We start from the raw sequence: 55,499 nt of genomic DNA, 5'->3' as shown, positions 1-55,499 counted from the left end.
CGGTCGTGCGGTGTGACTGCCTTGGATCCGATTGCATCTACCATGTCTGCACCTTCGCGGTTCTCGCTGACATAGAGAGGAACGACCGATGCGCGCGGACCTTAAGAAAAGATTTCGCGCTTTTTTGGCAGTGCCGCTTATTCGGTCCAGCCCGGCAGCGTCGCGCGGCCGCTGTCGATCGCGACCGCCTGGATCGGTGCCTTGGCGGCGTCGATCTTGACGAGGAAGCGCCCGCCCGCGACGGCATCGCCGACCGCGATGCCATCGCGCGTGATCGAGAAGCCGCGCGACCCCGCACTGATCGTCACCGGATCGCCGCGCTTGATGACATAGACGGGGCGCGCCGCGCTGACTTCGCTTGGCGTCAGGACGAGCGGCGCGGCACCCTTGGGCGCCGCCACGGGCAGCTTCATCGGCACATACATCCGCCATTCGGGCCCGGTGCACGTCACGACCACGGCATCATGCACCTCGGAGCGCCACGCCAGCGACACCATCGGACAGGCGGCCAGCTTCAGTCGGCTGTCGATCGGCGTGCGCGCGCCCCCTTCGTCGCCAATGCCGTGCCCGGCAAAGGCGGTCACGGCGCGGTCGAGCGCGGTGGTATCCTGGAAGGCCCGCGGCGCTGTCGCGGCGAGCGGCGCGGCGACGGCGAGCAAGAGCAAGGGGAGACGACGAATCATCGCGGGGTCCTTTGAGGCGGCAAATTGGGGTTGCCGGGCGGCAAGCGCGTGCCGGCCCCGGCAAAGCCGGTGGAAACAGTCACCGATCGGCCCAGCGGTCGCGCGGTGGAGACGATCGTGAGGCGATCGGCGGGAACGGCATGCGCGACGAGCAGCAGCGTCGCCACCGCGCGCGCGCGATCGGCGGCGAGCATCGCGCCGCTCCCGGTGACGGGGTCGACATCGCCAGGCGAGCCATCGACCGCTCCGGCGATCCGCAAGGTCACCCGGCGGTCGCGCGTCGCCTCGCGCGCCCAGGCAATCAGCGCGGCGGGCGACTCCGTCGCCACTGCCGAGCCCGGCGCAAAGCCGCGCAACGCGCCGACCGACACCGCGATCGGATCGGCGGGCTCGGTCCGCGCGCTGTCGCGCACGCCGAAACCCTCGCGCAGGCCCTTGGCGAGCGCATGCCGGTCGAGCGTCTGGCTCGCCTGGAGAAACACGAAGAAGCCGATCAGCAGAAGCGCCAGATCGGCGAGCGTCATCAGCCACACCGGCCGGCTCGAACCGAGCTCGGGCAGCGCGTCCTCGAAGGCAGCGGCGGTCATGCGACTTCCATCAGCGCGGCACCGCGCGGCCGCTCGCGCGCGGCGAGCGCGATAAGCGGCGGATCGAGCCGCAACCGCTCGATCGCCTCGTCGCGGGCATGGCGGCGCAGCCGCGCGGCGATCGGCGCAAGCACGAGATTAGCGAGCACCGCACCATAGAGCGTGGCGAGCAAGGCGACCGCCATCGCCGCACCGATCGCGGCGGGATCCTGCATCTTCACGAACATGCCGACGAGGCCGATCAGCGTGCCGACCATCCCCATCGCCGGCGCGGTCTCGGCCGCGCCCGACCACAGTTCCGCAGACGCCACGGCGCGTTCGGTGCGCGCGCGGCGGCGCTGGCGGAGCAGTTCGGCGACATCCTCGGGCGTCGCGCCATCGACGATCGCGGCGACCGCGGCGGCGATGTCGGGGTCGGCGATGACGGAGCGGTCGAGCGCCATCACGCCGTGGCGCTTGGCGATGCGGCCGAAGGCAGCGATCTGGTCGAGCAAAGGGTCGGCATCGAACCGCGCCCCGGCAAGTGACCCGAGCGCGGCAAACCCGCCCGCCAGGTCGCGCGCCGGCGTGCGCAGCACCATCGCCGCGAGTGTCCCCCCACCGACGATGGCGAAGGCGAGCGGATCGAGAAAGGGGGCAAGGAGCGCTGTCATCACACCGTGCACTGCAAGGCGCGGGCCAGTTTCATCCCCGCGTCGCCCCGGCGCAGGCCGGGGCCGCCATGGGACCGCGCACGGCGTCACCCGCGCGCTACGCCAGCTCTCTCACGTCGCAGCGGCCCCGGCCTGCGCCGGGGCGACGACCGGCAATCGCATTGCCGCCCTCCGGCAAGCGTTTGCCGCCCGCTCCCGCCGAATGCCGCATTTCACCCCCATACTCCATTTGGCACGCCCCTTGCTGATACCCCTTCGCGCAATAAGGCGCTGGAGACGGGCGATGCCCAACGACAGTTTGTTCGGAGTACATGGGTCAGCCCTCGAAGTGCGTTCGCAGCGCATGGGCGTACTCGCGTCGAACATCGCCAACGCTTCGACCCCGGGCTTCAAGGCGCAGGACGTCGATTTCCACACCGCGCTCGCCGCGGTCGAAAATGCCGGCGGCGGCAATGCGAGCATCACCGGTGCGCTGCAATATCGCGTGCCCTCGCAGCCTTCGCTCGATGGCAACACCGTCGAGCTCGCGACCGAGCAGACCGCCTTTGCCGAGAACGCCGTCGCCTATCAGACGACGCTTTCCTTCCTCAACGGGCGGATCAGCCAGATCACCCGTGCACTGCGAGGCGAATAGAATGGCCGATCCTCTCACGATCTTCCAGGTCGCCGGGCGCGCAATGTCCGCGCAGCTCGTGCGGATGAACACGACCGCGTCGAACCTCGCCAATGCCGGTTCGGTCACGACCAGCGCCGAGACCGCCTACCGCACGATCAAGCCGATCTTCCGCACGCAGTACGACAAGGCCTCGGGCCTCGCGACGGTCAATGTCGAAAGCATCGTCACCGCGGGCGAGACGCCGTCGAAACATTACGATCCGTCGCATCCGCTCGCCGACAAGGACGGCAACGTCTGGGAATCGGCGGTCGATGAAACGCGCGAACTGGTCGACATGATGGAGACCTCGCGCACCTACCAGAACAATGTCGAGGTCATGCAGACGGCAAAATCGCTGATCCTCGATACCCTCAAGATGGGACGCTAACATGGCCAGCACCTTCGATTCCACGCTCTCCAGCCTCGGCATCAGCGCGACGAAGTCGACTTCGGCCGCAGCGGCCACCGCCAAGTCGACCTCGCTTGGCACGTCGGATTTCCTCAAGCTGCTCACCGCGCAGCTGCAGAACCAGGATCCCTTCTCGCCGACCGACAACAGCCAGATGGTCGCGCAGCTCGCGCAGATCACCAGCACCTCGGGCATCGCCGACATGGGCACGACCTTGAAGGCGATCCAGACCAAGCTCGGCGCCACCAGCACCGCCGACGCGCTGTCCTATGTCGGCAAGACGATCCTGACCGAAGGCAGCACCGCCTACGGCCGGACCAGCGGCGGCATCGCCGGCGCGGCCGAGATCGACGGTGATGCGAGCGCAGTCCGCGTCGCGATCAAGGATGCCAACGGCCAGTTGCTCAACACGCTCGACCTCGGCGCGCAGAAGGCCGGCACGATCAATTACGACTGGGACGGCAAGACCGCGAGCGGCACCGACGCCGGCGCCGGCCCCTTCACCGTCTCGGTCAGCGCGAGCAGCGCCAGCGGCAGCGTCGCCGGCCGCAATCTGGTGTGGGCGCCGGTCTCCACCGTTTCGGTTCCCGCCACTGGCAGCCCGACGCTCACCGTCCCCGGTGTCGGCCAGGTCGCGCTGAGTGCGATTCGCCAAGTCGGCTGACGCCCTTCCCCCGCTTTCTTCCCAGATTTTCAGGAGCCCGCCATGTCCTTCTACACCTCGCTCAGCGGCCTGCAGGCCGCGCAGACCGAACTCTCGACCGTCAGCCACAACCTCGCCAACGTCTCGACCGACGGCTTCAAGAAGAGCCGCACCAATTTCGCCGACGTGATCGCCTCGAGCATCGCGACCGATCCGACCAAGCTCGTCGGGTCGGGCGTGGTCGTCAAAGCGAACCAGCAGCAATTCACGGAGGGTAATCTCAAGACCACCGGCGGCGCGCTCGATCTCACGGTGACCGGCGACGGCTTCTTCACGGTCAAGACCGCCGGGCTCAATCCCACCACCGCCTATACCCGCAACGGCGGCTTCAAGGTCGATCCGGCGACGCACAACATCGTCGACGCGCAAGGGTCGGCGCTGCTCGGCTATCCAGTCGATGCCAAGGGCAACGCCACCGCAACGGGCGCGGCGGGGCTGAGCGCGCTCAACCTGGCCGAGACGAGCGGCACCCCGGTGGCGACCGGCAAGGTCGCGCTCGGCGTCAATCTCTACGCCGCCGCGAGCGTGCCGTCCGCGACCTTCAGCCCGACCAACGCCGCGAGCTACAACAGCACGACGACGTCGACGATCTACGATTCGTCGGGCAAGGCGAGCACGCTCACGAACTATTACGTCAAGACCGCGGACAATGCCTGGACGGTGCACAGCTTTGCCGGCGACAAGGAATTGACCGTCGGCGGATCGACCGCGGGAACGCCCGTGACGTTTGGCAGCGACGGCAAGCTCACCGCGCCGACCGCGGCGATCGCCTATGACGCCTTCATGCCCGGCACCGGCGGCGTCTCGCAGACGCTGACGGTCGATCTGGCGGGTTCGACGCAAGCCTCGACGGCGTTCGCGGTCAATACGCGCAGCGTCGACGGGTCTTCGGTCGGCATGCTCGCCGGCGTGGCGGTCGATACGCAGGGCATCGTCTCGGCCAATTATTCGAACGGCGACACCGTCGCGCTCGGCAAGGTCGCGCTCGCCAATTTCGCCGATCCAACGGGCCTTCGCCAGATGGGCAACAGCTATTGGTCGGCAAGCGGCGTTTCGGGCCAGGCGACGCTCGGCGCCGCCAACGAGAACGGCTTCGGCTCGATGCTGTCGGGCACGCTCGAGGGGTCGAACGTCGATATCACCGAGGAACTGGTCAATCTGATCGCGGCGCAGCGCAACTTCCAGGCCAACGCCAAGGCGCTCGATACCGCCAGCCAGATCTCGCAGACGATCATCCAGATTCAGGGCTGATCGGGAGGCGATTGGAGTAGCGCATGGACAAGCTGGTCTACACCGCGGCCTCGGGGCTCAAGGCGCATCTCGCGTCGCAGGCCGCGATCGCCAACAATATGGCGAACGCCTCGACGATCGGTTTTCGCGCCGATCGCGTCGTGTTCGACCGGCTGTCCTTGCAAGGCTCCGATTTCGACACGCGTACGCCCGCGTCGGCCGAAGTGGTCGATGCCGATCGCAAGGCCGGCACGATCCAGCAGACCGGGCGTCCGCTCGACGTCGCGGTGGCGAGCGACAGCTGGCTGACCGTCCAGGCGACCGACGGGACCGAAGCCTATACGCGCCGCGGGGATCTGGAAATCGCGCCTTCGGGCGTGCTCCAGACCGGCGACGGCTTCCCGGTGATCGGGTCGGGGGGCCCGATCACCATCCCGCCGGCACAAAGCGTCAGTATCTCGCAGAGCGGCGAGATCTCGATCATTCCGATCGGCGGCGACATCAAGAATCCGCAAGTGATCGACACGCTCAAGATCGCCAGCGCCAAGGGGTCGGACACCGTCAAGGGCACCGACAATCTGCTCTACGTGCGCGGCGGCGGCGTGCTCCCCGCCGATGTCGACGCGAAGATCGAGAGCGGCGCGCTCGAGGGATCGAACGTCAACATGACTCAGGCGCTGGTCGACATGATCGAGAACCAGCGCAGCTACGAGGTCCAGGCCAATCTGATGAAGTCGGCCAAGGACATGGATGAATCCAGCGCATCGCTGATGCGGCTGCCAAGCTGAAGAAGGAATAGACCATGGGTAGTGCAGCCATGCAGATCGCGCGGACTGGGATCGATGCCCAGGACATGCGCATGCGCGTCATCTCGAACAACCTCGCGAACGTGAACACCACGGCGTACAAGAAGGACCGGGCCGCGTTCGAGACGCTCGCCTACCAGACGGTCACCGCGCCCGGAGCGCCGAGCTCTTCGGAATCGAAATACGCGACGGGGCTCAACCTCGGCACCGGCGTCAAGATCCAGGGCACCGCGCGGATCGATACGCAAGGGTCGTTCCAGCAGACCAACAACAGCCTCGACATGGCGCTCGACGGCGATGGCTATTTTCAGGTCCAGCTGCCCGGCGGCACGCTCGGCTACACCCGCGCGGGCAATTTCTCGCGCAGCCCCGAAGGGCTGCTGGTGACGAGCGAGGGCTATCAAGTCCAGCCCGGCATCACGATCCCCGAAGGCGCGACCGCGATCACCGTCGGCACCGACGGCACCGTCTCGGCGACCGTCCCCGGCCAGTCGGCGTCGACCCAGCTCGGCCAGATCCAGGTCGCGAGCTTCCCCAATGCCGCGGGCCTGCTGTCGAAGGGCGACAATTACCTTGCCGAAACCTCGGCGTCGGGCGCGGCCAATCTCGGCATCGCGGGGCAAGAAGGCCGCGGCAACATCCGCCAGGGGCAGCTCGAAGGATCGAACGTCAACGTCGTCGAGGAGCTCGTCGACATGATCGAGACGCAGCGCGCCTATGAGGTGAATTCGAAAATGATCACCGCGACCGACGAGATGCTGAAATATGTTAACCAAAATCTGTGATGGTTAACACCATGACATCCCTCTCTCTCCGAATCGCCTGCGTCCTGACGCTCGCTTTGGTGCCGACGGTCGCGCAAGCGAACCTGTTCGGCGGCAAGAAGAAGCCCCCGGTCGATTTCTCGGCGGCACTCCCCGCAGCCGAGCCCGAGGCGCCGCTGGTGGCGAACGGGTCGATCTTCCAGGCGAGCACTGGCTATGCCGCGCTCTACGAAGGCACGCGCGCGCGCCGCGTCGGGGATCCGCTGACGATCGTGCTGGTCGAAGCGACCGCTGCCTCCAAATCGGCCAATTCAAAGCTCGGCTCGAGCGGCGGCCTCAGCCTGATCCCGCCGACAACCGGCCGGCTCGCGCTGTTCCAGGGCACCGACGTGTCGATGAGCGGATCGCGCAATTTCAACGGCAGCGGCGCCGCCGACCAGTCGAACAGCCTGTCTGGCGAGGTCAGCGTGACGGTGAGCAAGGTGCTCTCGAATGGCACGATGCTCGTTCAAGGGCAGAAGCGCGTCACGCTCAACCGCGGCGACGAGTTCGTCCAAATCAAGGGGCTGGTCCGCTCGGCCGATATCGACGCCAACAACCGCATCCCCTCGACGCGCGTCGCCGACGCGCAGATCGCCTATACCGGCAAGGGCGACGTGGCGCGCGCGAGCCGCCAAGGCTGGCTGAGCCGCTTCTTCTCGGTGGTGAGCCCCTTCTGATGACCCTTTTGCGCGCCCTCCCCCCCGTCACCCCCGCAAAAGCGGGGGTCCCGCTTCTCCTTCGGACCGCGGGCAAGAAGCGGGACTCCCGCTTTCGCGGGGGTGACGGCTGGAAGCTGGTGCTCGCTTTCCTTTTCGCCGTGCTGTTTGCCACTCCCGCCTCGGCCGACCGGATCAAGGATCTCGGCGGCTTCCAGGGTATCCGCACCAACCAGCTGACCGGCTACGGCATCGTCGTCGGCCTTCCCGGCACGGGCGACGACAATCTCGAATACACCATCCAGTCGATGAAGGCGGTCGCCTCGCGCTTCGGGCTGCAATTGCCCGCAAACGTCAACCCCGGCCTCAAGAACGCCGCCGTCGTGATGATCACCGCCGATCTGCCGCCCTTCGCCAAGCCTGGCCAGAAGCTCGACATCACCGTCGCCTCGATGGGCAAGGCCAAGTCCTTGCGCGGCGGCGCGCTGATCATGACCCCGCTGCTCGGCGCCGATAACCAGATCTATGCAATGGCGCAGGGCAATCTCGCGGTCGGTGGCCTTGGTGCCGAGGGCAAGGACGGTTCGACGATCGTCGTCAACATCCCCTCGGCGGGCCGCATCCCCGAAGGCGCGACGGTCGAGCGCGCGGTCGCGACCGGGTTCGAGAACACGCCCACCCTGACCTTCAACCTCGCACGCGCCGATTTTACGACAGCGCAGAACGTCGCCGGCGCGATCAATTCGCGGCTCGGCGCGGGCACCGCGCAAGCGACCGATGCCGTTTCGGTCGCGGTGCGCGCGCCGGTCGGCGGCGACATCCGCGCGACGCTGATGAGCGAGATCGAGAACCTCGACGTCGTCTCGGCCGAACCCTCGGCAAAAGTAATTGTTAATGCCCGGACGGGAACGGTCGTTATCAACTCTGCGGTCCGCGTCGGCACCGCCGCGGTGACACACGGCAAGCTGACGGTGCGGATCGACGAAACCGAGAAGGTCAGCCAGCCCTTGCCGTTCAGCCAGGGCCAGACCGCCAAGCAGCAAAAGTCCGCAGTTGCGGTCGACGAGGAAAAGCACCCGATGTTCCTGCTCGAGCCCGGCCCCAAGCTGTCCGACGTGGTCAAGGCGGTCAATGCGATCGGCGCCTCGCCGGCCGATCTGGTCGCGATCCTCGAAGCGCTCAAGGAAGCCGGCGCGCTCAAGGCCGAGTTGATCGTGCTATGAGCGACGTTCCCGCCATCACCCCGATCCCGGGCCCGACGACAGGCATCAGCGTCGACACCAGCCGCTTGCAGAGCCGCGCCAATCTCGAGGCTGCCGGCAAGAAGTTCGAAGCGGTGTTCACCGGCATGATGGTCAAGTCGATGCGGTCGACGCATCTCGCCGAGGATGGCCTGTTCGGCTCGAAGGGCATGGATACTTTCAAGGAAATGCAGGACACGCAAGTCGCGCAGAACATGGCCGAGCATGCGCCGCTCGGCATCGGCAAGGCGATGACCGCGTTCCTCGCCAAGTCGCAGGCCGCCCTGCAGCCCGCCGCCGAGCCGCCGGCTGAGGGCAAGACGCCGTGAGCGACCTGCTCAGCATCGGCGCGAGCGGGGTGAAGGCGTATCAGACCGCGCTCACCACCGTATCCGAGAATATCGCAAATGCCGCGACGCCGGGCTATGCCAAGCGGACCGCGGATTTGCGCGAAGTCGCGCCCGCGCTCGGCATCGCGAGCGGCGGCAAGATTGCGGTCGGACAAGGCGTCATCGCCGCCGGAATTACGCGCTCGGCCGACTCGCTGCGCGCCGCCGACGTACGCAACGCCAGCGCCGATCTCGCGCGGACCGACACCAGCGTCGAATGGCTCGGCCGCATCCAGAGCGCGCTGACCGGCAACCAGGTCGGCGAGCAGATCACCGGCTTCTTCAATTCGGCCAAGACCGTCGCTGCCGATCCCACCGCATCGGCGCCGCGCGCAGCGATGCTCGAACAGGCCAAGACCGTCGCCGCCAGCTTCGCTGCGACGGGCAAGGCGCTCGACAGCCTCGACGCCGATCTCGATACGACCGCGACGCAGGCGGTGACGACGCTGACCGCGCTCGGAACTGCGCTCGCCAAGGTCAATGACGGGCTTGGCCGCGTACAACCCGGCTCGAACGGCGCAGCACAGCTCGCCGACCAGCGCGATTCGATTCTCGATCAAATGAGTGCGATCAGCGATCTCTCTGTTTCGACCGACTCGGCCGGGCGCGCGAGCGTGAAGCTCGGCAACGGCGGCGGCCCGACGCTCGTCGCGGGCAACCGGTCGGCAAGCGTTGGCTTTGCACGTGGCACCGACGGGACGGTCGCCTTCACCGTTCAAGCCGCCGACGGCGTGGCGCCGGTGACCTCGTCGGGCGGCGCGCTTGCGGGCATGGTCGAAGCCGCAGCGCGGATCGCCGATGCCCGCATCCAGCTCGGTGGGATCGCCAGCGCCTTCACCAGCGGCGTCAACGCCGTCCAGGCGGAAGGCAGCGACCTCACGGGCACTGCCGGCGCAGCGCTGTTCGCGACCGGCAGCAGCGCGACCGACATCACCGTCGCACTCACCGACCCGAACGGCATCGCCGCCGCCGCCAAGGGCGCGGGCCCGCGCGACAACAGCAATCTCGCCAATCTCGCCACGTTGCGCACCTCTGGCGCGTTCGAGACCAAGGCTACCGCGCTCGTTTCGAGCAACGCGGCCACGCTCGCCAGCCGCCAGCAAGTCGCGACAGCGCAAGGGTCGATCCGCGACAATGCAATTGCCGCGCGCGACGCCGTATCGGGGGTAAACCTCGATAGCGAAGCAGTCGACCTGCTGCGCTTCCAGCAAGCCTATTCGGCGTCGAGCCGCGTGATCCAGGTCGCGCGCGACACGCTCCAGTCGATCCTCGACATCCGCTAGGACCCGCCATGCAGATCGGCACCAGCCAATTCTACGACACCGGAGCGTCGCAGCTGTCGAAGCTGTCGGCCAAGGCCGACACGCTCAACACGCAGATCGCGTCGACCAAGAAGTTCACCGATCCGTCCGCCGACGTGGTCGCGTACAACCGCCTTTCCACGATCAAACAGGCGACCGCCGACAGCAAGGCCTATGCCAGCAACGTGAGCATGGCGACATCGCTGCTGCAGCAGTCGGATTCGACGCTGAGCGCGATCGGCACCCAACTCCAGCAGGCGGCCGAGCTTACCACGCGAGCCGCGAACGGCACGCTCAACGACACCGACCGCAAGGCGATCGCGATCCAGCTGCAGAGCATCCGCGACGATCTCGTCAATCTGGCTGGAACAAAGGATGCGCGCGGCCAGCCGCTGTTCGGCGCGGCGACTGGCACCAATGCGGTGACCCAGGCGGCCGACGGCACGGTCAGCTTCGGCGGCACGGGCGAAGTCTCGGCGATCCCGGTCGCCGACGGCACCAACATCCAGGCGACCGACAGCGCGCAGCGCGTGTTCGGCAACATCCCGACGAGCGGCGGCGGCACGACCGATGCGTTTGCGGTGCTCTCGAACTTCATCTCGGCGCTCAACGCGGGCGGCGACATTTCGAGTGCTGCGGGCACGGCGGCCGATGGACTCAAGAGCGCGATGACGCAGGTCAACGCGGTCCAGGGCTCGGTCGGCGCGCGCGCGGCGCGACTCGACATCGTCTCGACGCAGTCGACCGACGCCGCCAGCGCGCGCGAGCTCGATCGCTCGGCGCTCGAGGATACCGACCTGTCGAGCGCGATCGCCGAACTGCAGAAGACGATGACGGTGCTTTCGGCAACGCAAGCAAGCTTCACCAAGCTCGGCTCGCTCTCGCTGTTCGATTACCTCAAATAAGCCGGTCTTCCGCCGGGAGCGCGAGCGATCGGCGCGGCTCGCCCCGCTCCTGAGGGCGATCGGGGTAAAACAAACCTTCGTTGGTTAACTGGTTGAACACCAATCCCCGCTAAGCCGTCATCATAGTCCGCAGGTCCACCCGACCCGCGTCAGCCAGGGGCCACCGCCACTCATGTTTCCGGTCATCGGCATAGTCGTTCTTCTCGTGATGATCTTCGGCGGTTTCGCGATCACCGGCGGCGCGCTCGGCCCCGTGATGGAGGCCATCCCGCACGAGATGCTGATCATCGGCGGCGCCGCAGTCGGCGCGCTCATCATCGGCAATTCAATGAAGGAGCTGAAGGCGCTCGGCGGCGGGTTGATGAAGGTCTTCAAGGGCCCGAAATACAAGAAGCAGGATTATCTCGACGTCATCTTCCTCGTGTCGAAGCTGATGAAGATGCTGCGCACCGAAGGCCCGATCGCGCTCGAACCGCATGTCGAGGATCCGGCTTCCTCCGCGGTGTTCGCCGAATATCCGCGGCTGCTGTCGGATCATGCGCTGACCAATCTGATCGCCGATACGCTCCGGCTCGTCGTCGTGTCGTCGGGCACGCTCGACGTCCATGCCGTCGAGGACGTGATGGATAACATGATCAAGACCCACCACCACGAGGTCGAGGGCCCGCAAGGCACGATCGCGACGCTCGCCGACGCGCTCCCCGCGCTCGGCATCGTCGCGGCGGTGCTCGGCGTGGTCAAGACGATGGGCTCGATCGACAAGCCGCCGGCGATCCTCGGTGCGATGATCGGCTCGGCGCTGGTCGGCACCTTCATGGGCGTTCTGCTCGCCTACGGCATCGTCGCGCCGCTCGCCAATCGCCTCAAGCAAGTGCTCGATGCCGATGGCGCGATCTACCATGTCGTCAAGCAGATCATCATCGCCTCGCTCCACGGCCACCCGCAGCCGCTCGTCATCGAAGCAGCGCGCTCTGGCATCGCGCATTCGAACCAACCCGGCTTCGCCGAGGTGTTCGACGGGTTGCGGGGGCGGTAATCGTGACGGATCTAACGCGAAGCCGCGAAGGCGCGAAAAAGACTTTCACGCGGAGCCGCGGAGACGCGGCGGCGTCGCACGTCGTTGCTTCGGCAGCGCAGCACCATTGCCGTGCGGAAGACGACAGCATGCTGACGCGCGCGCATCCTGCTTTGCGGGAACTGCGCGCTCTGCGCTGCCGCGCAAACGCCTCCTTCTTCCTCCGCGTCTCCGCGGTTCCACGTGGCTCCTCTTCGCTTCGCGCCTTCGCGCCGTCGCGTGAGACCCTTCCGACAGGCCGACGCTGATGGCCGCCGCCCGCGCCCCGCACGGCGCCAACGTGCCGCCCAAGATCATCTACAAGAAGATCTATATCGAGGGTCATGGCGGCCATCACGGCGGCGCGTGGAAAGTCGCCTATGCCGATTTCGTGACGGCGATGATGGCATTCTTCCTGCTGATGTGGTTGCTCGGTGCGACCAACGAAAAGCAGCGCAAGGCGCTCGCCGATTATTTCTCGCCGACGCTCGTCCAGATGAAGGAAAACAGCGCGGGCTCGAACGGCATCTTCGGTGGCGATTCGATGACGTCGAAGGACAATTACGCACACCGCGCCTCGCAGACCGGCACGCGCTCGATGACGATCCCGGTCGAGGCGATCGGCGGCGACCAGGTCGGCACCGGGCAGAAGGGCACGCTCAAGGACAAGGCGCTGACGACCGAGGATCGCAAAAATTTCGAGGCGATGAAGCACGCCATGACCAAGTCGATGGCGACCAACCCGGCCCTCGCGCGCCTCTCGAACCATGTCCGCTTCGTCAAGACCAATGACGGGATGCGGATCGATCTGCTCGACGATGCCGATTACTCGATGTTCGATCTCGGCACGACGCAACTCGATCCGCGCGCGTCGGCGCTGCTCGGAATGATTGCCAAATCGATCAAGGGCACCGACAACCCGATAATGATCCGCGGGCACACCGACAATCTGGGCTATGGCGATCCGCTCGCGATGAACAATTGGATGCTGTCGAGCGCGCGCGCCGAAGCGACGCGCCGCCGGCTCGCCGCGGGTGGGTTGCCCGATACGCGGTTCAACCGGATCGAGGGCGTCGCCGACCGCGAGCCGATGATCAAGGACAATCCCTCCGATCCGCGCAACCGCCGCGTCGCGATCACCTTGCTCTACCGAGTGACTGCTTTCGGGCAGTGATGCCGCGCAGGCCCCAGATCGAGCGCTGGACCAGATGCAGCGTCCAGGCGGGGCTGGGGCTGCTGCTGCTCTACGGGCTCAGTTCGATCCCCGATCTGAACGCGCGATGGGGCATCACCGTCGCTTCGATCGGCGCGGTCGCCGGCTGGATTGCCCTCGCCGCAACGGGGTTCGACATCCTGCGCGAGCGCCCTGGCATCGGGCCGCTCGCCGCGCTGGCGACGACGCTCGTGGTGGTCCGCAGCGTCTTCGCGTTGCTTGCCGTCGGGCGCACATCGACCGGCGACCCGAACGCCTATCTCAATCTCGCCAAGGGCCTGCTCGCTGGCCACGGGCTGGTGATCCACGATCCGTTCTTCGGCTCGGCGTGGCGCGCGCTGTTTCCGCCGCTCTATCCGCTGCTGCTGGCAGGCTGGGGGGCGGTGTTCGGGTTCGACACGGCCGCTGTGTTGACGCTCGGCACGCTGACCGATGGTGCGACGGCATGGCTGCTCTTCGTCCTGGGGTCCCGGCTCGGCAGTGCGGTGGCCGGACGCCGCGCCGCCTGGCTCTATCTGATCTGGCCGTCGGTGCTGTTTTCGGCGCCGCTTGCACAGAAGGAGTCGCTGTGCGCGCTGCTCGTCGTCTTGCTGGCGCTCGCCTGGATCGATCGCCGCGCGGGCTGGCGCGGTGCGCTCGCGCTCGGGGTTCCGGCCGGGTTGCTCGCGCTGACGCAGCCGGGCGAGGCGCCGCTCGCCGCTGTGTTCGGGTTGGTGCTCGTCGGCCGGATCGGGCTGTGGCCGATGCTGCGCACGGGACTGCAAGGCGGCGTGGTCGCAGCGGTGGTGCTGGTGCCGTGGTGGGTGCGCAACTGGGCAGTGTTCCACGCTTTCGTCCCGCTCACCACCGCGAGCGGCGCGAGCCTGTGGATCGGCAACAATCCCGATGCGACCGGCAATTGGCAACCGCCGCCGCCCGCCCTCAAGGGGATCCCCGAGCTCGCTTATGGCAAGCGCATCGGCGCGATCGCGGTCGAGTGGATCCGCACGCATCCGGTCGGCTTCGTCCGGCTGACGCTGACCAAATTCGTCCGCGCGTCGGGCATCGCGCAGTTCGGCGTGACGCGGCTCGTCGCGATGGGTCCGCCGGTGCCACGCGTGCTCGCCGCCGCCTTGTGGCCGCTGTCGATGCTCGCGCATCTCGCCTTGCTCGGCGGCGCGGCGTTCAAGCTCGGTCCCCGCCTGCCCTTCACGCTCGTGCTGCTGATCGCCGCCTGCGGGCTCCAATTGCTGCTGTTCGGCGTGTGGTTCGAATTCGGCGAACGCCACCGCGAATTCGTCACGCCGTTCCTCCTGCTCGCTTTATGCTGGTCGTTCGCGGCGCCAGCGGTTGAGAAAGCGCCTGCGACCCCCTAGCTTGGGGACGTGAAGAACGCCGTCACCGCCCGTATCGTCGACGGCATAGCCGCCATCCCGGCGGAAGACTGGGATGCCTGCGCCGGCACCGCCAATCCCTTCGTCAGCCACGCCTTCCTGTCGATCCTTGAATCGTCAGGCAGCGCGCGGCCGCGCACCGGCTGGCAACCGATCCCGATCATCGTCGACGGCGCCGACGGCAAGCCCGCTGCGATCGCGCCGGCTTATGCCAAGAGCCACAGCCAGGGCGAATATGTCTTCGACCATGGCTGGGCCGACGCGTGGGAGCGGTCCGGCGGATCCTATTACCCCAAGCTGCAGATCGCCGTGCCCTTCACCCCCGCGCCCGGCCCCCGGCTGCTGCTGCGCGATCCCGACCAGGCGCCTGCGCTGATCGCCGCGATCGAGGCGGTGACCGACCAGCACGGGCTGTCCTCGGCGCACGCCACCTTCATCGCGCCCGAACAGCTCCCCGCATTCGAGGCGGCGGGCTGGCTGATCCGCGAGGGCACGCAGTTCCACTGGCAGAACCAGGGCTATGCCGATTTCGACGGATTCCTCGGCGATCTCGCCAGCCGCAAGCGCAAGGCGATCCGCAAGGAGCGCGCGGGCGCGGTCGAGGGCCTGACGATCCGCCACATCTCGGGCGCCGACATTACAGAGGCCGACTGGGACGCCTTCTGGGTGTTCTATCAGGACACCGGCGCGCGCAAATGGGGCCAGCCGTATCTGACGCGGCAGTTCTTCACGCTGCTCGGCCAAACGATGCCCGAGCGTGTCCTGCTGATCTTTGCCGAGCGCGACGGGCGTCCGATTGCGGGTGCGCTCAACCTGATCGGGGAGGACACGCTCTACGGCCGCTATTGGGGCTGCACCGAGGATGTCCCCTTCCTGCATTTCGAGCTGTGCTATTACCAGGCGATCGACGCCGCGATCGCGCGCGGCTTGAAGACCGTCGAGGCGGGTGCGCAGGGCGAGCACAAGCTCGCGCGCGGCTATGTCCCCGTCCCGACCTGGTCGGCGCATTACATTCCCGATGCGGGCTTCCGCCGCGCGATCGCCGATTTCCTGGTGCGCGAGCGCGCCTCGGTCGAATCCGACCAGGAATTCCTCGGCGCGATGACCCCGTTTAAGAAAGGCTAGAACGGCGTCGGACGCGGGCGCGCGGTCTTGAGCGCGGCGTCGCTGATCTCGATGCCGCGCTGGCTGTGATCGACGCGGAACAGCACGCTGCTCCCGTCACGCCAGATCGGGATCAGCCCCTGGTTGAACTTGGCATCGTACGCCGGCGGACGGATCAGCCAGACATAGTCGAAGGCATTGCGCGGGAAGCGCGCCATCGCCTTGCTGATCGGGCGCCACCATTCGCGCGGGCATTGCACGCTCGTTACGATCTCGGACGGATCGTGCGCAAAGCGCTGCGCACGGACATATTTCACCGTGAGCAACTGCGCGCCCGCCATCGACCATTGATCGTTGGCATAGGCCGCGCGGCGCTCGAGCGCGATCGCGGGGAGATGTTCGAGCCGCGTCATTTTCCACGGCGCACCGCATTGCGCGCCGACGAAGGTGACGAGCTTGGCGCCGACCGGGAGATGATCGAGCGCCTTCAACTCGCGGTCGTAATCCTGCGCGAACATCCAGAAGCTCGCCGTACCCGCCGCGATCCGCACCAGTACGAAGGCGAGCCCGAGCGCCGCGATCGTCGCGCTGCCACGGATCGACAGGCCCTTTTTCGGGCGCACCGCGATCACCGCGATCGCGAGCATGAACGGCGCGAGCCGCATGTCGGCATAGGCCGATCCGAACACGATCCGCGGCAGCACGATGAACACCGCGAGCAGGAACAGCGCCGACAGGCCGAGATTGCGCGAATATTCGACGCTCGGATCGCGGAAACCGCGGAACAGGATCAGCAGCAGGATCGCCATCCCGGCGAGGTCGAAGGTGATCCAGCGGTCACGCAGCGCCATCGTCATATAGCCGATCTTGGCGCGCCAGTTGAACCAGTCGCCGGTCTGCCCGCCGACATGCTCGCCGCTGCGCCACACCACCATCAACACCATCGGCAGGGCGAGCGGAACGCAACCGACGCCCGCGCGCAGCCATGCCTTGATCCAGCTCAGCGGACCGCGATCGACCCGCGCATCATGCTGGCGGACCATTTCGGCCGAATACGCCAGCACGCCGAGCACGCCCCAGCCAAAGGTGTGCGCCACCCAGATGAGACACGAGAGCGGCACGAAGATCGCCGCACGCAAGCCGAAGCGCTGGTGCCGCGCGAGCCGCAGCCACAGCGCGAACGCGTTGAGCGCGAGCGCCATCGAGAAGGCGAAATTGACGAAGCCGAACTGGAAGGCATAGCTGTATGCCAGCGGCAGCGCGAACACGGCGGTCGGCGGGATGCGCCCATGCACCTCGCGCGCGATCCACAGCAGCCCGGTAACCGTCAGCACCGGGATCGTCATCACCAGCAGCTTCACCGCAAGCTCGAGCCCGAACAGCTTGGCAAGCGGGATGATCAGGATGTCGATCCCGAGATTGCCGATCAGCTGCCAGTTGAAATTGTACCAGTCCGACAGCCACGGATATTCGTCGCGCGACAATTGCACGCGGTAGCGCCCCATATGGCCCGGCAGATCGACCAGCGGCGGGATTTCGGGACGCAGCAAGGGGATGATCGCAATCAGCGCCATCACCGCGACGAACCAGCGCGTCTGCCACCATTGTAGATCGGAAGAAGTCTCGTTCGGCATGCTAGCGCCTTACCGGCGAAACGGGCGGTGCGACAAGCGAAGTCGCGCCAGGCAGTGCAACACGAGCGGCCCGGTATGCGCCACGTGGTCGATCTGACCGGCAGGAGACGACACGGCGCGATGCCGATGGGCACGCCGTCGCGGTGATCGCGACACACCCGAACCAGCGCACTTGCGAGCAGCGCGATATTGAGAAACCTTCCCGCATTTGCGGGGTCTTACTGCGGTGGCGTTTGCGAAAACAAGCGTGCTTCGACGCGGTAGAGGGCAAACGCCCGGCGGGGCGGCGCGATCGGCACGAGCCAGTTCGGCGCATGGCCCTGCCGAATGGCATAGGCGAGCGAGACGCCGCCCGCCGAACCGAAGCTGTCGCCGCACAGCGCAACATACTGCACGTCCCAGCCGCGCGCGATCGCCGCGGCCTGCGCCGGGGTGCCGACGAAGAAGCGATAGACCGCGAGGTTGCCTGCAGCGTTGCGATGATAGGGCGCACCGACCACACTCAATTGCGTCGCGCCGATCGCATAGGCGCCGAGCTCGAGCGGCGCGAGCAAGCCACCGGGGGGCAGACGTCGCAGCATCGCGAGTGTCGCTGGCGCGGTGCAGCTGTTCGCTGCAGTCTCGCGGACGCTGCGGCTCGGGACGAAGGCCTGCGCGGCGATCGGATACAGAATCCCAGCCGACGTGATCCACGCCCCGGCCAGCGGCAGCACGCCACGTGCACGCGCCGCGGCGATCACCGCCGCCAGCCCGGGCGCGGCCAGGATCGCACCGGCATATGCACCGCGCATCTGCGCGCAGCTCAACAGCAGCGCGGCAAGCTGGACGATCAGCAGACCGGCCCAACGCTGGTCGCGCGTCGCATACAGCCGCCAGCCGCTCGCCAGCACGCCCGCGACCATCATCCCGGCATAGCCGATCACGGTCGGCAGCGTCGCTATGGTGACCGACCGCGCGTCGGCAATCTCGGCGCGCCACAGGTGGACGAGGATCGGATCGATGCCGCCATCCGGTACAAGGCATTCCGGCGCGACCAGCACGATCCCCGTCGCGACCACCGCGATGATGATCGTCCCCAACACCGCACGCGTCGCCGGGCTGGCGATGTCGCGCGCGGCGAGCGCCATGCCCATCGGCGCGAAGGCCGCGATTACCGCGGCGCGCCAGGCGGTCATGGTGAAGCCGTCGCACGCGGCATAAGTCCACACGAGCGGCCGGAATACGATCGACGCCGCGAGCAGCCCCGCGCCGAGCCCGATCCCCAGCCCCATCATCCGGTCGTCGGCGCCGCTGCGCGCGCGCAGCCATTCGATCGCCATCGCACCGCCGACCGCCACGATCAGCGGGACGCACTCGACCCCGATCACAAGGCTCGCCGCCCCCGCAAGTCCGGCGACCAAGCCCGGTTCGATCGCCGCCCGCGCGACGAGCGCGCGCGCCATGACCAGCACCAGCACGATCTGCAGCCCGTCGGCGTCGATCCTGCCGGGCAGAAAGATCGTGGTTGCGGGAAAGGCGATCGCAGCGACGACGGTCGCGGTGCGCGCGATCGCGCTGCCGCCGAGCGCGCGCGCGATCCGTGTGACGAGCAGCAGCGCCGCAGCGAACAGCGCGGTCGGCCAGACGATCACGGCGATCATTTCGGCAAGCGGCGCGCCGGCGATCGGTGCGAGCGCAGCGATGATCGCGCCGGGCGCGAGGTCGGGCAGACGCGACCATTCCAGCGCAAGTCCGGGCGCAGCACCGAGCCGGTGCTGACGCAGATCGGCAAACCCCTGCCCCGCCAGCCAGTCGCGAATCTGCTGAAGCCGCAGCATGGCGTCGGCGTCGGGAAGGTGCAGTGACGAAAGCGACCCCCGGTCGCAAAACGCCCAGACCGCACCCAGCAGCGCCGCCAGCGCGAGCGCACACAGTGCGTCGCTCCGGCGGGCCAATCGGGATTCGCGAGCGTCCATCGCGACCGACTTAGGCGAACGGGGTTAAGGCGAAGTTAGATCGCGCCGTTTTCGCGCGTCACTTGACCCCATCCGCCTGTTGTCAAACGCTTAGGCGCGATCACGCCGCCCCAGAAGCCGCAAGCGGAGCGCCTGCAACTTGATGAAGCCAGCCGCATCGCGCTGGTCGTACGCGCCCTGATCGTCCTCGAAGGTGACGACCTTCTCCGAATAGAGCGAGAAGGGCGACTTGCGCCCGGTAACCGAGACATTGCCCTTGTAGAGCTTGAGGCGGACGGTGCCCGTCACCTTGCTCTGGCTGTGGTCGATTGCCGCCTGCAGCATCTCGCGCTCGGGGCTGAACCAGAAGCCGTTGTAGATCAGCTCGGCATAGCGCGGCGCAAGCTCGTCCTTGAGATGCGCGGCGCCGCGGTCGAGCGTCAATTGCTCGATCCCGCGATGCGCGAGGTGATAGATCGTGCCGCCCGGCGTCTCGTACATCCCGCGCGACTTCATGCCGACGAAGCGGTTTTCGACCAGGTCGAGCCGGCCGATACCGTGGCGCCGGCCCATCTCGTTGAGCGTCTCGAGCAAAGTCGCCGGCGACATGCCGACGCCGTTGATCGCGACGCCGTCGCCGCCCTCGAAATCGATCGTGATCGTCTCGGGCTCGTTCGGCGCGTCCTCGGGATTGACCGTGCGCGAATAGACGTAATCGGGAACCTCGTCCCACGGATCCTCGAGCACTTTGCCTTCGGACGACGTGTGCAGCATGTTGGCGTCGGTCGAGAACGGCGCTTCGCCGCGCTTGTCCTTGCTCACCGGGATCTGGTGCTGTTCGGCGAACTCGATCAGCTTGGTGCGGCTGGTCAGATCCCATTCGCGCCACGGCGCAATCACCTTGATATCGGGCGCGAGCGCGTAATAGCCGAGCTCGAAGCGGACCTGGTCGTTGCCCTTGCCGGTCGCGCCATGGCTGACCGCGTCGGCGTTCAGCATCTTGGCGATCTCGATCTGGCGCTTGGCGATCAGCGGCCGCGCGATCGAGGTGCCGAGCAGATACAGCCCCTCATAGAGCGCGTTGGCGCGCATCATCGGGAAGACGTACTCCTTGACGAATTCCTCGCGCAGATCGTCGATGAAGATGTGCTCTGGCTTTACGCCGGCCGCTTCTGCCTTCCGCCGCGCCGGCTCGAGCTCTTCACCCTGGCCGAGATCGGCGGTGAAGGTGACGACCTCGCAATTGTAGGTCTGCTGCAGCCACTTCAGGATCACGCTGGTATCGAGCCCGCCCGAATAGGCGAGGACGACGCGGTTGATCTGATCAGTCATGCGAGCGAATCCTTCGGTTTTGGCGCGGGTGCGCCCTATGCGACCAGCGCGGCAGGTGCAACCGTCGGGGAGCGCATCGCGCGCTCGCCCTCGAGCATATAGTCGCGCGTGATCGGCAAGACATGGCGGTTCTTGGCGAACTGGACCTGGTAATTGACCATGCTGCCGTAATGGAACGACTGCCCCGCCCCGGCGAGGTAGAATTGCCACATGCGATAGAAGCGCTCGTCATACAGTGCGATGATCTCGTCGCGCGCCGCGACGACGCGGTCGTACCATTGGTCGAGCGTGTAGCCGTAATGCAGCCGCAGCACTTCGATGTCGGTGATCATGAAGCGCAGCCCTTCGTTCGCCGCGACGATCTCCGACAGCGCGGGATTGTAGCCGCCCGGGAAGATGTATTTCGCGGTCCACGAATCGGTCACGCCCGGCCCGCCGGCACGACCGATCGTGTGAAGCAGCATCACGCCGTCGTCGGTGAGCAGATCGCGGCACTGGCGGAAGAAGGTGGTGTAATTCGCCGGACCGACATGTTCGAACATGCCGACCGAGACGATCCGGTCGAACTTCCCCGTGACATGACGATAGTCGATCAGCTCGAACGTGACCTTGTCCGCCACCCCCGCCGCGTCTGCCCGTTCGCGCGCGACCTTCAGCTGCTCCTCGCTGAGCGTCACGCCGAGCACTTCCGCCCCGGTCTGCTGGTGCAGGTACAGCGCCATCCCACCCCAGCCGCAGCCGATGTCGAGTACGCGCATCCCTGGCGCGAGCGCGAGCTTGGCGGCGATATGCGCCTTCTTGTCGTCCTGCGCCTGCTCGAGCGAGTTGGCCGGATCGGTGAAATAGGCGCAGCTATATTGCCGGTCGGCATCGAGGAAGAGATCGTACAGCCGGTCCGACAAATCGTAATGATGCGCGACGTTGCGCTTCGACTGGCGCGCCATGTTGACCCGTCCGAAGCGCAGCGTCACCGCTTGCACCGCGCGCCGCAGCGGCGACGCGGCGAGCCCGTTTTGGCCGGCCTCCCACGGATCGTTCTTCATCAGCAGCTTGACGAGATCGCGCGCGTCACCCTGCTCGATCACCATCCGCCCGTTCATATAGGCCTCGCCCGCGCCGATCCCCGGATCGCGCACGATCGCGGCGGCAGCGCCGGCATCGGTGAAGCGCAGGACGATATCGGGGAAACCCGGTGTCGCGGTGCCGAAGGTGCGGGTCTTGCCATCGGCATGATGGAGCGTGAGCGTGCCGCGCTTGACGCGCTTGGCGAGGAATAAGTCGATCAAAGCCATAGCTGCGCGTATTTAGCGATTAGATGCCGGCATACCAATCGTAATCGATCGCATCTTCCCAATAGCCACCCTTGCCCTTGCCGATCCCGGCGAGCGAAGCGACCGCGTCGATCTGCATAATGTACTTCGCTTGCTTGTAGCCGAGCTGCCGCTCGACGCGCAGTCGCACAGGCGCACCGTGGCCGACGTCGAGCAGATGCCCGTTCATCGCCCAGGCGAGGATCGTCTGCGGATGGAAGGCATCGATCAGGTCGATCGACTCATAATAATGCTGCCCCGAAAACAGATCGGCGCAGGTGAACACGACATAGCGCGCGGTGGTGCGCACGTCGGCCGCCTTGAGGAGCGTGCCGAGCAGCGGGCCGTGCCACTGGCCGATCGCACTCCACCCCTCGACGCAATCGTGCCGCGTGATCTGGCTCCGCGCCGGCATCGCCTGGAGCTGCGCGAGCGACAGCGCGAGCGGCCGGTTGACCAGCCCACCGACCTGCAGCCGCCACTGCGAAAACTTGTCCGCAACCATCGCGGTGTAATCGGGCGTGTTGGGGTTGCGGGTGCCGTTGGTGCGGAAAAAGGGCGACATCTGGTCGGGGCGATATTCCTTCGCCAAGCTGCCGCGGTTCGACAATGCCCGCTGCAGCCCCTCGTTGATTGTCTCGCCCGAGAACAGGATCTTGCGCAACGCAGGTGTGCTGGCGACCTGATCGCACCCGCTCAGCAGCGCGCCCGCGCCGAGCGCGCCGGTGGTGAGCAAAGCGCGCCGCGTGATGATACCGCTCATGCAGCTTCCTCCGCACGGTCTTCGGGCACGCGCCACCAGCCCGTCAGCATCGACTTCACCTCGGGCCAGGCGCCCGCGAGGATCACGAGCACAAGGTGCACGATGATGAACACCACCAGCCCCGACGCGGCGATGAAATGGACCGACCGCGCCGATGCGCGCCCGCCGACGACCGCGAGCAACCACGGCCACGCAGCGGTCATCGCGGGCGACAATGCGAGCCCCGAGACGATCATCGCCGGGATCAGCCCGAAGATCGTGAGAGCGTAGGACAGCTTCTGGAAGATGTTGAACGCCGCCGGATGCTTCGGATCGTGGAAGCGGAAGGCGAGATGCTCCTTCAGATCGAACCATAGGTGCGACGGCGCCAGCTCCTTCAGGCGGATCCGCAGATCCTTCTGGAAATGGCGGTTGATCACGCTCGCGACCATGAAGGCGAGCAGGCCGAAGCCAAAGACGAGTGCGAACAGCAGATGCCAACGCCGCGCGATCGCCAGATTGTAGCCCGCCGGGATTGTCAGATAGGACGGCATATGCGGCGGATTGAACCACGAATGATCCGAATTCGCGCCATATTCGCCCCAATAGAGGTGCGGATGCGCGTTGAGGATCGTCAGCCCGCTGCCGATCATGATGACGATCGTCACCGCATTGACCCAGTGCCAGACCCGCGTCGCGAGGCGATGGCGATAGATCGAGGTGCTCGCGGGAACGGCCGTCGGCGAAGCGGGTTGTCCCGGGGTTGGCTGGGGTGCGTCGGTCATGCAGATCCCTATTCGCGCCACACGGCGGCTCGGTTACACCTTAGTCGCAGCGACGCGCCGACGAAACCGCAAACACGACCGCACATATGAGCCAAGGGCCGCCCGATCATGTCAGACCTGCATTTCTACGAACCGCGCAACGGCCACGCCGCTGTCCCGGGCCTCGCGCACGATCCGCTCAATTCGATCGTCGCGCCGCGCCCGATCGGCTGGATCAGCTCGCTCGCTACCGACGGCACACGCAATCTCGCGCCGTATAGCTTCTTCACGCTGTTCAACTATCGCCCGCCGATCGTCGGCTTCGCCTCGATCGGATGGAAGGACAGCGTCGCCAATATCGCCGCGACGGGCGAATTCGTCTGGAATCTCGCGACGCGCGAGCTCGCCGCGCCGATGAATGCAAGTGCGGCGATGGTCGCGGCCGGCGTCGACGAATTCGAACTAGCCGGGCTCGAGGCCGCGCCCTCGCGGCTCGTCGCGCCACCCCGCGTTGCCGCGAGCCCCGTCGCGTTCGAGTGCCGCCACACGCAGACGCTGCGCTTGCAGGGCATCGATGGCGCCGAGATCGACACCTGGCTGATCCTCGGCGAGGTCGTCGGCATCCACATCGCGCCGCAGCTGATCGAGGATGGCGCCTATCGCACCGCCGCAGCGCATCCCATCCTGCGCGGCGGCGGCCCGGCCGATTATTTCGAGATCAGCGACGACACGCGCTTCGAGATGCGCCGGCCAGGGTAACGCTTTACCCCTCCCCTTCAGGGGAGGGGCTTACGCACCTCAGCGCGTCGGCACGGGCTCCGGGCCCGAATAGTCGTAGAAGCCGCGTCCGGTCTTGCGGCCGAACCAGCCCGCCTCGACATATTTCACCAGCACCGGCGCAGGCCGGAACTTGGGGTCGCCCGTCCCTTCGAACAGCACGCGCGTGATCTCCAGACACGTGTCGAGCCCGATGAAATCGGCGAGCGTCAGCGGGCCCATCGGATGGTTGAGCCCCAATTGGCACGCGAGATCGATGTCGCGGATCGTCGCGACGCCCTCGCCGAGCGCGAAGCACGCTTCGTTGAGCATCGGCATCAGCACGCGGTTGACGATGAAGCCCGGCGCATCGTTGGCGCGCACGACCTGCTTGCCGAGCCGCCCCGCATAGGCCTCGACCGTCGCCACCGTCGCGTCCGAGGTGGCGAGACCGCGGATCAATTCGATCAGCCCCATCACCGGCACCGGATTGAAGAAATGCACACCGACGAAGCGCCCCGCATCGGGTGCCGCCTGCGCGAGCCGCGTGATCGGGATCGACGAAGTGTTCGAGGCGAGCACCGCATGCTGCGACAATACCTTGCCGACCTCGGCGAAGATCGCGCGCTTGATCTCCTCGCGCTCGGTCGCCGCCTCGATCACGAGGAACGCCGGGCCCATTGCCGCGACGCTCTCGACCGGCTCGATCAGCGCGAGCGCGGCGTCGCGCGCCTCGGCCGTGATCTTTTCCTTGGTGACGGCGCGGTCGAGCTGCTTGGCGATTCCCGCCTTGCCCGCCTCGGCTCGCGCGAGGTTCATGTCCGAAAGCAGCACGCGGTATCCGGCTTGCGCCGAAACCTGCGCGATTCCCGCGCCCATCTGCCCTGCCCCGACGACTCCGACCGTATCCATGCGTCCGCTCCTATCCGTTTGACGCGTCGATAGCGGATTTGGCGCGGCGGGGAAGGTCTTACGGCGCGAGCCGTGCCGCCTGCGCTTCGGCGAGGATCACCGCGAACTTGCCCGCGGGGTCGGTCCATTCGGCGATCGGCGTCCACCCGCCCGCGCGCAGCAGGATGCGCGCGTCGCGCGCGCCGTATTTGTGGCTGTTCTCGGTGTGTATCGTCTCGCCCGCGGTCATTTCGAACGGTCGCCCCTCGATCGTGAAAGCCACGTCCTCGGTCGCCTCGAGATGCATCTCGATCCGCGCACGATCGTCGTTCCAGATCGCGCGGTGGCGGAAGCGCTCGACCGGGATCGTGCCGGCAAGCTCGCGGTTGATCCGCGTCAGCAAGTTGAGATTGAACGCCGCGGTGACGCCCTGTGCGTCGTCATACGCCGCCTCGAGCGTGGCCGCGTCCTTGATGCGGTCCATCCCGATCACGAGCATCGCGCCCTCGCCGAGCGATTCCTTCATCGCGCGCAGCAGATCGACGCTCGAATGCGGGATCATGTTGCCGATCGTCGAGCCGGGGAAGAAGCCGAGCTTGGGCGTCGCTGCGACCTGCATCGGCAAGGCGATCGGGTGCATGAAATCAGCCTCGACCGGAAGCACGTCCAGCCCGGGAAACGCCGAGGCCAGCCCCGCAGACGATTCGCGCAGGAAATCGCCCGAAATGTCGATCGGCACATAGGCCGCGGGCGCCACCGCCTGCAGCAGGATCGGCGTCTTGGTCGACGATCCCGAGCCGAATTCGACGACGGCACGACCTTCACCGGCGCGCGCCGCGATCTCGGGCGCGCACGCGCGCAGGATCGCCGTCTCGGTCCGTGTCGGATAATATTCGGGGAGATCGGTGATCTGCTCGAACAGTTCGGACCCGGCGCGATCATAGAACCAGCGCGCTGGGATCGCGCGCGGACGCATGTCGAAGCCCCGCAATACATCCTGGCGAAACGCCGGGTCGGCCAGCGATGCCTGACCGTCCTCGATTTCCTGCTTCAACATCTCAAAGGTCTTTCGCGAGCCGCACGCCGGTGAATTGCCACCGCTGGTGCGGGTAGAAGAAATTGCGGTAGCTGGCGCGTGCATGACCGCGCGGTGTGGCGCAGGAGCCCCCGCGCAACACGCACTGGCCGCTCATGAACTTTCCGTTATATTCGCCGACCGCACCTTCGATCGCGCGGAAGCCGGGATACGGGCGGAAGGCGCTGCCCGTCCATTCCCACACATCGCCGAAGAACGCCGGACCGCCTGCCGAAGGCCGCGGCTCGACCGGACCGGGGGCGTCCATCTGGTTCCCGCCAGCGGAATCGTGCGCACTCGCCGCGACTTCCCATTCGGCCTCGGTCGGCAGCCGTGCGCCCGCCCAGCTGGCATAGGCGTCGGCCTCGTAGAAACTGACGTGCGTTACGGGCGCGGCAGGGTCGATCGCGCGGCGTCCGTCGAGCCCGAAGCGCGTCCATCCCGACTCGCCCTGCTCCCAATAGAGCGGCGCGACGATGCCCTCGCGCTTGACCCACGCCCAGCCGTCCGACAGCCAATGCCGCGCCTCGGCATAGCCGCCATCGGCGATGAATGCGGCCCATTCGCCGTTGGTGACGGTACGGTCGGCGATGGCATGCGGGCTGAGCAGCACGGCGTGGCGCGGCCCCTCGGCATCGAACGCGAAGCCGTCGCCGTCATGCCCGATCTCGGTCACCGCGGCCGGGCCTTCGATCCAGCCGATTGGACCCGGCATCGCGACGGGCACCTTGCGCGCGGCGGGCCAGATCGCGGGCTCGATCGGATTTTGCGCCATCAGATGCAGGATGTCGGTGACGAGCAGTTCCTGGTGCTGCTCCTCATGATGGCAGCCGAGCGCGATCAGATCGTGCGCCGCTTGCGGAAGATCGGGCAAGGCGGCCAGCACCGCCGCATCGAGATGCGCGCGATAGGCGAGGATCTCGTCGAGCGCGGGGCGCGTCACCATTCCGCGCCGGTTGCGCGCATGGCGCTGCCCTTCGGCTTCGTAATAGCTGTTGAACAAGAAGGGGAAGCGCGCGTCATAGAGCGTGTAGCCCGCCACGAAATCGCGCAGCACGAAGGTTTCGAGAAACCAGGTGGTGTGCGCGAGATGCCATTTGGCGGGGGAGGCATCGTCCATCGACTGCGCGGTCGCATCGGCATCCGACAGCGGCGCGACCAGGCCGACGGTCAAGCCGCGCACCGCTTCGAAGCGGGTGGCAAGACCCGCAGGGTCGGGCATCGGGGCGGTCTGCGGTTGCGTCGTCATGTCACCATTCCCCCGTATGACCCGCGCCGTCACCTTGACGGACAACGAGTCCCGGCAGCGCTGGTGCGATTATCGCGTCGCGCCGGGTCGCCAAAGAACGTCGCCACCCGCCTTTTGGTTCACTGCGCGAGCCGCAACGAAAAGATAATCCGAAAGCCGGTTCAAATAGGCGAGCGCGAGCGGGTTGATCGCGACCTCGCGCGCCGCCGCGACGCCCGCGCGTTCGGCGCGCCGGACGGTCGCGCGCGCGACATGCAACGCCGCCGCCGGGGCGGTGCCGCCGGGCAGGATGAAGCTCGTCAGCGCGCCCAGTTCGGCGTTCATCCGGTCGATTTCGTCCTCGAGCCGCGCGACCTGCGACGCGACGATGCGCAGCGTCATCTCGGACGGCGCGAAATCGTCATCCTCCCCCGCGCTCGGGGTCGCGATATCGGCGCCGAGGTCGAACAAATCGTTCTGGATCCGCTCGAGCAACGCCGGCAGCCAGGCGAGATCGAGCCCGGCACCGCGCAAGGCGACGACAGCGACACCGATCGTGCTGTTCGCTTCATCGACATCGCCGATCGCCGCCATCCGCGCGGCGTCCTTGGGCGTGCGCGATCCGTCGACGAGGCCCGTCGTGCCGTCATCGCCGGTGCGCGTATAGATTCGGTTGAGCTTGACCATGCTGAATTCCCCGAGAGCGAGCGGCTCAGCTCTTGCCGGCGAGCCACATCAGCAGGACGACCAGGAAGATCGCAATCGCCTGGAACATCACGCGATATTGCATCATCTTGTTCGACTTGATCGACGAGGCGGAGACGGCATCGTTCGACGTCCCGTCGCGCAGATCCTGGCTCGCACCGAGCAGGAAGACCACCAGCCCGCGCACGAGGACGACAACCACCGCAATCATCGCGGCGACCAGCAAGATGGTGAGAAATGTGCTCATGCAGCCAATCTAGGCGTTCGCTGCGACAAAGCCAATGCCCGCGCGCAGCGATGCCGCAAGCGCAGGCCCGTCCTCGCCAGCCAGGCGCAGGCTTTCGAGCGTCGGCGCGTGATTGCGCTTGGCGAGGCGCGCGCCATCGGGCCCCGCGATCAGCGCATGGTGGTGATAGATCGGCGTTGGAAAACCGAGCAGCGCCTGGAGCAGGCGGTGGACATGGGTCGCGCCGAACAGATCGACTCCGCGCACGACATGGCTGACGCCTTGCGCGGCATCGTCGATCGTCACCGCAAGATGATAGCTCGCGGGCGCATCCTTGCGCGCGAGGATGACGTCGCCGTGCGAGAGCGGATCGGCGACGACCGTGCCGGCGATTTCGTCGGTCCAGGTCAAATTTACGCCTCCCTTCCCTGGACGGGAGGGGAGCGAGGGGTGGGTCGGCCCGGAGTCGGGCGCAACACCAGCCTCTAGCCGACCCACCCCCAGCCCCTCCCTCCCAGGGAGGGGAGGCGCGAGGGCGAGCGCCTTGGCCATATCGAGCCGCCATGCGAAGCGGTCCCCGTGCGCGACCCGCGCCGCGACCGCATCGGCGTCGAGCGCACGGCACGTCCCCGGATACACCGCCTCGGCCCCATGCGGCGCGCTCAAGCTCGCCGCGATTTCGGCGCGCGTGCAGAAGCACGGATACAGCAGCCCCATCCCCCGCAACCGCTCGAGCGCGGCGGCATAGATATCGAGACGCGTCGATTGGAACAGCACCGGTCCGTCCCACCCCAAACCGAGCCAGCGCAGATCCGCCTCGATCGCCGCGACATGCTCGGGGCGGCTGCGGGTGCCGTCGATATCCTCGATCCGCAGCAGAAACCGCCCGCCAGCCCCCCGCGCGCGGTCGTGCGCCTGCACCGCCGAATAGGCGTGCCCCAGATGCAGCCGCCCGGTCGGGCTCGGCGCAAAGCGCGTGACGACCGAGGCCACGCGCGCACTTGACCGCGAGTCGGTCGGCGTGCTGAAATCGGACGAGACGGGTAGCGCTGTCATGACAGCGTCATCCTAATGGGCTTGAAGCCCCGCAGGAAGCGCCACTCAGTGGTAAAGGAGGGGCCGAAGTGTACCATCCCGATCTGATCCGCCACCCCGATGGCTGTCCCGCGCTTGTGCTCAACGCGGACTACACCCCGCTGAGCTATTATCCGCTGTCGGTCTGGCCGTGGCAGACCGCGATCAAGGCGGTGTTCCTCGACCGCGTCGACATCGTCGCCGAGTATGAGCGCGAGGTGCGCAGCCCGACGCAGCGGATCAAATTGCCCTCGGTGATCGCGCTCAAATCGTATGTCCGCCCCAGCGCCTTCCCCGCCTTCACGCGCTTCAACCTGTTCCTGCGCGACAAGTTCGTCTGCCAATATTGCGGCGCGGGCAACGATCTGACCTTCGATCATATCGTCCCGCGCGCGCAGGGCGGCCGCACGACGTGGGAAAATGTCGCCACCGCGTGCTCGCCGTGCAACCTCAAAAAGGGCGGGCGCACGCCGAAACAGGCGGGGATGCCGCTGCATATCGACGCGATCCGCCCGACCAGCTGGCAGCTGCAGGAACACGGCCGACGCTATCCGCCCAATTTCCTCCACGATACGTGGCACGACTGGCTGTATTGGGACGTCGAGCTCGAGGCCTGAGCTGCCGGCGGTGCCGAAACGACAGTGCCGGAACGATCGGCGTGGCGCGCCGTTCACCCCCCAACGGGAGAAAACAATGCGCCGGCTGATGATCACGACCTGTCTGTTGCTTGTGGCAGGATGCGAATCCAAGCCGACCAATGACGAATATGCCGCGAATTTCGTGCCCCCGACGCTGCTCAAGCGCGCCGAATATGAAACGCTGCTCGAATCGCGCTGGACGCGGCTCGACCGCAATCTCGACGGCGCCATCGCGCAGTCCGAGATTCCGGTTAAATATGCCAAGCGACTGAACGCACTCGATGCCGATCACGACGGCAAGATCACCCACCGCGAATTCATCAGCGGCAGCCTCGCGCGCTTCGACCGCGAGGATGCCAATCACGACGGCTTGCTGACCAACGTCGAGAGCAGCGCGGCGCGTACCGCCGAGGATGCTTCGAACAATGCGTCGTCCGCCGCAGCAGTGAAATAATCGACAAGCGATTGACCGCGCCGCTGCCGCAATGCAGCATGAAATCATGGCTGACCTCCCCGGAATCGCAAACAATCCTGACATTCGTTTTCTGGGCAAATTGCTCGGCGACGTGATCCGCACCTATGGCGGCGACGCGCTCTACGCGCGGACCGAATCGATCCGCGCCGCCTCGGTCGACCGGCATCGCACCAAGAATGGCGACGGGGGGCCCGAGGCCGATCTCGGCCTAGATGCGCTGAGCCTCGACGAGACGCTCGATTTCGTGCGCGGCTTCATGCTGTTCTCGATGCTCGCCAATCTTGCCGAGGATCGCCAAGGCGTCGCCGCCGAACAGGGCGCCGATCTTGCCGCAGCGCTCGAACGGCTCGCCGGCGAAGGCATCGACAAGGCGCAGGTGATGGACTTGCTCCACCATGCGCTGATCGCCCCCGTCCTCACCGCGCATCCGACCGAAGTCCGCCGCAAGTCGATGATCGACCATCGCAACCGGATCGCGGCGCTGATGCGGCTGCGCGATGCCGACGTGCACGAGACGCCCGATGGCGACGACGTCGAGGAAGCGATCCTGCGCCAGATCGCGTTGCTGTGGCAGACGCGCGTGCTGCGCCGCGAGCGGCTCTACGTCACCGACGAAGTCGAGATCGCGCTCTCCTATCTGCGCGACGTCTTCCTGCCCGCGCTCCCCGCGCTCTACCAGCGCTGGGACCGCGCACTCGGCGAGCGCGTGCCGAGCTTCCTCAAGCCCGGCAGCTGGATCGGCGGCGATCGCGACGGCAACCCGTTCGTCACCGCCGACAGCCTGAAGACCGCGCTCGCCAAGGCGAGCGAAGCGGTGCTCGGCTATTATCTCGACGCGGTCCATGCGCTCGGCGCCGAGCTGTCGATCTCGACCAATCTCGCGCCGGCCGACGACGCGGTGATCGCGCTCGCCGATGCCAGCGGCGACACCGCCGAGAGCCGCAGCGACGAGCCGTATCGCCGTGCGCTGTCGGGCATCTACGCGCGCCTCGCGGCGACGCATCTCGCGCTGACCGGTAAGCCCGCACCGCGCGCCGCTGCGCTCAAGGGCGAACGCTATGCCGATCCACAGGCCTTCCGCGCCGATCTCGTCACCATCGCGCGCGCGCTTCGGTCGGGCGGCGGCGCGCTGTCGTCGGGCGGGGCGCTCGGTCGGTTGATCCGCGCGTGCGAGACCTTCGGCTTCCATCTCGCGACCCTCGACCTGCGCCAGAACAGCGCGGTGCACGAACGCGTCGTCGCCGAACTGCTCAAGGTGGCGGGCGTCGAAGCGGATTATCTGTCGCTCAACGAATCGCAGCGTGTCTCGCTGCTGCGCCACGAACTGTCGAACGCGCGGCCGCTCGCCAGCCCGTTCGCCGACTATTCGGACGAGACGAAGTCCGAACTCGCGATCGTCCGCGCCGCCGCGGAGGCGCACGCCACCTACGGCCCGGCGTGCATCGTCCAGCACATCGTCTCGATGGCGCAATCGGTGTCCGACCTGCTCGAGCTCAACATTCTGCTCAAGGAAGTCGGCCTCTATCGTGGCGGCGCGACGCCTAGCGCGGCGATCATGGCGGTGCCGCTGTTCGAGACGATCGGCGATCTCGAGGCCGCCCCCGGCATCATGACCGAATGGTTCTCGCTCCCCGAAGTGCGCGGCATCACCGCGGCGCGCAGCTTCCAGGAAGTTATGATCGGCTATTCCGACAGCAACAAGGATGGCGGCTATCTCACCTCGACCTGGAGCCTGTCGAAGGCCTCGACCGCGCTGAAGGGCGTGTTCGCCGGTGCGGGTGTGGGCATGCAGCTGTTCCACGGCCGCGGCGGCGCGGTCGGGCGTGGCGGCGGCTCGGCGTTCGCGGCGATCCGCGCACAGCCGTCGGGCACCGTCCAGGGCCGCATCCGCATCACCGAGCAGGGCGAAGTGATCGCGGGCAAATATGGCACGCGCGACAGCGCGATCACCAATCTCGAGGCGATGGCGTCGGCGACTTTGCTCGCCAGCCTCGAGCCCGATGCGCTTTCGGCCGCCGACACGCGGCGTTTCTCGGCGGCGATGGACACGCTCTCGGCGTCGGCCTTCGAAGCGTATCGCGGGCTGGTCTATGGCACCGAGGGCTTCCGCACTTTCTTTCGCCAGATGACGCCGATCGTCGAGATCGCCGGGCTCAAGATCGGCAGCCGCCCGGCGAGCCGGACCAAGTCCGACAAGATCGAGGATCTGCGCGCGATTCCGTGGGTGTTCAGCTGGGCGCAGGCGCGCGTGATGCTCCCGGGCTGGTACGGCGTCGGCCAGGCGCTGAGCAGCTTCGAGGACAAGGGGCTGCTCGCCGAGATGGCGCAGGGCTGGCCGTTCTTCGCTGCAAGCCTTGCCAATATGGAGCAGGTGATCGCCAAGTCCGACATGGACATCGCCGCGCGCTACGCGACGCTGGTCGAGGACCGTGCGCTGGCAGATGCGATCTTCCCGCGGATCGTGGGTGGCTGGCAGCAAGCGCATGACGGCTTGCTCGAGATCACTGGGCAGACGCGGCTGCTGCAGGCGCATCCCGCGCTCGACGCGTCGATCCGGCTGCGGCTGCCGTATATCGAGCCTCTCAACCTGCTCCAGATCGAGCTGATCAAGCGCCGCCGCGCCGGCGACGAGGACGAGCGGATCGGCGAAGGCATCCTGCTGTCGATCAACGCGATCGCGACGGCGCTGCGCAACAGCGGCTAACCTGAAAGCCCCTCCCCTTCAGGGGAGGGGCGCAACACCTACGCTACCGCTGGTCCGCCAATCGCGGCCGCGTCACCCACCGGCGCATCGACGACCTCACCGCGCGAATAGAGCCCGGTCAGAATCCCGGCACCGATCACATGCCCCGCCATCGCATTGAGCACCGCCCCGCGCCCCGGGCCATCCCCCAGATCCTCGGGCGAGCAATCGAGCGCGAACAGCTGGAAAACGTAGCGATGCTCGCCGTGCCCGCTGGGCGGATCGGGCGCGAGCCAGCCTTGCGACAGATAGGAGTTGATCCCGATCGCACCCGCCGCGCCATCGGCGGCGATCGCGCCCTCGGCGAGGCCCGTCGTCGCGACGTTCATGCCCCACAGGATCGCGTGCACCAGCGGCGCCGGCGTCGGCGAATCGGCATCCTCGACGATCAGCGCGAGGCTCTGCGTGCCCGCCGGCGCGTCGGCCCAGTGGAGCGGCGGCGAGACGCCCGCGCCATCGGCGGTGAAGCGCGCCGGCATCTCGGCAAAATCGCCGAACGCCGGGCTGCTCAGCGCGATCTCGACCGCACCGATCCCGAGCGAGGGATGGACGATCGCGAGATGCTCGGCACCGGCGCGGATGTTGCGCAAACTGGCGCCAAGCCATTCGGGGACATGTTCGAGCATCGCTGCGGCCTTTCAAAAGCTTGAGACAACCAAGCCCTCGGGCGCCGCACAGGTTCCGCCCGCGTCACAAAAACGGCGCGGCGATCTCGTCGCGCACCCGCGCGAGCTTGCCGGTGACGCGGTCGAGCATCGCCCAGGTCGTCACCGCCTCGACCTTCACCTTGCCGTCGGCCCCGGTGAAACGCACCGCGCGGTCGAACCGTGCGCCCTTTGGCGCCGCGGCAACCCAGGTCTCGCCGGTTACCGTCTCGCCGACACCGACATTGCCGCGATAATCGACCTCGTGCCGCGTCACGACCCAGAAATAGGCGTCGCGATGCTCGGGCAGCGCCTGCGCTATCCAGTGCGCCACCGCGATCTCCTGAATCCAGCGCACCCATACCGCATTGTTGACGTGGCCAAGTTCGTCGATGTCGGCGGCGCTCGCGGTGATCGCCTGCACGAAGCGGCTCACGTCGCGGCTTTCCCGCGCGTGCGCCGCCAATGGATCGCCCCGACGATCGCGGCGACAGCGACGACCGCGCCGCCGACGATCAGGATCGCATGCTTGTCGGGCAGAAAGCGCTCGATCAGTTTTTCGAAACTGTGCCCGAACAGATAGCCGATTCCGGTGAAGACGATCCCCCATACCACCGCCGCGATCGCATTGATCAGCAGGAACAGCCTGGTCTCGACCCTGGTCGTGCCAATCGCGATCGGGCTGATCGTGCGGAAGCCGTAGATGAAGCGGAAGGCGAAGATGAAGCCGATCGGATAGCGTTCGAGCAATCCCAGCGCGCGCGCGAAGATCGGGCGCTGCTGCTGGCGTTTGACCCACGCCTTGCCACGGAAATAGCGCCCGGCGCTGAAGAAGATCTGGTCGGCGACGAACGACCCCGCCGCCGCCGCCGCCATCGCACCGGGCAGCGGGAGCAGCCCCTTGTGCGACAGCAACCCACCCGCGACGACGACGGTCTCGCCCTCGATGCCGGCGCCGAGAAACAGCGCAGCCAGCCCATATTTCGCAATGATCGTTTCGATCGACACTAGCGTACGCCGCCTCTTACCTGAGCCACCACCGTCATCCCCGTGGAAGCGGGGATCCCGCTTCTTCCTCTCGAACCGCGCCAGGCAGCGGCCCCCCCGCTTTCGCGGGGGTGACGGAGGAAGGGCTCCACCGCCATCGCAGCTAGGCCTCGACGCCCAATTGCCACAGCACGAAGGCATGCTCCTCGGCCGCCTCGCGCAGACTTTCGAAGCGCCCCGACTTGCCGCCATGCCCCGCGCCCATATTGGTCTTGAGCAGCAGCACATTGCTGTCGGTCTTGACGCTGCGCAGCTTCGCCGCCCATTTCGCGGGCTCCCAATAGGTTACGCGCGGATCATTGAGCCCGCCGCTGATGAACATCGGCGGATAGGCCTGCGCCTTCACTTGGTCATACGGCGAGTACCCGCGGATCAGCTCGAACGCCGCCTTATCCTCGATCGGGTTGCCCCATTCGGGCCACTCGCCCGGCGTCAGCGGCAGTTCGGCATCGAGCATCGTGTTGAGCACGTCGACGAACGGCACGTCGGCGATAACCGCGCCCCACAGGTCGGGATCGGAATTGACCACTGCCCCCATCAACTCGCCACCGGCCGAACGCCCCGCGATCGCGATCTTGCCGGCCGAGGTCCAGCCGCCCGCGATCAACCCCTTCGCGACGTCGACGAAATCGTTGAAAGTGTTGGCGCGCTTCTCGAGCTTGCCGTCGAGATACCATTGCTGGCCGAGATCGTCGCCGCCGCGGATATGCGCGATGGCATAGGCAAAGCCGCGATCGAGCAGCGACAGCCGCCCGGTCGAGAAGCCCGGCGGGATCGCATAGCCGTACGCGCCATACGCATAGAGATAGATCGGCCGGCTGCCGTCGCGCGGGAAATCCTTGGGATAGACGATCGACACCGGCACCGCGGTGCCATCGCGCGCGGCGATCTTGAGCCGCTCGGTGCGATATTTGTCGGCGTCATAGCCCGACGGGATTTCCTGCACCTTGAGCGTGGTCAGCGTGCCGGTGGCGACGTCGTAATCATATTCGGTGCCCGGTGTGACCATCGATTCATAGCCGACGCGCAGCACATCCATCGCATATTCGGGATTGTTGCCGAGGCCCGCGTCATAGCTCGCCTCGGGGAACACGATCCGCTGTGGTGCGATGCCTTCGTCGTAGCGGTGGATCTCGATCTGATCCAACCCGTCCTCGCGCCCGTCGACGATGAAGAAATCGCGGAAGCAGTCGATCCCGGTCATGTAGAAATGCCGCGACGGGCCGATCTTCTCGACCCACTCGCCCGGCGCCGAGATATGCGCGGTGCACAGCCGGAAATTGGGGTCGGTGTCGTTGGTGTGGATGAACAGCGTGTCGCCGTGCATGTCGACATCGTACTCGCGCCCCACCTTGCGCGGCGCGACGCACAGCGGCGTGGCGAGCGGGTCGGTCGCCGGGAGCAGGTAGATCTCGCTCGTCACATGGTCGCCGCTCGACAGCACGATCCACTTTCGGTCGCTCGTCTCGCTGACGCCGACGCGGAAGCCTTCATCGGCTTCCTTGAACAGTTCGACATCATCGGCGACCGGCGTGCCGAGCCAGTGCAGCCTGGCATTGTCGGTGCGCCACTGCTCGTTGGCGAGGCCGTAGAGGAAGCCCTTGTCGTCGGCGGTCCAGACGATCTCCGACAGCATCCCCGGAATGACGTCGGGCAAATGCTCGCCCGTGGTCAGATCCTTGACGCGCACCTCGAACCGCTCCGAGCCATTGTCGTCGATCGCATACGCGAGCAGCCGTCCGTCGTTCGACACCGAGAAAGCGCCCAAACGGAAATATTCCTTGCCCTCAGCCAGCGCGACTTCGTCGAGGATCAGGTCGGGCTCGCCCCCGCCGACGGGCTTGCGCCACCATTTGCGATACTCGCCGCCGGTCTCGAACGAAGTCCAGTACAGCCAGTCGCCATCCTTCTGCGGCACCGACGAATCGTCTTCCTTGATGCGCGCCTTCATCTCGGCGTAGAGCCGGTCGATCAGCCCCTTGTGCGGCGCCATCACGGCTTCGAAATAGGCGTTCTCGGCCGCGAGATAGGCGAGCACGTCCGTATCGTCGACCTCGGGATAGTTGGGGTCCTTCAGCCACGCGTACGGGTCTTCGATGGTCACGCCGTGTGCGGTGAAGCTGTGGGCGCGAGTCTGCGCGACGGGCGGGGTAAGGTCTGTCATCCCCAAGCCCTACCCGCTCCCGGCGGGACAAGTCGAGATGCGTGCGCTTGGGCGACCCGGCTCAGGCAGCGCGCCGTCGACCTGCCCGACCGCAGTGACCGCCACTCCGACATCCGCTTGCGTCGCGCTGCGCGCTCTTCTCGGCGCGCATCGCCAGCGTCGGGACGAGACCTCCAGCAGCAACCCACATCCCGAGTATAGCGCGACCGCCGGCGAACCGGGCGCGCCCGCCGGTATGGATACCGTCGGCCCTGTCGCGACCGGGCGCGATCTGGCAAGGTTGCGCCTCGTCCCGCCTGATCCGTCAGGATAGGCTCCCTCGCAACTGCATCGCCCTCCCCGCTTCCTGCAACCACGAGAAAACGCATGTCGATCCATTCCACCCGCCTCGCCGCCCTTCGCGCCCAGCTGGCACACGACCGTCTCGACGGGTTCGTCGTCCCGCTGACCGATGAGCATATGAGCGAATATGTCGGTGCCTATGCGCAGCGCCTCGCGTGGCTGACGGGGTTCCAGGGGTCCGCCGGGAGCGCGGTCGTGCTGACCGAGAGTGCCGCGATCTTCACCGACGGCCGCTATACGCTGCAAGTCCGCGAACAGGTTGCGGCCGACGACTGGGCCTATGTCGCCGTGCCCGCGACGAGCATCGCGGCCTGGCTCGGCGAGCATGCGCCGGCCGGCGGGCGGATCGGCTATGATCCCTGGCTCCACACCCGCGGCTGGGTCGACGACACGCGCGCCGCGCTCGCCGCGCGCAGTGCCGAACTCGTCGCGGTCGAGGCCAATCCGATCGATGCCGTCTGGAGCGACCGCCCCCTCGCCTCGGACGCGCCGCTCGTCGTCCAGGACGAAGCGCGCGCCGGCGTCGGCTCGGCCGCCAAGCGTGCGCAGATCGCCGACTGGCTCGCCGCGACCAAGGCCGACGCCGTCGTGCTGACCGCGCTCGATTCGATCGCCTGGGCGCTCAACGTGCGCGGCAAGGACGTCGCGCACACGCCCGTCGCGCTGGCCTACGCGATCGTCGATGCCGACGGCACCGCCGACCTGTTCGTTGCGCCGGAAAAGGTCAGCGACGCGGTGCGCCAGCATCTCGGCAATGCGATCCGCCTCCACCCGCGCAGCGCCTTTGCCGACGCGCTCGGCCGCTACGCCGGCAAGCGCATCGCTGCCGATCCCGAGCGCGCGGTCGCCGCGATCTTCGACCGGCTCGATCAGGGCGGTGCCACGGTGCTCGCGCTGCGCGACCCCGTCGTGCTCGCCAAGGCGGTCAAGAACCCCGTCGAGATCGATGGCCACCGTGCCGCCTCGGCGCGCGATGGTGCCGCGCTTGCGAAATTCCTCCGCTGGGTCGAGGCCGAGGCGCCCAAGGGCGGGCTCGACGAACTGGCGTGCGTGGCGAAGCTGCAGACGTTCCGCGAGGCGACGGGCGTGCTGCTCGACACCTCGTTCGACACGATCTCGGCAACGGGCGCGCATGGCGCGAGCCCGCACTATCACTCGACGCCCGAATCGAACGCGCCGCTCGAACTGGGGCAGCTCTATCTCGTCGATTCGGGCGGGCAATATGCCGACGGCACGACCGACCTGACGCGTGTCCTGCCGATCGGCGAGCCGACCCCCGAAATGTGCGATCGCTTCACACGCGTGCTGCAGGGCCATATCGCGCTGGCGACCGCAGTCTTCCCGCACGGCACGACCGGCGGGCAGCTCGATCCGTTCGCGCGGCGGCCGCTCTGGGCGGTGGGGCTCGATTATGCGCACGGCACGGGCCACGGCGTCGGCGCCTATCTCTCGGTGCATGAAGGGCCGCAGCGGATCGCGCCGCCGACCTATCCCGGCGGCGGCCCGGCCGAGCCGCTGCGTGCCGGCATGATCCTCTCGAACGAGCCCGGCTATTACAAGGCGGGCGAATACGGGATCCGGATCGAGAATCTGATCCTGGTCGAGGAGCGCGACTTTGCCGAGGGCGCGACGATGCTCGGGTTCGAGACGCTCACTTTTTGTCCGATCGAACGCTCGCTGATCGTCACCGAGATGCTGAGCGCTGCCGAACGCGCTTGGCTCGATTCATACCATGCCCGCGTCGTCGCGGTGATCGGCGATCATCTCGATGCCGACGAGCGTGCCTGGCTCGCGGCGAAATGCGCGCCTATCGCGTGACATCGTCGTCGCGCGGCGCAGCGTCGAGCGCCCGCTCGCGCCCCTTGCGGCGCTTGAGGTTCTCGCGCAGCGCCGCGGCCAGCCGCGCCGCTTTCTCGTCTTCTTTTGTGCTCACCGGTGAAACGCTCCTTGACAATCCCCGCGCCAACCGCTCTTAGGCCGCTTCCGCAGACGCCGTAAGGTGCTTTGCGGACATGCTGCCGTAGCTCAGTGGTAGAGCGCATCCTTGGTAAGGCTGAGGTCGTGAGTTCAATCCTCACCGGCAGCACCAGTTTTTAAAGTACATTCCTACGTTGGGTCTGACAATTTGCCTTCGGGCAAGGCGGCCGCAGCGCCCTCGTCGGTCGGCGGCGCCGCTCGTATGGAATACGGTCACACCGAAAACTCGTTTCAGTGCCGCTACGCCACGGGCGATGACGGGCAGAACGACGCCCGCGTTGCGGCGGAGAAGCCGCGTCGATCGCCAAGCGCATCGGTTTTGCCGACTGTCGGGGCAACCACCCATTCCTTTCGACAGCGTACCTCGCCACCGCCGACCGGGCGTCGCTGTTCTTGATGGATTATTCCACCCGACGCCGCCTCACGATAATCGGCCCCGCACCCTAAACCCGTCGGCGTCGTAGCGACGATCATCCGACCGCCGGAAACTCGGTACAGCGACGGCCATCGCCGCCGGCGCTGGACGGGGCATCGGTCCTAGAGGTTTCGTTAACTAACAATCCTTAGAAATGGCATGCACAATTCGGGACGACGCGAAAATGCATACAGCTCTCAGTCTTATGCAAGCATCCCCGGCTAAGCACGCCGTCCCGCGGCCTTGGCTCTCGGTCATTCTGCCCGTCTATCGTGGCGAGGAATGGCTGGAACGGACGCTGTCGTCGATCGCCGCCGATTCCGATCCCGGCATCGAGGTTGTGGTCATCGACAGCAGCCCCGATGACGGATCGATGGCCATCATCCGCCGTTTCGCGGACCGGGTGAACTTCCGGTTCGTCGACCCCGACGGCATCGACGGCTGCTCGCCCAAAACCAATCTCGGTGTCCGCCATGCCAGCGCCCGGCATGTCACCTGGCTATGCCAGGACGATCTGTGGCTGCCAGGCCGGGCCGCGGCAGTGCGGCGCTGGATCACGGGACGGCCGGACGCGGCGCTGCACCTCGCGCCGACCGCGATCATCGACAAGGACGACAAGGTTCGCGGTATCTGGCGGTGTCCGCTGGCTGACGGCGAAGCGCCGGTCGAGCGGAGCGCGCTGCTCGAAAAGCTGCTCGTCCAGAATTTCGTCGCGGTGGTGAGCCCCGTCATCCGCCGCGACGCCTGGCTCGCTTGCGGCGGCCTCGATCTCGATCTGTGGTACACCGGCGACTGGGATCTGTGGATCAAGCTCGCGCTGCATGGCGAGGTCCTCTATCACGACACCGTCACCGCCGCCTTTCGCATTCACGGGTCGTCCGCCACCACGACCGGCAGCCGCGCGGCGAGCAATTTCAAGGCGCAGCACCGCATCGTCGTCGAGCGTCACATCGCCGCTGTTCCGCAAGGCCGTCGCGCACAGGTACGCCGGCTCGCCAATGCCTCGATCGCCGTCAATTCGGCGCTCGCCGACGCGGCGAACGGCCAGTTGCGCGCGCTTGGCGCAGCGCTGCTGTCGGTGCTTCGGCTCGGGCCCGTCGGGGCCGGACGCTATATTCATCGATCGCGCATCATCGAGCGCGTGCTGCCGCGCCTGCGCGCCAAATCCGCAGGAGTGCTGTGACGATGCCGATCGGGCCCACCGTGCGCCGCATGTTCGGTCGGCACGAACATCTCGTCGCCGCCCTCTATCGATCGGTGTTCATCGATATCGACGCCTATTGTCGTCAAATCGGCGCATGGGTGCCGCAGGCGCGCAGGATTCTCGAAGTGGGATGCGGCGAAGGTGCGGTTACCGAACGGTTGGTACAGCTGTACCCCGACGCGGAGATCATGGCGATCGACGTGACGCCCAATGCCGGACGTTTGTTTCGCGGATGCCGCGAGCGCGTTTCGTTCGAGGAGAAGACCGTCCAGGCGGTCGCGCTCGAGCAGCCCGGACAGTTCGATCTCGTCATCCTGTCCGACGTGATCCATCATGTTCCGACAGCGATCCGCCGCGAACTGCTAGCGGCAGTGCGGCGGACTGTTGCGCCCGACGGAGCGCTTGTTTTCAAGGATTGGGAGCGGACGCCTACCCCGATCCACTGGCTTTGCCACGCCGGAGATCGATGGCTGACGGGCGACCATGTCCACTATCTCTCCAAGCCCGACGCTGACGCGATGCTCGCCGAAGCCTTCGGCCGCCCACCGATCGTGGCGGAGGCGCGCGTGCGGCCGTGGCGCAACAATTTCGCGATGCTGGCCCGCGCGTGATCTGGCAGACGATCCGGTGGCAACCGCTCCGCTATCTGGCAGGCGGAGCCTTTTGCGCGCTGGTGCACAATGTCATCGTGATCAGCGCCACGCAGTGCGGGATCGCGTATCCCGTCGCGCTCATCCTCTCCTTCTGCGTTACGACGCCGATCGGCTACCTGATCCACAGCGCGTTTACCTTCGAGCAAGCGCGTTCCTGGATCCGGCTGCAGCGTTTCATGCTTACCGCGATCATGGGATTTCTGGGCTCGACGCTGCTGATGGTGCTGCTCTGCACGGGGCTGCGCGTTCCGGTGATCGTGGCGACGCCGGTCACCACGGTTCTGTTGTTCCTGTGGAATTTCACGTCGGCACGCTGGGCGATCCTCCAGGGGCGCTAGCCGACGGGCGGTCGGGGTGTAGCATCGCAGGGCATCGTCCTGTATCGAAACGCCAAATCGGGCGGGGAGTTTGATATGAAGGCTGTGATCCTCGCCGGCGGTCTGGGGACGCGCATCTCGGAAGAAACCCATCTCCGCCCGAAACCGATGGTGGAGATTGGCGGCAAGCCGATCCTGTGGCACATCATGAAGATCTATTCCGCGCACGGAATCAACGACTTCGTGATCTGCTGCGGCTATAAGGGCTATATCATCAAGGAATATTTCCTGAACTACATGTCGCATGTCTCCGATCTCACGATCGATCTGGCACGCAACGAAACCACCTACTCCAACCGCCGCGCCGAGCCCTGGCGGATAACCCTGGTCGATACCGGCGAAGCGACGATGACCGGCGGGCGATTGCGCCGCGTAGCAGACCATGTCCGCGACGAGGCGGCGTTCTGCTTCACCTATGGCGATGGCGTCGCCGATATCGACATCACCGCCTCGATCGCGTTTCACAAGGCGCATGGCAAGGCGGCGACGATCACGGCGGTAAAGCCGGCGGGCCGATACGGCGCGCTCGAGACGACCGGCGATCAGGTCATGGGCTTTGCGGAAAAACCGCGCGGCGACGGGGGCATGATCAACGGCGGCTTCTTCGTGCTCAACCCCAGCGTCATCTCCGAAATCGCGGATGATGCGACGACCTGGGAGGCCGCCCCGCTCGAGACGCTCGCCGCCAAGGGCGAGTTGATGGCCTATGCGCACGATGGCTTCTGGCAACCGATGGATACGATGCGCGAAAAGCAGCAGCTGGAAGAGATGTGGGCCAGCGGCCGGGCGTCGTGGCGGACATGGTGATGGGGACCGACCCGTCCTTCTGGCGGGGGCGGCGGGTTCTGCTGACCGGCCATACCGGCTTCAAGGGCGGTTGGCTCGCGATCCGGCTCGCCCAGCTTGGCGCCGAGGTGACGGGGCTCGCGCTGGCCCCCTCGACGACGCCCGACCTGTTCTCGCTGGCCCGCATCGCGGATGGCCTCACGCATCGCGAATGCGACGTCCGTGATCGCGCCGGCGTTGCCGACGTGGTGCGCGCCGCGCGCCCCGAAATCGTCCTGCATCTGGCCGCCCAGCCGCTGGTGCGCGCAAGCTACGCCGATCCGCTCGCGACCTTCGCCACGAACGTGATGGGCACCGCCCACCTCCTCGACGCTTGCCGCGACAGCGCCGGCCTGCGGGTGATCGTCGTCGTCACCACCGACAAGGTGTACAGCAACCTGGAGCATCCCTATCCCTATCGCGAGACCGACGCGTTGGGCGGGCACGACCCCTATAGCGCGAGCAAGGCGTCGGCCGAGATTGTCACCGCAAGCTATCGCGACAGCTATCTGGCGGGCGCCGGCATCGCCGTCGCAACCGCACGCGCGGGCAATGTCATCGGCGGCGGGGACTGGTCGGACGATCGACTGCTGCCCGATGCGGTGCGGCATTGGCAGGCAGGCGCCGTGCTGGACGTGCGCCGCCCCGACGCGGTCCGTCCGTGGCAGCACGTCCTCGAGGCCGTCCATGCCTATCTCCAGCTGGCAGAGGCGTTGTGGCACCAACCCGCCTTGGCCGGCGCCTATAATTTCGGACCGGAGACCGGTGACGCCGCGTCGGTGCGGACGGTGGTTGATCTCGCCCGTGCGGCCTATGGGCGCGGCGAAGCGCGCTTCGGTGCGGTCGAGCCGGGACCGCACGAAGCCGGCTGGCTGAGTCTGGAGATCGCCCGAGCGCGCGCCGCGCTCGGCATCGTGCCGCGCTGGACATTGGAGGAGGCGGTACGTCGCACGATGGGCTGGTACCGCGATCTTCACGACGGCGCCGACGCCCGTGCGCTGTGCGAAGCGGACAGTGCCGCATTCTGGGCAGCGCGATGAGCCGTTTTACCGTCACCGAGCTGATGCCTGGCGGGCCGCGCCTGGTCGTCCGTCATCCGGTGGGGGATCCGCGGGGCGCCTTCACGCGCCTCTTCTGCGACGATGATCTGCTCGCGGCCGGCTGGAGCGGGCCGATGCGCCAGGCGAACCACAGCCGCACCGAGCATGCCGGCACGGTTCGCGGCATGCATTTCCAACGCGCGCCGCATGCAGAGACCAAGCTGGTCGTGTGTCTACGCGGCGCCGTCTGGGACGTGGCGACCGACATCCGTCCCGAGTCTCCCACCTTTCTCACCTCGGTTTCGGCCGAGGTGTCGGCGGACAATAATACCGCGATGCTGATTCCGCCGGGCTTTGCGCACGGCTTCCAAACGCTGACCGACAGTGTCGATCTGCTCTATTTCCATTCGGCGAGCCATGTCCCCGAAGCCGAAGACGGCCTCCATCCGCTCGACCCACGCCTTGCGATACCGTGGCCCAGGGAGATCACGATCCTGTCTGATCGCGATCGCTCGCGGCCGATGCTGACAGACGATTTTCGGGAAGTAATGCTGTGAAATGTCGCCACTGCGCCGCGCCTTTGCACGCGCCCTTCCTGGACCTCGGCAGTGCGCCGCCGTCGAATGCCTATCTTGCCGCGGATCGGCTCGACGCGCCCGAGACGTGGTTCCCGCTGCGCCTGCTGGTGTGCCATACCTGCTGGTTGGTCCAGACCGTCGATTTCACCAGCCGCGACGCCTTGTTCACCGCCGACTATGCCTATTTCAGCTCCTTCTCGCAAAGCTGGCTCGACCACTCCAAGCGGTATGTGGCGGACATGACCGAACGGTTCGGCCTCGATGCGGCGTCGTGCGTGGTCGAGGTCGCCGCCAATGACGGCTATCTCCTGCAATATGTCCGCGACGCCGGCATCCCCACCTACGGCATCGAGCCGACCGCCAGCACCGCGGCCGCCGCGCGTGCGCGGGGCATCGAAATTGTCGAGGCCTTCTTCGGCGTTACGCTCGGCGAGACACTGGCCGCCGAAGGGCGCGATGCCGATCTGATCATCGCCAACAACGTGCTGGCGCATGTGCCCGATATCAACGATTTCGTCGGCGGTTTCGCGCGGTTGCTCAAGCCGACCGGCGTTGCCACCTTCGAATTCCCGCATTTGCTGGAAATGGTGTCACGCAACCAGTTCGATACGGCGTATCACGAGCATTATTCCTATCTCTCGCTGACGGCAGTCACGCGGATTTTTGCCGCGAACGGCCTTTCGGTGTTCGACGTCGCGCGCCTTCCGACGCATGGCGGCAGCCTGCGCGTCTTTGCTCAGAAGGCGGGCGGGCCTCATGCCGTCACCCCGGCGGTGACGGCACTGCTCCAGACCGAGCAGGATGCCGGCATCACGACGCCCGCTTTTTACGCGACGTTCCAACGCTCCGCGGAAACGGTGAAGGACGATTTGCTCTCGTTCCTGCTGGCGGCGCGGCGCGACGGGTTGAAGGTGGGCGCCTATGGCGCTGCCGCCAAGGGGAACACCTTGCTCAACTTCGCCGGTATCCGCCCCGATCTTCTTCCCTATGTGGTCGATCTCAATCCAGCGAAGGCGGGATCGTACATGCCCGGCAGCCGGATTCCGATCGTCACCGAGGATCGACTGCGTGCCGACCGGCCCGACCGCATCTTGATCCTGCCGTGGAACCTGCGCGACGAGGTCGTTGCGCAACTCGCCTATGCGCGGGGATGGGGTGCCCGCTTCGTGGTTGCGGTGCCCAGTCTCCAGCTGATCTGATGCGGGTACTTCTCACCGGCGCCAGTGGCTTCATCGGCCGCGCGGTGGTGCCGATGTTGCTGGGGGCGGGTGTCGAGGTCCACGCGCTGGGCCGATCGCCGCTCGATCATGCCGGTGTCATCGATCATCCGGCCGATCTGTTGGCCGGTGTCGATCGCAGCATGATCGAGGCAATCGGCGCGACCCACCTGCTCCATCTCGCCTGGGAGGCGAGGCCCGGCTTCTGGGCGGCCTCCGAGAATCTCGATTGGGTGGCGGCGTCGATCGGCCTCGTCCGCGCCTTTGTCGCGGGCGGCGGCCGGCGCGCGGTCGTTGCGGGCAGCTGCGCGGAATATGACTGGACGGGGTCGGGCCGCCTCGAAGAGGCCACCTCGCCGATACGGCCAGCGACCCTCTACGGCACGGCGAAAGCGAGCCTCCACGCGGTCCTTGCAAAGGCGGCCCCCGGACTTGGTCTTTCGCTCGCCTGGGCGCGGATCTTCTTTCCCTATGGCCCCGGCGAGCGATCCGAGCGATTGCTCGGCTCCCTGCTCGAAGCGGCGCACAGCGGCGACGTCGCCAAGGTATCCGAGGGTTCGCAGCGACGCGATTTCATCCACGTCGAGGATGTTGCGGCCGCGCTGGTGGCGATCCTCGCCGCGCCGGTCGAAGGCGTAGTCAACGTCGCAAGTGGAGAGGCTACTACCGTCCGACGCTTCGTCGAGATCGCGACGCAGGCAGCCGGATCGGCCGATCGCGTCGCCTATGGGGCGATCCCGACTCGTCCGGATGATCCGCCCCTGATCGAAGGCGCGATCGACCGCTTGCTTGCCGAGACCGCGTATCGCCCCCGTTTCACGCTGGAGACGGGTTTGGCCGACGCCGTTGCCCGCTTTGGAATCTCGCCGCCGACCTCTGACTAACGCGCCGGCTTCCGCCGTCAGCCGAGGCCGAGCGTCGCGATCGGGATCGTCATGCAGCGATCCGGTCGATCGGGACGGCGCTTGCGACACGCGCGTCCTGGCGCGCCGTTGCGACGAAGCGCGCTTCGTGCCCGGCGATGATCGCCAGCAGGAAGCCGCCGATGATCGTCTGCAGCCCGGTCGCGCCCAGCACGCACGCGAGGATCAGCGGCAGCGGCGTGGACAGCGCGGCAAAGTCGCCGTTGGACCACTCCCACGCGACCGCGCCGAGCCCGCACCCCGATACGAGCAGCAGCGCAGCACCGGTGATCAGCATCGTCTCCAATGTCAGCAGCCGGGCATAGCGGCGCACGATCTTCGGCATGCGCCGATACCCCTCGTTGACGCTGTGAAGATGCGTCGCGGCGGCCATGACGGCCGAAAGATGCCCGATGCAGAACAGGAATCCGGCAACGAGCGACCAGCTCGTGCCGAACGCACCCGTCCCGGGGAGAAGTCCCAGCATATGCGCGAGCGCTATGGCGAGGATGACCGTCGCGACGCCCATCGCCGCGAGCGCCGGAATACCGAACAGCCATGTCGGGCTGAGCATCAGCAAATAGCGCAGATGCCGCCACCCGTCGCGCCACGGGCGCAGATGCGGCGCACGGTCACGCAAATCGACCGACAGGGTGGCGGGGGTCTGTTCGATACGGATTCGCTTGAGGCTGGCTTTGACGACCATTTCGCTGGCGAATTCCATGCCCGCCCCGGTCAGGCCCAGCGCAACGAACACATCGCGGCGAATGGCGCGCAGCCCGCAATGCGCATCCTCGATGCCCGAGCGGAACAGCAGGTTGAGCACGCCGGTGAGCAGCGGGTTGCCGATATAGCGGTTCTTCCAGGGCATCGCGCCCGGTGCGATGCCGCCGGCGAAGCGCGATCCCATGCACAGGTCGGCACCCGCCAGGAGACGCGCGATCATCGCGACGCCATCGGTAAAATCATAGCTGCCGTCGGCATCGCCGATGAGGAGATAGTCGCCGAAGGCGGCGTGCCCGCCGCCGATGATCGCCGCACCATAGCCACGGTCGGCAATCGCGACGACGCGCGCACCGCAGGCGGCCGCGATCGCCTGGCTGCCGTCGGTAGAGCCGTTGTCGGCGATGAGGATCTCGCCGCTGATCCCGAACTCGCGCTCGATCGTGTTCAACGCATCGCGCGCATTGGCGATGCAGTGCGGCAAGCTGATCGCTTCGTTGAGGCACGGCATCACGATCGAGATCGCAAGCGGCATGGCGGCTGGCGGGAGCGTCTTGTCGAACCGTTGAACGAACATGCATGGCCTCCGCTGCGCTCATCTCGGGCTAGCGCACAATGGTTAATCAACCGCTACCGCATGGTCGGACGGCCAGCCGCAATCGACGTCGCCGCTATCGCTTCTCCCGACATTTGACTAACCCAACGCTGCTCGGACAGGGTGAACGCGTTGTTTGGCTTTCCCTGGTCGATCGGCCACGCCACCGTGTCAGGAACTTCGATGCAGACTATGATCGGTGCGCCCAAGCGACAGCCCAAACCGCTTGGATCGCTGGACCTCGCGGCGCTGATGCTGCTTCCGCTGGTCGCGCGTGCGGCGACGACGACCGGCAATCTTTTCACACTGTACCAAGTGCAGACGCAGGACATCGCCATCCTGCTCGCGCTGCCAGTCCTGCTTTTCATCCTCCAGCGTTTCGCCCCCGCATGGCGCCTGCCGGATCGAGCACCGAGCGCGCGGGTCGTTCTGATCGCCAGCGTCGTCATCGCACTGTTGCTGGGCTGGGGCGCCTACGCACTGCTCTTTGATTTTCCGATCTCGGGCGACGAGCGCATGGTCGTTTTTGACATGCAGGTCTATGACAAGGGGCGGCTCGCAGCTCCCTTAGCCCCGCAGTGGCGACCTTTTGCCGGTGCGCTGGTGCCCGCATTCCTCCTGAACGCGGAATCGCCGACCGCAATGGTGTCCGGCTATTTGCCGGTTAACGCGCTGTTGCGTCTCGCCTTTTCCAAGATCGCCGACCCGGTGTTCTACAACCCCGCATTGGTGGTGTTCGGCGCAATGGCGCTGCTCGATCTCGCCAAGCGCCTGTTCGGCGCAGATAACCGAGCGATCTGGGTCACGCTGATCGTCTATTTCACCTCGAGCCAGATGCTCGTCAACGCGATGACCACTTATGCGATGACGGGCCACATGGCCTTGAACCTGATCTGGCTGGCCGCGTTTCTGCGCGGCGGTCGTTGGGGTCATGCCGGCGCGATCGCGATCGGGTTTCTCGCGACCGGGCTCCACCAACTGGTGTTCCACCTGTTCTTTGTCGCGCCGTTCATTGTCTGGCACCTCCGGCTGGGCAGATGGCGGCTGTCGCTGCTGTACTGCGCTGCCTATTGCGCGATTGCCGCGTGGTGGATCGGGTTTCCGTTGATTGCGGCGTTGCAAACTGGCGCATCCGCGCATCCGGACCCGAGTGGCAGCCGGTTCCTCGACAAGGTCATACCGCTGCTCCTGGTTCGCGATCCGCTGACGTTGTCATGGATGATGCTGAACATGCTGCGCTTCGTCGCCTGGCAGAACCTGGCGCTGCTCCCGCTCATCGTGGCGGCGGTGCCCGTCGCCCGACGTGGCGGACTGGCCGCGCCGATGCTTCTCGGGATCGCGATCTGGCTGTTGTTCGTAGGATTCACCCTGCCGTACCAGGGTCACGGCTGGGGATATCGCTATCTGCACCCCTATCTCGGCAGCTTCGCGCTGCTCGCGGGGCTGGGCTATCAGCAGCTGGCGTTGAAAGCGCCGCAGCGGACCGACGGTATGGTCATCCTATTGAGCGTGCTGACGCTGGTCCCGGCGATGCCGATCCTAATGCTCCATGCGCGGTGGTTTGCGGAGCCGCAAGTGCGGCTCGATCGCTTCATCTCGACGAAGCAAAGCGACTTTGTCTTGATTAATACAGATCCGCCAAGATCAACCAGCGACGGGCGCTGGGCGATAAGCGCGGTGGATCAAGTCGGGACGGACCCGGATCTCACCAACCGCCCGTTGCGCTTCGCCAGCCATGCCCTGAACCGCGAAATGGCGTTCGCGCTGTGCCGCCGTGGTACCGTCAGTGTGGTCGACTGGCCCGAAATGCACAAACTCGGCTTCGGCCTCAACGTTATCGGTAGCGAGCGGAGATTTGATGCACTGCAAAATCTCTTTCGAAGCGAGGGGTGCCTGAAACCGTAACTTCGACCGGCCGGGCGAAGATCGGTAGCCCACGCGCATCGCGGACGCTTTCAAGAGGGAAACTTCAGCGGCAATCGGCCTTGAAGGTCCGACAGGATTTCCCGACATTGCTGTGCGCGCAAGTGCGATCAGCGGATGAGCTGCAACGCTTCGCGATCGGCGGTCGCCGCAGCCAATTCGGCGCGAGCAGACGCGATCCGCGCCTGCGCGTCGACCAGGCGCACGCGTGCGTCGGTCGCGGTTTCCTCGCGCTGGTTGACCAGGAAGAAATCGGCCGATCCAAGCTCGAACCGACGGCGCTCGGCCGTCGCCAGGCGTTCGGCTAGCTGACGCTCCTCGTCGGCAATCGCGGCCAGCCGCTCGGCGGCACCGACCGCGATGACGATCCCCTGAACCTCGACGGTAATCTGGTCGCGGAGAAAGCGGCTGCGCTGGCCGAGCGCCTCGATCTCGGCGCGGGCTTCGGCGACACGGCCCTTGGCGGCGCGGTTCTGCAGCGGCACGCTGAACCGGAAACCGACGGCCGCCTCAAGCGGCGTCCTGTTCGGGCCGCCGAGACCGACCGACCCGACATCCTTGCCGACTTCGCCGCGCAGGTCGAGCCGAGGCGACAGGTCGTTTTCCGCCAGGGCCAGCCGCGACGTCGCCTGGTCGATCCGCGCGAGCACCGCGCGGTAGTCGGGCCTCTCGACCGGTCCCGCTTGGGTCGTGGCAATAGAAAGCGCGGCCAGCGCGCCGGCATCCTCCGGCAGGCGATCCTCCGAAACCGTCACAGGCGCCCCCGCTTCGTCGCGCAGATAGAGCGACAGCGCATTGGCCGCGCCCGCAACGTCCTGTTCCGCACGAACCGCTAGCGCTCGTCGCCGCACGAGATTCTGATCGTTCTCGACGAGCAGGATGTCGGGGCGCGCGCCGAGCGTCACCAGCCGGCCGATAGCGCTGCGGCGCCGCTCCGCGAGGTGCAGCAGGTCGCGATAGGCGCGCATGCGCAAGCCGGCCGCGACCCAGGCTTGATAGGCGTCGACTGCGCGGCGCTGCACGCCGATCGCAACCATCTCCGCCTCGAACCGCGCGACGTCGATATCGGTGCCGGCGATGCTCCGCCGGGTGCGGCGCTCGTCGATCACGCGGTCGCGCAGCAGCGCGAACAGCGCGCCGACCTTCGCCTCGCCGAGCCGGTTGGTATAGGCCTGGTCCTCATACACAGGAAAAGTGCCGCGCGACGCGCGATAGCCGCCATAGACGTAACCGCCATTGCCGGTGAGCGGTCGTGTCGCGCGCGCTTCAACGACGGTGCCGTCATAATAGCCCGCGACGCGCGACCGCGCATCCACGTCGAACACGGTGTCGAACGCGCCCTCGGCGGAAAGCGCGCGCCCATCCGCCTGACGCACCCGTGCCAGCGCCTCTACGATCTGCGGCGCGGACCGCGCGGAGGAGCGCAGCACCTCGTCGAGCGTCAGTGGCGCGCCCTGCGCCGATGCGACGCCGGGACACAGCATGAGGAGCAGCGGGACGATGCGCAGCAGGGCGATGACACGCGTCACTTCTTTGCCTCCGCGTCCTTGCCCGTTTCGTCGACGCTGGGCTTTGCGGGCGGCTTGGGTTGCGCCTTGCTGGACGCCGCGCCGCGCTGACCGAATTCCAGCGGAAAGTCGTTGAGCTGTCGCCACACTTCGTAGCCGACGAGGACGGTTTCGCCCTGCACCCAACCGCGCACTTTTCCGCCTGGGCGGACGAAGGTGCCGGTTGGCCAAGCCGGTTTGCCGGGTCGCGGTTCGACAAGGATGCGGAAGGCGCCGTCGGGGGCGGCATTGGGATCGATCATGCGAACGCGCCCGTCGAACATGCCTTGCGCGACCGATGGCCAGCCACTGAACTGGATTGCGGGCCAACCCTCGAACTCGAGCCGCACCGGACGACCGGGGCGGATCAGCGGCATGTCGCGACCATCGACGTACAGCTCGACCGCGCGCTCGACGCGCTCGGGCGCGATCACGGCCAGCACCGTGCCGGGCGATACCAGCGCGCTGCCGCTCGCGGCGTTGAGCTGCTGGACGCGGCCGTCGCGCGGCGCGCGGACGAGTTGCGCCGACTGCCGCCTGAGCTGGATATCGATCCGGTTGAGTTTGGCGCGCGCTTCGGCGAGCTTGGCGCCGGCGTCGGCGACCTTGATCTGCGTCTGCTCGTAATCGCGGCGGGCGGCGAGCCCCTCGGCGAGCAGCTGCCCGGTGCGCGCAACATCGATTCCAGCGACCGCGCGGCTTTGCTGGATCGCGGCGATCTCCGCCTGCACCTGCGCGCGTTCGGCCCCCAGGCGCGCGAGCAGGTCTGGGTCGAGATCGACGACGCGTGCGATCGGATCCCCGCGCGCGACGTGTTGGCCGTCCTGGACGTACCAGCGCTCGACCTTGCCCGGAACCAGCGCGGTCACCGGTTGCTGCCGGTCGCCGGGATCGAGCGCGACGACTTGCCCCGTGCCGTTGGCGGTCTGCACCCAGGGCACCAGCGCCATGATCGCCGCGGTGATCGCGATGCCCAGCACGAGCATCCACGCCACGGCCGACGCCACCCGCGGCGCGCGCATTGCGGCAAGCGTCTGGAAATGCGCGAGGCGATCGGGCTTATACGGCATTGCCGGCTCCGTGGTGGGTCGCGGCGACCAGCGCTGCACAATTGTCGAAGCGTCGCTGCCGATCGGGTTCGAGATGGAACCAGCCGTCGAGCGCGATATCCTCGGGCCGCCCCGTGCAGAGCAAGACCGTCGTACCCGCCGCCTTGAGCTGGTGCAGCACCTCGGCCAGGCGGCTCGTCGGGATCAGATCGTAGAGCTGCGCCAGCATCAGGACGTGCGGGCGCACCAGCAGCGCATTGGCGAGCTTCAGCGCCATGACCTCGCCGATCGACAGCGGATAGCCCGATGCCGCCAGCGGTGTATCGAGCCCGTGCGGCAGCCCGGCGATGCGGTCGCGCAAGCCGACCGTCTCCAGCGCGTCGAGCATGACGGTGGATGTCGACGCAGCCGCAGCGAGAGTCAGATACTCGCGGATCGTGACCTCGACGATGCTCGGCCGGTCGAGCACCATGACCTCGGATCGCAGCCGATACATGTCGAACGTCGCCATGTCGGCACCACCGACAGTGACCAGGCCGCGCTCGGGAATCACATGGCGTTTGAGAACCATTGCCAACAACCGTTCGGCACCCCCGTCGGCCCGCGTAACAAGCTGTTCGCCCGCCGCGAGCTCGAAATCGAAGCGCGCGCCCTCGATCACGACGCGGTCGAGCCGCACCGCACCGTCGCCGGGCGACTGTCCCACCGCGACGACCGCGCTCTCCTGCGGTATCGCGTAGAGCAGCGACAATTCCTCCGCGCTCGCCACCAGATCGTAGAGCGTGTCGAGATACCAGCCGAGCTGCGACACGCCGTAGAACACGCCGCCTAGGATCAGCTCCGCCGCGACCAGCTGTCCGATCGACAACTCACCGCTCAAAATGAGAGTGCCACCCAGCGCAAGCAGCGCCGCGCTGGCAAAGGCATAGAGGAGCAGGAAGGCGACCGTCTGCGTGAAGCTGTAACGGAAATAGCGGCGATGGCGATCGACATAGGTGGCGGTGACGGCTTCCGAACGGTCCATCGCGAAATCGAAATGGCGGCTCGACTTGTAGAAGCCGTTCGACCCGCCGACGCTTTCGAGCCAGCGCGCGGCGTCGTGCTTGGCGTGGCTCAGCGCGACCGCCGAACGGATCGAGCCGCGCGACCAGATCAGCCAGATCGCTAGAATGATGAGCAGGAGGATCGCGTTGAAGGCGAGGAAGAAGGGATGGTAGAAGCTGGTGACGATGAGGCCCACCGCCGATTGCAGGATGATCGTGAACGCACCGATGACCAGGCTCGGCACCGCTTTCTGCACGATGACGAGGTCGAAATAGCGATTGAACAGGTCGCCGCGATTCTGGTCGGCGAAGAACGGGTTCTGGGCATGGACCGCGCGGACGGTGATCTCGGCGACGATGCGCGCGAACAGCCGACGCTCGAACAGCGCCATCATCCAGAACCGCATGGCGCTGAGCCCCGCGACCACCAGCAGCAGCCCGAGCAACAGCCCCGCCAGCGTCCATAACGGTGCCGGCATCGCGGTGTAGGCGACGCTGTTGATCAGCAGCTGCACCGAGATCGGCGTGGCGAGCGACAACAGGCTGATCGCGACGCCGTAGACCATCGTGAGACGGACGTACGCCATGTCGGGCCCGACGATCTCTGCCAGCCACCCGAGCGCTGAACGCCATCCGATGTGTTCGCCCGCCATGTGCCCCTCGCGTATGATCGAAGCCGAGTATCTCCCATTCGCGGCATTAGGACAATGCAGCATGGCTTATGATATCAATAGGAATATCCTATGCGAAAACAGCCCGTAGCAAGCCGGCGATCAAGCCATAGGCCGGTGCGCGCCCGGCACCGTGTCGCCACAGCAGTCCGATATCTCTGTAGTAGCGGCTCCCCTTTATCGGCCGCACGACGACGTCGTCGCCTTCGCGAACTTCCTGCCGGACGTAGAGTTCGGGTAGCAAGGCAAGGCCCATGCCCATGCCCGCCATCTGGCGGATCGCATCGAGGCTTGTCCCTTCGTAGTCCCGTAATACGTTGGCGCCCACATCGATCGCGATCGCCGCGACCTGTTCGGCCAGCCGATATTCGGGTTGCAGCGTCAACAGGCTGGTGCCGCGCAGATCGGATGGTGCGATGATCGTCTTCGCCACGAGGGGATGATCGGACGCCATCGCGACGTACAGCGGTTCGCGAAAGAGACGTTCGCTGTGGAACGCGCCGCCCGTCACAGGCAGTTGCGCCAGGATCAAATCGTGGACGCCAGTGGCAAGTCCGGTCGCGAGTGCGGTCGGCAGGCCCTCGCGGACATGGACACGGAGCGTGGGATGCTCGCGGTGCAGCCGCGCGACGAGCGCCGGCATAAGATACGCGCCGAGCGTCGGTGACACACCGAGCCGGATCGTGCCGATCAAGGGATCGGCCGAAATTGCCCTGAAATCTTCGAGGTCGACAACATCGAGCAGGATGCGCCGTGCCCGGTCGAGCAAGTCGCGTCCCAGCGGGGTAAGGATTGCCGGACCTCCCCGCTCGAACAACGCTGCCCCGATGATGGTTTCGAGCGCGCGGATCTGTTGCGAGAGCGACGGCTGGGAAACGCCCATCCGCTCGGCCGCTCGCGTGAAGCTGCCCGCTTCGGCCAGCGCGACGAAATAGCTGAGGTGACGAATCGTGGTTTTGGGAAAAGGCATGGTCCACGCTATCGCGTTAGGCCGCCTGCGCGCACCCCCTGATGGTTGAACTGCGCAGACGCGCGCCCATCAGGGAATGCCGGTTGCCGGATCAAAAGGCACCGAATAGCGCGCAGCAAGCAGCGACGAATTGGCGACAAGCCACGGAAAGCAGGCACAAAAAAACCGCCTCGGGGTACCCTGAGACGGTTTGGTATGTCGGTGTGTGGTTGCGGGGACAGGATTTGAACCTGTGACCTTCAGGTTATGAGCCTGACGAGCTACCGGGCTGCTCCACCCCGCGCCAGGGTAGATGACT

General features: G+C 66.6%; 55 protein-coding genes and 2 tRNA genes (1 of these 57 running past the window's edge). 30 read left to right on the top strand and 27 right to left on the bottom strand.

Translation table 11 applies throughout. The features are described 5' to 3' along the window. From ACP7C5_RS00285 to ACP7C5_RS00270, 4 genes are all read right to left on the bottom strand, one after another. Positions 1-44 carry the 5' end (the start) of a flagellar biosynthesis anti-sigma factor FlgM gene (locus ACP7C5_RS00285; protein WP_133191633.1) on the bottom strand. It extends 244 nt beyond the left edge of the window, so the window shows 44 of its 288 coding nt (coding positions 1-44); the start codon lies at positions 42-44; its stop codon lies beyond the left edge, outside the window. 93 nt (positions 45-137) lie between these two features. Beyond that, positions 138-683 (bottom strand): flagella basal body P-ring formation protein FlgA, encoded by a 546-nt coding sequence (locus tag ACP7C5_RS00280; RefSeq protein ID WP_206365609.1) that lies wholly within the window; start codon positions 681-683, stop codon positions 138-140. Further along, positions 680-1,270, bottom strand: a complete 591-nt coding sequence (locus ACP7C5_RS00275) for a flagellar motor protein MotB (RefSeq protein WP_322160910.1) — start codon at positions 1,268-1,270, stop codon at positions 680-682. Before ACP7C5_RS00275 ends, ACP7C5_RS00280 begins: the two co-directional genes overlap by 4 nt. Next, on the bottom strand, positions 1,267-1,923 hold the full coding sequence (locus tag ACP7C5_RS00270; protein ID WP_426262789.1) for a MotA/TolQ/ExbB proton channel family protein: 657 nt from the start codon (positions 1,921-1,923) through the stop codon (positions 1,267-1,269). Before ACP7C5_RS00270 ends, ACP7C5_RS00275 begins: the two co-directional genes overlap by 4 nt. 283 nt (positions 1,924-2,206) lie before the next feature. Here ACP7C5_RS00270 and flgB point away from each other — a divergent pair, with 283 nt between their 5' ends. From flgB to ACP7C5_RS00195, 15 genes are all read left to right on the top strand, one after another. Then, a complete protein-coding gene (gene flgB, locus ACP7C5_RS00265) occupies positions 2,207-2,557 on the top strand; it encodes a flagellar basal body rod protein FlgB (RefSeq protein WP_133191630.1) in 351 nt (116 codons plus the stop codon). A 1-nt stretch (position 2,558) separates the two neighbouring features. After that, the gene (flgC, locus tag ACP7C5_RS00260) at positions 2,559-2,966 is read left to right on the top strand and encodes a flagellar basal body rod protein FlgC (protein ID WP_133191629.1); all 408 of its coding nucleotides are present in this window, start codon (positions 2,559-2,561) and stop codon (positions 2,964-2,966) included. A gap of 1 nt (position 2,967) precedes the next feature. Further along, positions 2,968-3,651 carry a flagellar hook assembly protein FlgD gene (locus tag ACP7C5_RS00255; RefSeq protein ID WP_426262788.1) on the top strand — a complete coding sequence of 228 codons (684 nt, stop codon included), beginning with the start codon at positions 2,968-2,970 and terminating at the stop codon, positions 3,649-3,651. Between the two features lie 42 nt (positions 3,652-3,693). Beyond that, entirely contained in the window at positions 3,694-4,941 is a 1,248-nt protein-coding gene (locus tag ACP7C5_RS00250; protein ID WP_354288135.1) for a flagellar hook protein FlgE, read from the top strand. 23 nt (positions 4,942-4,964) lie between these two features. Then, positions 4,965-5,708, top strand: a complete 744-nt coding sequence (locus ACP7C5_RS00245) for a flagellar basal body rod protein FlgF (RefSeq protein ID WP_189676999.1) — start codon at positions 4,965-4,967, stop codon at positions 5,706-5,708. Between the two features lie 14 nt (positions 5,709-5,722). Then, the gene (flgG, locus tag ACP7C5_RS00240; RefSeq protein ID WP_010184707.1) at positions 5,723-6,511 is read left to right on the top strand and encodes a flagellar basal-body rod protein FlgG; all 789 of its coding nucleotides are present in this window, start codon (positions 5,723-5,725) and stop codon (positions 6,509-6,511) included. An 11-nt stretch (positions 6,512-6,522) separates the two neighbouring features. Continuing rightward, on the top strand, positions 6,523-7,209 hold the full coding sequence (locus tag ACP7C5_RS00235; RefSeq protein ID WP_229839444.1) for a flagellar basal body L-ring protein FlgH: 687 nt from the start codon (positions 6,523-6,525) through the stop codon (positions 7,207-7,209). Positions 7,210-7,328: 119 nt separating this feature from the next. Further along, positions 7,329-8,411: a flagellar basal body P-ring protein FlgI gene (locus tag ACP7C5_RS00230; RefSeq protein WP_354288133.1), complete on the top strand. Its 1,083-nt coding sequence runs from the start codon at positions 7,329-7,331 to the stop codon at positions 8,409-8,411. Beyond that, on the top strand, positions 8,408-8,758 hold the full coding sequence (locus ACP7C5_RS00225; RefSeq protein WP_133191624.1) for a rod-binding protein: 351 nt from the start codon (positions 8,408-8,410) through the stop codon (positions 8,756-8,758). The genes ACP7C5_RS00230 and ACP7C5_RS00225 overlap by 4 nt, the downstream gene beginning before the upstream one ends. Next, positions 8,755-10,101 (top strand): flagellar hook-associated protein FlgK, encoded by a 1,347-nt coding sequence (gene flgK / locus ACP7C5_RS00220; RefSeq protein WP_426262787.1) that lies wholly within the window; start codon positions 8,755-8,757, stop codon positions 10,099-10,101. Before ACP7C5_RS00225 ends, flgK begins: the two co-directional genes overlap by 4 nt. 8 nt (positions 10,102-10,109) lie before the next feature. After that, a complete protein-coding gene (locus ACP7C5_RS00215) occupies positions 10,110-11,024 on the top strand; it encodes a flagellar biosynthesis protein FlgL (RefSeq protein WP_426262786.1) in 915 nt (304 codons plus the stop codon). Positions 11,025-11,196: 172 nt separating this feature from the next. After that, positions 11,197-12,060, top strand: coding sequence for a flagellar motor stator protein MotA (motA, locus tag ACP7C5_RS00210; RefSeq protein ID WP_133191621.1), 864 nt, complete (start codon positions 11,197-11,199; stop codon positions 12,058-12,060). A 286-nt stretch (positions 12,061-12,346) separates the two neighbouring features. Beyond that, positions 12,347-13,252 (top strand): flagellar motor protein MotB, encoded by a 906-nt coding sequence (locus ACP7C5_RS00205; RefSeq protein ID WP_189676995.1) that lies wholly within the window; start codon positions 12,347-12,349, stop codon positions 13,250-13,252. Further along, a complete protein-coding gene (locus tag ACP7C5_RS00200) occupies positions 13,252-14,646 on the top strand; it encodes a glycosyltransferase (protein WP_426262785.1) in 1,395 nt (464 codons plus the stop codon). The genes ACP7C5_RS00205 and ACP7C5_RS00200 overlap by 1 nt, the downstream gene beginning before the upstream one ends. Positions 14,647-14,655: 9 nt before the next feature. Then, positions 14,656-15,789: a GNAT family N-acetyltransferase gene (locus ACP7C5_RS00195; RefSeq protein WP_426262784.1), complete on the top strand. Its 1,134-nt coding sequence runs from the start codon at positions 14,656-14,658 to the stop codon at positions 15,787-15,789. On the opposite strand, the gene ACP7C5_RS00190 is transcribed toward ACP7C5_RS00195, so the two are convergent. The 6 genes from ACP7C5_RS00190 to ACP7C5_RS00165 all read right to left on the bottom strand — a co-directional run bounded on the left by ACP7C5_RS00190 (position 15,786) and on the right by ACP7C5_RS00165 (position 23,505). After that, positions 15,786-17,402 (bottom strand): hypothetical protein, encoded by a 1,617-nt coding sequence (locus ACP7C5_RS00190; protein ID WP_426262783.1) that lies wholly within the window; start codon positions 17,400-17,402, stop codon positions 15,786-15,788. The genes ACP7C5_RS00195 and ACP7C5_RS00190 overlap by 4 nt on opposite strands. Positions 17,403-17,620: 218 nt before the next feature. Next, the gene (locus ACP7C5_RS00185; RefSeq protein WP_426262782.1) at positions 17,621-19,336 is read right to left on the bottom strand and encodes a hypothetical protein; all 1,716 of its coding nucleotides are present in this window, start codon (positions 19,334-19,336) and stop codon (positions 17,621-17,623) included. Positions 19,337-19,447: 111 nt separating this feature from the next. Next, complete coding sequence (locus tag ACP7C5_RS00180; protein ID WP_426262781.1) at positions 19,448-20,668, bottom strand: argininosuccinate synthase; 1,221 nt, start codon at positions 20,666-20,668, stop codon at positions 19,448-19,450. 35 nt (positions 20,669-20,703) lie between these two features. Beyond that, complete coding sequence (locus tag ACP7C5_RS00175) at positions 20,704-21,960, bottom strand: SAM-dependent methyltransferase (protein WP_133191614.1); 1,257 nt, start codon at positions 21,958-21,960, stop codon at positions 20,704-20,706. A gap of 19 nt (positions 21,961-21,979) precedes the next feature. After that, positions 21,980-22,741, bottom strand: a complete 762-nt coding sequence (locus ACP7C5_RS00170; protein WP_426262140.1) for a molybdopterin-dependent oxidoreductase — start codon at positions 22,739-22,741, stop codon at positions 21,980-21,982. Continuing rightward, complete coding sequence (locus ACP7C5_RS00165) at positions 22,738-23,505, bottom strand: cytochrome b/b6 domain-containing protein (protein WP_426262780.1); 768 nt, start codon at positions 23,503-23,505, stop codon at positions 22,738-22,740. Before ACP7C5_RS00165 ends, ACP7C5_RS00170 begins: the two co-directional genes overlap by 4 nt. Positions 23,506-23,613: 108 nt before the next feature. Here ACP7C5_RS00165 and ACP7C5_RS00160 point away from each other — a divergent pair, with 108 nt between their 5' ends. Beyond that, complete coding sequence (locus tag ACP7C5_RS00160) at positions 23,614-24,243, top strand: flavin reductase family protein (protein WP_426262779.1); 630 nt, start codon at positions 23,614-23,616, stop codon at positions 24,241-24,243. Between the two features lie 39 nt (positions 24,244-24,282). On the opposite strand, the gene ACP7C5_RS00155 is transcribed toward ACP7C5_RS00160, so the two are convergent. The 6 genes from ACP7C5_RS00155 to ACP7C5_RS00130 all read right to left on the bottom strand — a co-directional run bounded on the left by ACP7C5_RS00155 (position 24,283) and on the right by ACP7C5_RS00130 (position 29,421). Continuing rightward, complete coding sequence (locus ACP7C5_RS00155; protein ID WP_426262778.1) at positions 24,283-25,152, bottom strand: 3-hydroxyacyl-CoA dehydrogenase NAD-binding domain-containing protein; 870 nt, start codon at positions 25,150-25,152, stop codon at positions 24,283-24,285. A 58-nt stretch (positions 25,153-25,210) separates the two neighbouring features. After that, positions 25,211-26,188: an L-histidine N(alpha)-methyltransferase gene (egtD, locus tag ACP7C5_RS00150; RefSeq protein WP_354288124.1), complete on the bottom strand. Its 978-nt coding sequence runs from the start codon at positions 26,186-26,188 to the stop codon at positions 25,211-25,213. A 1-nt stretch (position 26,189) separates the two neighbouring features. Then, positions 26,190-27,428: an ergothioneine biosynthesis protein EgtB gene (egtB, locus tag ACP7C5_RS00145; RefSeq protein WP_426263364.1), complete on the bottom strand. Its 1,239-nt coding sequence runs from the start codon at positions 27,426-27,428 to the stop codon at positions 26,190-26,192. Positions 27,429-27,524: 96 nt separating this feature from the next. After that, positions 27,525-28,121: a cob(I)yrinic acid a,c-diamide adenosyltransferase gene (locus ACP7C5_RS00140; protein ID WP_322160938.1), complete on the bottom strand. Its 597-nt coding sequence runs from the start codon at positions 28,119-28,121 to the stop codon at positions 27,525-27,527. Between the two features lie 25 nt (positions 28,122-28,146). Next, complete coding sequence (locus ACP7C5_RS00135) at positions 28,147-28,386, bottom strand: twin transmembrane helix small protein (protein ID WP_133191606.1); 240 nt, start codon at positions 28,384-28,386, stop codon at positions 28,147-28,149. 9 nt (positions 28,387-28,395) lie between these two features. After that, positions 28,396-29,421: a glutamyl-Q tRNA(Asp) synthetase gene (locus tag ACP7C5_RS00130; protein ID WP_426262777.1), complete on the bottom strand. Its 1,026-nt coding sequence runs from the start codon at positions 29,419-29,421 to the stop codon at positions 28,396-28,398. 68 nt (positions 29,422-29,489) lie between these two features. Here ACP7C5_RS00130 and ACP7C5_RS00125 point away from each other — a divergent pair, with 68 nt between their 5' ends. The 3 genes from ACP7C5_RS00125 (at position 29,490) to ppc (ending at position 33,256) form a co-directional block, all read left to right on the top strand. Beyond that, positions 29,490-30,056 carry an HNH endonuclease gene (locus ACP7C5_RS00125; RefSeq protein ID WP_140852173.1) on the top strand — a complete coding sequence of 189 codons (567 nt, stop codon included), beginning with the start codon at positions 29,490-29,492 and terminating at the stop codon, positions 30,054-30,056. Between the two features lie 88 nt (positions 30,057-30,144). Further along, a complete protein-coding gene (locus ACP7C5_RS00120) occupies positions 30,145-30,531 on the top strand; it encodes a calcium-binding protein (RefSeq protein ID WP_426262776.1) in 387 nt (128 codons plus the stop codon). Positions 30,532-30,577: 46 nt separating this feature from the next. Further along, positions 30,578-33,256 carry a phosphoenolpyruvate carboxylase gene (ppc, locus tag ACP7C5_RS00115; protein WP_426262775.1) on the top strand — a complete coding sequence of 893 codons (2,679 nt, stop codon included), beginning with the start codon at positions 30,578-30,580 and terminating at the stop codon, positions 33,254-33,256. 38 nt (positions 33,257-33,294) lie between these two features. Here ppc and ACP7C5_RS00110 read toward each other — a convergent pair whose 3' ends face one another. From ACP7C5_RS00110 to ACP7C5_RS00095, 4 genes are all read right to left on the bottom strand, one after another. After that, entirely contained in the window at positions 33,295-33,921 is a 627-nt protein-coding gene (locus ACP7C5_RS00110) for a YbhB/YbcL family Raf kinase inhibitor-like protein (RefSeq protein ID WP_426262774.1), read from the bottom strand. A gap of 64 nt (positions 33,922-33,985) precedes the next feature. Next, a complete protein-coding gene (locus tag ACP7C5_RS00105; RefSeq protein WP_426262773.1) occupies positions 33,986-34,375 on the bottom strand; it encodes an acyl-CoA thioesterase in 390 nt (129 codons plus the stop codon). Then, a complete protein-coding gene (locus ACP7C5_RS00100) occupies positions 34,372-34,947 on the bottom strand; it encodes a DedA family protein (protein ID WP_426262772.1) in 576 nt (191 codons plus the stop codon). Before ACP7C5_RS00100 ends, ACP7C5_RS00105 begins: the two co-directional genes overlap by 4 nt. Before the next feature lie 142 nt (positions 34,948-35,089). Continuing rightward, positions 35,090-37,150 carry a S9 family peptidase gene (locus ACP7C5_RS00095; RefSeq protein ID WP_426262771.1) on the bottom strand — a complete coding sequence of 687 codons (2,061 nt, stop codon included), beginning with the start codon at positions 37,148-37,150 and terminating at the stop codon, positions 35,090-35,092. A gap of 366 nt (positions 37,151-37,516) precedes the next feature. On the opposite strand from ACP7C5_RS00095, the gene ACP7C5_RS00090 reads away from it, so the two are divergent. Further along, positions 37,517-39,310, top strand: a complete 1,794-nt coding sequence (locus ACP7C5_RS00090; protein WP_426262770.1) for an aminopeptidase P family protein — start codon at positions 37,517-37,519, stop codon at positions 39,308-39,310. Here the strand turns inward: ACP7C5_RS00090 and ACP7C5_RS00085 are convergent. Next, positions 39,300-39,425, bottom strand: coding sequence for a hypothetical protein (locus ACP7C5_RS00085; RefSeq protein WP_268249518.1), 126 nt, complete (start codon positions 39,423-39,425; stop codon positions 39,300-39,302). The two genes, ACP7C5_RS00090 and ACP7C5_RS00085, sit on opposite strands and share 11 nt — an antisense overlap. Before the next feature lie 81 nt (positions 39,426-39,506). Here ACP7C5_RS00085 and ACP7C5_RS00080 point away from each other — a divergent pair. The 9 genes from ACP7C5_RS00080 (at position 39,507) to ACP7C5_RS00040 (ending at position 46,662) form a co-directional block, all read left to right on the top strand. Continuing rightward, positions 39,507-39,581, top strand: a tRNA-Thr gene (locus ACP7C5_RS00080). Between the two features lie 508 nt (positions 39,582-40,089). Next, a complete protein-coding gene (locus ACP7C5_RS00075; RefSeq protein WP_426262769.1) occupies positions 40,090-41,067 on the top strand; it encodes a glycosyltransferase in 978 nt (325 codons plus the stop codon). Positions 41,068-41,069: 2 nt separating this feature from the next. After that, the gene (locus ACP7C5_RS00070) at positions 41,070-41,699 is read left to right on the top strand and encodes a class I SAM-dependent methyltransferase (RefSeq protein WP_426262768.1); all 630 of its coding nucleotides are present in this window, start codon (positions 41,070-41,072) and stop codon (positions 41,697-41,699) included. Then, positions 41,663-42,079: a GtrA family protein gene (locus ACP7C5_RS00065; RefSeq protein ID WP_426262767.1), complete on the top strand. Its 417-nt coding sequence runs from the start codon at positions 41,663-41,665 to the stop codon at positions 42,077-42,079. The genes ACP7C5_RS00070 and ACP7C5_RS00065 overlap by 37 nt, the downstream gene beginning before the upstream one ends. A 75-nt stretch (positions 42,080-42,154) precedes the next feature. After that, positions 42,155-42,925 (top strand): glucose-1-phosphate cytidylyltransferase, encoded by a 771-nt coding sequence (gene rfbF / locus ACP7C5_RS00060; RefSeq protein WP_426262766.1) that lies wholly within the window; start codon positions 42,155-42,157, stop codon positions 42,923-42,925. Further along, the gene (gene rfbG / locus ACP7C5_RS00055; RefSeq protein WP_426262765.1) at positions 42,889-43,983 is read left to right on the top strand and encodes a CDP-glucose 4,6-dehydratase; all 1,095 of its coding nucleotides are present in this window, start codon (positions 42,889-42,891) and stop codon (positions 43,981-43,983) included. Before rfbF ends, rfbG begins: the two co-directional genes overlap by 37 nt. Then, positions 43,980-44,540, top strand: a complete 561-nt coding sequence (locus ACP7C5_RS00050; RefSeq protein ID WP_426262764.1) for a dTDP-4-dehydrorhamnose 3,5-epimerase family protein — start codon at positions 43,980-43,982, stop codon at positions 44,538-44,540. Before rfbG ends, ACP7C5_RS00050 begins: the two co-directional genes overlap by 4 nt. Continuing rightward, complete coding sequence (locus ACP7C5_RS00045) at positions 44,537-45,760, top strand: class I SAM-dependent methyltransferase (RefSeq protein WP_426262763.1); 1,224 nt, start codon at positions 44,537-44,539, stop codon at positions 45,758-45,760. The genes ACP7C5_RS00050 and ACP7C5_RS00045 overlap by 4 nt, the downstream gene beginning before the upstream one ends. Beyond that, positions 45,760-46,662: an NAD-dependent epimerase/dehydratase family protein gene (locus ACP7C5_RS00040; protein ID WP_426262762.1), complete on the top strand. Its 903-nt coding sequence runs from the start codon at positions 45,760-45,762 to the stop codon at positions 46,660-46,662. Before ACP7C5_RS00045 ends, ACP7C5_RS00040 begins: the two co-directional genes overlap by 1 nt. A 49-nt stretch (positions 46,663-46,711) precedes the next feature. Here ACP7C5_RS00040 and ACP7C5_RS00035 read toward each other — a convergent pair whose 3' ends face one another. Further along, positions 46,712-47,980: a glycosyltransferase family 2 protein gene (locus tag ACP7C5_RS00035; protein ID WP_426262761.1), complete on the bottom strand. Its 1,269-nt coding sequence runs from the start codon at positions 47,978-47,980 to the stop codon at positions 46,712-46,714. Positions 47,981-48,181: 201 nt separating this feature from the next. On the opposite strand from ACP7C5_RS00035, the gene ACP7C5_RS00030 reads away from it, so the two are divergent. Continuing rightward, a complete protein-coding gene (locus tag ACP7C5_RS00030; RefSeq protein ID WP_426262760.1) occupies positions 48,182-49,903 on the top strand; it encodes a hypothetical protein in 1,722 nt (573 codons plus the stop codon). A 128-nt stretch (positions 49,904-50,031) separates the two neighbouring features. Here the strand turns inward: ACP7C5_RS00030 and ACP7C5_RS00025 are convergent, their stop codons facing one another. From ACP7C5_RS00025 to ACP7C5_RS00005, 5 genes are all read right to left on the bottom strand, one after another. Then, positions 50,032-51,450, bottom strand: a complete 1,419-nt coding sequence (locus tag ACP7C5_RS00025; protein ID WP_426262759.1) for a TolC family protein — start codon at positions 51,448-51,450, stop codon at positions 50,032-50,034. Then, positions 51,447-52,538, bottom strand: coding sequence for an efflux RND transporter periplasmic adaptor subunit (locus ACP7C5_RS00020; RefSeq protein ID WP_426262758.1), 1,092 nt, complete (start codon positions 52,536-52,538; stop codon positions 51,447-51,449). Before ACP7C5_RS00020 ends, ACP7C5_RS00025 begins: the two co-directional genes overlap by 4 nt. Next, complete coding sequence (locus ACP7C5_RS00015) at positions 52,528-54,213, bottom strand: ABC transporter transmembrane domain-containing protein (protein WP_426262757.1); 1,686 nt, start codon at positions 54,211-54,213, stop codon at positions 52,528-52,530. Before ACP7C5_RS00015 ends, ACP7C5_RS00020 begins: the two co-directional genes overlap by 11 nt. 88 nt (positions 54,214-54,301) lie before the next feature. Beyond that, entirely contained in the window at positions 54,302-55,201 is a 900-nt protein-coding gene (locus ACP7C5_RS00010) for a hydrogen peroxide-inducible genes activator (protein ID WP_426262756.1), read from the bottom strand. A gap of 206 nt (positions 55,202-55,407) precedes the next feature. Beyond that, positions 55,408-55,484, bottom strand: a tRNA-Met gene (locus ACP7C5_RS00005). Positions 55,485-55,499: the final 15 nt, after the last annotated feature.

Source organism: Sphingomonas sp. PWP1-2 (assembly GCF_049898305.1).
GTDB lineage: Bacteria > Pseudomonadota > Alphaproteobacteria > Sphingomonadales > Sphingomonadaceae > Sphingomonas > Sphingomonas glacialis.
Note: the sequence above shows the minus strand (reverse complement) of the source record. Positions and strands in the feature narration are given on the sequence as shown.

Bases quoted from the DNA above. Each gene is read 5' to 3' on its own strand.
- ACP7C5_RS00180 (WP_426262781.1), bottom strand. From the start codon at position 20,668: ATGACTGATCAGATCAACCGCGTCGTCCTCGCCTATTCGGGCGGGCTC.
- egtD (WP_354288124.1), bottom strand. From the start codon at position 26,188: ATGTTGAAGCAGGAAATCGAGGACGGTCAGGCATCGCTGGCCGACCCG.
- ACP7C5_RS00155 (WP_426262778.1), bottom strand. From the start codon at position 25,152: ATGGATACGGTCGGAGTCGTCGGGGCAGGGCAGATGGGCGCGGGAATC.
- ACP7C5_RS00030 (WP_426262760.1), top strand. From the start codon at position 48,182: ATGCAGACTATGATCGGTGCGCCCAAGCGACAGCCCAAACCGCTTGGA.
- ACP7C5_RS00170 (WP_426262140.1), bottom strand. From the start codon at position 22,741: ATGAGCGGTATCATCACGCGGCGCGCTTTGCTCACCACCGGCGCGCTC.
- rfbF (WP_426262766.1), top strand. From the start codon at position 42,155: ATGAAGGCTGTGATCCTCGCCGGCGGTCTGGGGACGCGCATCTCGGAA.
- ppc (WP_426262775.1), top strand. From the start codon at position 30,578: ATGGCTGACCTCCCCGGAATCGCAAACAATCCTGACATTCGTTTTCTG.
- ACP7C5_RS00175 (WP_133191614.1), bottom strand. From the start codon at position 21,960: ATGGCTTTGATCGACTTATTCCTCGCCAAGCGCGTCAAGCGCGGCACG.
- ACP7C5_RS00075 (WP_426262769.1), top strand. From the start codon at position 40,090: ATGCAAGCATCCCCGGCTAAGCACGCCGTCCCGCGGCCTTGGCTCTCG.
- ACP7C5_RS00020 (WP_426262758.1), bottom strand. From the start codon at position 52,538: ATGCCGTATAAGCCCGATCGCCTCGCGCATTTCCAGACGCTTGCCGCA.
- ACP7C5_RS00010 (WP_426262756.1), bottom strand. From the start codon at position 55,201: ATGCCTTTTCCCAAAACCACGATTCGTCACCTCAGCTATTTCGTCGCG.
- ACP7C5_RS00190 (WP_426262783.1), bottom strand. From the start codon at position 17,402: ATGCCGAACGAGACTTCTTCCGATCTACAATGGTGGCAGACGCGCTGG.
- ACP7C5_RS00135 (WP_133191606.1), bottom strand. From the start codon at position 28,386: ATGAGCACATTTCTCACCATCTTGCTGGTCGCCGCGATGATTGCGGTG.
- ACP7C5_RS00235 (WP_229839444.1), top strand. From the start codon at position 6,523: ATGACATCCCTCTCTCTCCGAATCGCCTGCGTCCTGACGCTCGCTTTG.
- ACP7C5_RS00015 (WP_426262757.1), bottom strand. From the start codon at position 54,213: ATGGCGGGCGAACACATCGGATGGCGTTCAGCGCTCGGGTGGCTGGCA.
- ACP7C5_RS00095 (WP_426262771.1), bottom strand. From the start codon at position 37,150: ATGACAGACCTTACCCCGCCCGTCGCGCAGACTCGCGCCCACAGCTTC.
- ACP7C5_RS00270 (WP_426262789.1), bottom strand. From the start codon at position 1,923: ATGACAGCGCTCCTTGCCCCCTTTCTCGATCCGCTCGCCTTCGCCATC.
- ACP7C5_RS00040 (WP_426262762.1), top strand. From the start codon at position 45,760: ATGCGGGTACTTCTCACCGGCGCCAGTGGCTTCATCGGCCGCGCGGTG.
- ACP7C5_RS00035 (WP_426262761.1), bottom strand. From the start codon at position 47,980: ATGTTCGTTCAACGGTTCGACAAGACGCTCCCGCCAGCCGCCATGCCG.
- ACP7C5_RS00215 (WP_426262786.1), top strand. From the start codon at position 10,110: ATGCAGATCGGCACCAGCCAATTCTACGACACCGGAGCGTCGCAGCTG.
- egtB (WP_426263364.1), bottom strand. From the start codon at position 27,428: ATGCCCGACCCTGCGGGTCTTGCCACCCGCTTCGAAGCGGTGCGCGGC.
- ACP7C5_RS00140 (WP_322160938.1), bottom strand. From the start codon at position 28,121: ATGGTCAAGCTCAACCGAATCTATACGCGCACCGGCGATGACGGCACG.
- ACP7C5_RS00090 (WP_426262770.1), top strand. From the start codon at position 37,517: ATGTCGATCCATTCCACCCGCCTCGCCGCCCTTCGCGCCCAGCTGGCA.
- ACP7C5_RS00255 (WP_426262788.1), top strand. From the start codon at position 2,968: ATGGCCAGCACCTTCGATTCCACGCTCTCCAGCCTCGGCATCAGCGCG.
- flgC (WP_133191629.1), top strand. From the start codon at position 2,559: ATGGCCGATCCTCTCACGATCTTCCAGGTCGCCGGGCGCGCAATGTCC.
- ACP7C5_RS00165 (WP_426262780.1), bottom strand. From the start codon at position 23,505: ATGACCGACGCACCCCAGCCAACCCCGGGACAACCCGCTTCGCCGACG.
- ACP7C5_RS00200 (WP_426262785.1), top strand. From the start codon at position 13,252: ATGCCGCGCAGGCCCCAGATCGAGCGCTGGACCAGATGCAGCGTCCAG.
- ACP7C5_RS00245 (WP_189676999.1), top strand. From the start codon at position 4,965: ATGGACAAGCTGGTCTACACCGCGGCCTCGGGGCTCAAGGCGCATCTC.
- flgB (WP_133191630.1), top strand. From the start codon at position 2,207: ATGCCCAACGACAGTTTGTTCGGAGTACATGGGTCAGCCCTCGAAGTG.
- ACP7C5_RS00120 (WP_426262776.1), top strand. From the start codon at position 30,145: ATGATCACGACCTGTCTGTTGCTTGTGGCAGGATGCGAATCCAAGCCG.
- ACP7C5_RS00110 (WP_426262774.1), bottom strand. From the start codon at position 33,921: ATGCTCGAACATGTCCCCGAATGGCTTGGCGCCAGTTTGCGCAACATC.
- ACP7C5_RS00205 (WP_189676995.1), top strand. From the start codon at position 12,347: ATGGCCGCCGCCCGCGCCCCGCACGGCGCCAACGTGCCGCCCAAGATC.
- ACP7C5_RS00275 (WP_322160910.1), bottom strand. From the start codon at position 1,270: ATGACCGCCGCTGCCTTCGAGGACGCGCTGCCCGAGCTCGGTTCGAGC.
- ACP7C5_RS00050 (WP_426262764.1), top strand. From the start codon at position 43,980: ATGAGCCGTTTTACCGTCACCGAGCTGATGCCTGGCGGGCCGCGCCTG.
- flgG (WP_010184707.1), top strand. From the start codon at position 5,723: ATGGGTAGTGCAGCCATGCAGATCGCGCGGACTGGGATCGATGCCCAG.
- ACP7C5_RS00130 (WP_426262777.1), bottom strand. From the start codon at position 29,421: ATGACAGCGCTACCCGTCTCGTCCGATTTCAGCACGCCGACCGACTCG.
- motA (WP_133191621.1), top strand. From the start codon at position 11,197: ATGTTTCCGGTCATCGGCATAGTCGTTCTTCTCGTGATGATCTTCGGC.
- ACP7C5_RS00070 (WP_426262768.1), top strand. From the start codon at position 41,070: ATGCCGATCGGGCCCACCGTGCGCCGCATGTTCGGTCGGCACGAACAT.
- ACP7C5_RS00160 (WP_426262779.1), top strand. From the start codon at position 23,614: ATGTCAGACCTGCATTTCTACGAACCGCGCAACGGCCACGCCGCTGTC.
- ACP7C5_RS00250 (WP_354288135.1), top strand. From the start codon at position 3,694: ATGTCCTTCTACACCTCGCTCAGCGGCCTGCAGGCCGCGCAGACCGAA.
- ACP7C5_RS00280 (WP_206365609.1), bottom strand. From the start codon at position 683: ATGATTCGTCGTCTCCCCTTGCTCTTGCTCGCCGTCGCCGCGCCGCTC.
- ACP7C5_RS00225 (WP_133191624.1), top strand. From the start codon at position 8,408: ATGAGCGACGTTCCCGCCATCACCCCGATCCCGGGCCCGACGACAGGC.